50 protein-coding genes and 1 riboswitch (1 of these 51 running past the window's edge) are annotated in these 57,671 nt (G+C 64.6%); of the genes, 27 read left to right on the top strand and 23 right to left on the bottom strand.

What is annotated here, in order from left to right:
- The 9 genes from LB543_RS11350 to LB543_RS11310 all read left to right on the top strand — a co-directional run.
- Positions 1-1,574 carry the 3' portion of an ATP-binding cassette domain-containing protein gene (locus LB543_RS11350; protein WP_224614158.1) on the top strand. It extends 901 nt beyond the left edge of the window, so 1,574 of the gene's 2,475 nt are visible here — the last part of the coding sequence; the start codon falls outside the window, past its left edge; its stop codon occupies positions 1,572-1,574.
- Positions 1,571-2,605 carry an ABC transporter permease gene (locus LB543_RS11345; RefSeq protein WP_224614157.1) on the top strand — a complete coding sequence of 345 codons (1,035 nt, stop codon included), beginning with the start codon at positions 1,571-1,573 and terminating at the stop codon, positions 2,603-2,605. Before LB543_RS11350 ends, LB543_RS11345 begins: the two co-directional genes overlap by 4 nt.
- Positions 2,606-2,712: 107 nt before the next feature.
- Positions 2,713-3,540 carry a phosphogluconate dehydrogenase C-terminal domain-containing protein gene (locus LB543_RS11340; protein ID WP_140757665.1) on the top strand — a complete coding sequence of 276 codons (828 nt, stop codon included), beginning with the start codon at positions 2,713-2,715 and terminating at the stop codon, positions 3,538-3,540.
- A gap of 262 nt (positions 3,541-3,802) precedes the next feature.
- Positions 3,803-4,744, top strand: coding sequence for a D-ribose ABC transporter substrate-binding protein (locus tag LB543_RS11335; RefSeq protein WP_224614156.1), 942 nt, complete (start codon positions 3,803-3,805; stop codon positions 4,742-4,744).
- A 143-nt stretch (positions 4,745-4,887) separates the two neighbouring features.
- Complete coding sequence (locus tag LB543_RS11330; RefSeq protein ID WP_224589715.1) at positions 4,888-5,550, top strand: DUF2291 family protein; 663 nt, start codon at positions 4,888-4,890, stop codon at positions 5,548-5,550.
- The gene (locus tag LB543_RS11325) at positions 5,547-7,091 is read left to right on the top strand and encodes a sugar ABC transporter ATP-binding protein (protein ID WP_224614155.1); all 1,545 of its coding nucleotides are present in this window, start codon (positions 5,547-5,549) and stop codon (positions 7,089-7,091) included. Before LB543_RS11330 ends, LB543_RS11325 begins: the two co-directional genes overlap by 4 nt.
- Entirely contained in the window at positions 7,091-8,155 is a 1,065-nt protein-coding gene (locus LB543_RS11320) for an ABC transporter permease (RefSeq protein WP_224614154.1), read from the top strand. The genes LB543_RS11325 and LB543_RS11320 overlap by 1 nt, the downstream gene beginning before the upstream one ends.
- Positions 8,156-8,157: 2 nt before the next feature.
- Entirely contained in the window at positions 8,158-9,192 is a 1,035-nt protein-coding gene (locus tag LB543_RS11315; RefSeq protein WP_224614153.1) for a Gfo/Idh/MocA family protein, read from the top strand.
- On the top strand, positions 9,189-11,027 hold the full coding sequence (locus LB543_RS11310) for a hypothetical protein (protein WP_224614152.1): 1,839 nt from the start codon (positions 9,189-9,191) through the stop codon (positions 11,025-11,027). Before LB543_RS11315 ends, LB543_RS11310 begins: the two co-directional genes overlap by 4 nt.
- A gap of 10 nt (positions 11,028-11,037) precedes the next feature.
- Here LB543_RS11310 and LB543_RS11305 read toward each other — a convergent pair whose 3' ends face one another.
- Positions 11,038-11,751: a transcriptional regulator NanR gene (locus LB543_RS11305; RefSeq protein WP_140813064.1), complete on the bottom strand. Its 714-nt coding sequence runs from the start codon at positions 11,749-11,751 to the stop codon at positions 11,038-11,040.
- Positions 11,752-11,940: 189 nt separating this feature from the next.
- Between LB543_RS11305 and oiaX the strand changes: the two genes are divergently transcribed.
- Together oiaX and LB543_RS11295 are read left to right on the top strand one after the other, a co-directional pair.
- Entirely contained in the window at positions 11,941-13,191 is a 1,251-nt protein-coding gene (gene oiaX, locus LB543_RS11300; protein WP_224614151.1) for a 3-oxo-isoapionate-4-phosphate decarboxylase OiaX, read from the top strand.
- A gap of 8 nt (positions 13,192-13,199) precedes the next feature.
- Positions 13,200-14,522 (top strand): four-carbon acid sugar kinase family protein, encoded by a 1,323-nt coding sequence (locus tag LB543_RS11295; protein WP_224614239.1) that lies wholly within the window; start codon positions 13,200-13,202, stop codon positions 14,520-14,522.
- Positions 14,523-14,578: 56 nt separating this feature from the next.
- Here LB543_RS11295 and LB543_RS11290 read toward each other — a convergent pair whose 3' ends face one another.
- The gene (locus LB543_RS11290; protein WP_224614150.1) at positions 14,579-15,118 is read right to left on the bottom strand and encodes an Lrp/AsnC family transcriptional regulator; all 540 of its coding nucleotides are present in this window, start codon (positions 15,116-15,118) and stop codon (positions 14,579-14,581) included.
- 48 nt (positions 15,119-15,166) lie between these two features.
- On the opposite strand from LB543_RS11290, the gene LB543_RS11285 reads away from it, so the two are divergent.
- From LB543_RS11285 to dhaL, 4 genes are all read left to right on the top strand, one after another.
- Positions 15,167-16,342 carry an MFS transporter gene (locus LB543_RS11285; protein WP_224614149.1) on the top strand — a complete coding sequence of 392 codons (1,176 nt, stop codon included), beginning with the start codon at positions 15,167-15,169 and terminating at the stop codon, positions 16,340-16,342.
- A 102-nt stretch (positions 16,343-16,444) separates the two neighbouring features.
- Positions 16,445-16,589: riboswitch (FMN riboswitch) on the top strand.
- Between the two features lie 76 nt (positions 16,590-16,665).
- Positions 16,666-17,139: a 6,7-dimethyl-8-ribityllumazine synthase gene (locus LB543_RS11280; RefSeq protein WP_224614148.1), complete on the top strand. Its 474-nt coding sequence runs from the start codon at positions 16,666-16,668 to the stop codon at positions 17,137-17,139.
- Between the two features lie 178 nt (positions 17,140-17,317).
- Positions 17,318-18,325 (top strand): dihydroxyacetone kinase subunit DhaK, encoded by a 1,008-nt coding sequence (locus LB543_RS11275; RefSeq protein ID WP_224614147.1) that lies wholly within the window; start codon positions 17,318-17,320, stop codon positions 18,323-18,325.
- Between the two features lie 10 nt (positions 18,326-18,335).
- Positions 18,336-18,971, top strand: coding sequence for a dihydroxyacetone kinase subunit DhaL (gene dhaL, locus LB543_RS11270; protein WP_224614146.1), 636 nt, complete (start codon positions 18,336-18,338; stop codon positions 18,969-18,971).
- Here dhaL and LB543_RS11265 read toward each other — a convergent pair.
- Genes LB543_RS11265 through LB543_RS11255 form a run of 3 tightly spaced genes read right to left on the bottom strand, consistent with a single transcriptional unit; the run spans position 18,968 to position 20,982 of the window.
- Positions 18,968-19,408 (bottom strand): RpiB/LacA/LacB family sugar-phosphate isomerase, encoded by a 441-nt coding sequence (locus LB543_RS11265; protein ID WP_224614145.1) that lies wholly within the window; start codon positions 19,406-19,408, stop codon positions 18,968-18,970. The two genes, dhaL and LB543_RS11265, sit on opposite strands and share 4 nt — an antisense overlap.
- 26 nt (positions 19,409-19,434) lie before the next feature.
- Complete coding sequence (locus tag LB543_RS11260; RefSeq protein WP_224614144.1) at positions 19,435-20,193, bottom strand: triose-phosphate isomerase; 759 nt, start codon at positions 20,191-20,193, stop codon at positions 19,435-19,437.
- Positions 20,194-20,211: 18 nt separating this feature from the next.
- The gene (locus LB543_RS11255; protein WP_224614143.1) at positions 20,212-20,982 is read right to left on the bottom strand and encodes a DeoR/GlpR family DNA-binding transcription regulator; all 771 of its coding nucleotides are present in this window, start codon (positions 20,980-20,982) and stop codon (positions 20,212-20,214) included.
- A gap of 272 nt (positions 20,983-21,254) precedes the next feature.
- Here LB543_RS11255 and fba point away from each other — a divergent pair, with 272 nt between their 5' ends.
- Complete coding sequence (fba, locus tag LB543_RS11250) at positions 21,255-22,319, top strand: class II fructose-bisphosphate aldolase (protein WP_224614142.1); 1,065 nt, start codon at positions 21,255-21,257, stop codon at positions 22,317-22,319.
- Between the two features lie 55 nt (positions 22,320-22,374).
- Here fba and LB543_RS11245 read toward each other — a convergent pair whose 3' ends face one another.
- The 10 genes from LB543_RS11245 to LB543_RS11200 form a co-directional block, all read right to left on the bottom strand.
- Entirely contained in the window at positions 22,375-23,316 is a 942-nt protein-coding gene (locus LB543_RS11245) for a sugar phosphate isomerase/epimerase family protein (protein WP_224614141.1), read from the bottom strand.
- Between the two features lie 48 nt (positions 23,317-23,364).
- A complete protein-coding gene (locus LB543_RS11240) occupies positions 23,365-24,882 on the bottom strand; it encodes a glycerol-3-phosphate dehydrogenase (RefSeq protein WP_224614140.1) in 1,518 nt (505 codons plus the stop codon).
- Between the two features lie 46 nt (positions 24,883-24,928).
- Positions 24,929-25,969, bottom strand: coding sequence for a 2-hydroxyacid dehydrogenase (locus LB543_RS11235; RefSeq protein ID WP_224614139.1), 1,041 nt, complete (start codon positions 25,967-25,969; stop codon positions 24,929-24,931).
- A gap of 10 nt (positions 25,970-25,979) precedes the next feature.
- A complete protein-coding gene (locus tag LB543_RS11230) occupies positions 25,980-27,533 on the bottom strand; it encodes an FGGY-family carbohydrate kinase (RefSeq protein WP_140757684.1) in 1,554 nt (517 codons plus the stop codon).
- Positions 27,533-28,657 carry an ABC transporter ATP-binding protein gene (locus LB543_RS11225; protein ID WP_224614138.1) on the bottom strand — a complete coding sequence of 375 codons (1,125 nt, stop codon included), beginning with the start codon at positions 28,655-28,657 and terminating at the stop codon, positions 27,533-27,535. The genes LB543_RS11230 and LB543_RS11225 overlap by 1 nt, the downstream gene beginning before the upstream one ends.
- Positions 28,654-29,772, bottom strand: coding sequence for an ABC transporter ATP-binding protein (locus tag LB543_RS11220; protein ID WP_224614137.1), 1,119 nt, complete (start codon positions 29,770-29,772; stop codon positions 28,654-28,656). Before LB543_RS11220 ends, LB543_RS11225 begins: the two co-directional genes overlap by 4 nt.
- 2 nt (positions 29,773-29,774) lie before the next feature.
- On the bottom strand, positions 29,775-30,632 hold the full coding sequence (locus LB543_RS11215; protein ID WP_224614136.1) for a carbohydrate ABC transporter permease: 858 nt from the start codon (positions 30,630-30,632) through the stop codon (positions 29,775-29,777).
- A 9-nt stretch (positions 30,633-30,641) separates the two neighbouring features.
- Positions 30,642-31,565, bottom strand: coding sequence for a carbohydrate ABC transporter permease (locus tag LB543_RS11210; protein WP_140757687.1), 924 nt, complete (start codon positions 31,563-31,565; stop codon positions 30,642-30,644).
- Between the two features lie 152 nt (positions 31,566-31,717).
- Entirely contained in the window at positions 31,718-33,163 is a 1,446-nt protein-coding gene (locus LB543_RS11205) for an extracellular solute-binding protein (RefSeq protein WP_224589735.1), read from the bottom strand.
- A 45-nt stretch (positions 33,164-33,208) separates the two neighbouring features.
- A complete protein-coding gene (locus tag LB543_RS11200) occupies positions 33,209-34,183 on the bottom strand; it encodes a sugar-binding transcriptional regulator (RefSeq protein WP_224614135.1) in 975 nt (324 codons plus the stop codon).
- A 262-nt stretch (positions 34,184-34,445) separates the two neighbouring features.
- Between LB543_RS11200 and LB543_RS11195 the strand changes: the two genes are divergently transcribed.
- Positions 34,446-35,171 carry an MgtC/SapB family protein gene (locus tag LB543_RS11195; protein WP_140757810.1) on the top strand — a complete coding sequence of 242 codons (726 nt, stop codon included), beginning with the start codon at positions 34,446-34,448 and terminating at the stop codon, positions 35,169-35,171.
- 26 nt (positions 35,172-35,197) lie between these two features.
- Here LB543_RS11195 and LB543_RS11190 read toward each other — a convergent pair whose 3' ends face one another.
- From LB543_RS11190 to ftsZ, 7 genes are all read right to left on the bottom strand, one after another.
- A complete protein-coding gene (locus LB543_RS11190) occupies positions 35,198-36,490 on the bottom strand; it encodes an amylo-alpha-1,6-glucosidase (RefSeq protein WP_224614134.1) in 1,293 nt (430 codons plus the stop codon).
- 16 nt (positions 36,491-36,506) lie between these two features.
- The gene (locus LB543_RS11185) at positions 36,507-37,547 is read right to left on the bottom strand and encodes an ABC transporter ATP-binding protein (protein WP_224614133.1); all 1,041 of its coding nucleotides are present in this window, start codon (positions 37,545-37,547) and stop codon (positions 36,507-36,509) included.
- A 21-nt stretch (positions 37,548-37,568) separates the two neighbouring features.
- A complete protein-coding gene (locus LB543_RS11180; protein WP_224614132.1) occupies positions 37,569-38,414 on the bottom strand; it encodes a carbohydrate ABC transporter permease in 846 nt (281 codons plus the stop codon).
- A gap of 47 nt (positions 38,415-38,461) precedes the next feature.
- On the bottom strand, positions 38,462-39,307 hold the full coding sequence (locus LB543_RS11175) for a carbohydrate ABC transporter permease (RefSeq protein ID WP_224614131.1): 846 nt from the start codon (positions 39,305-39,307) through the stop codon (positions 38,462-38,464).
- Positions 39,308-39,383: 76 nt separating this feature from the next.
- A complete protein-coding gene (locus LB543_RS11170) occupies positions 39,384-40,655 on the bottom strand; it encodes an ABC transporter substrate-binding protein (protein ID WP_224614130.1) in 1,272 nt (423 codons plus the stop codon).
- A 36-nt stretch (positions 40,656-40,691) separates the two neighbouring features.
- Entirely contained in the window at positions 40,692-41,735 is a 1,044-nt protein-coding gene (locus LB543_RS11165) for a LacI family DNA-binding transcriptional regulator (protein WP_224614129.1), read from the bottom strand.
- A 176-nt stretch (positions 41,736-41,911) separates the two neighbouring features.
- Positions 41,912-42,949, bottom strand: a complete 1,038-nt coding sequence (gene ftsZ / locus LB543_RS11160; protein WP_140813538.1) for a cell division protein FtsZ — start codon at positions 42,947-42,949, stop codon at positions 41,912-41,914.
- A 438-nt stretch (positions 42,950-43,387) separates the two neighbouring features.
- Between ftsZ and LB543_RS11155 the strand changes: the two genes are divergently transcribed.
- The 3 genes from LB543_RS11155 to LB543_RS11145 all read left to right on the top strand — a co-directional run bounded on the left by LB543_RS11155 (position 43,388) and on the right by LB543_RS11145 (position 47,941).
- On the top strand, positions 43,388-45,448 hold the full coding sequence (locus tag LB543_RS11155) for a N,N-dimethylformamidase beta subunit family domain-containing protein (protein ID WP_224614128.1): 2,061 nt from the start codon (positions 43,388-43,390) through the stop codon (positions 45,446-45,448).
- Positions 45,449-45,637: 189 nt separating this feature from the next.
- On the top strand, positions 45,638-46,336 hold the full coding sequence (locus tag LB543_RS11150) for a GntR family transcriptional regulator (RefSeq protein WP_224614127.1): 699 nt from the start codon (positions 45,638-45,640) through the stop codon (positions 46,334-46,336).
- Positions 46,337-46,585: 249 nt separating this feature from the next.
- On the top strand, positions 46,586-47,941 hold the full coding sequence (locus LB543_RS11145; RefSeq protein WP_224614126.1) for a glutamine synthetase family protein: 1,356 nt from the start codon (positions 46,586-46,588) through the stop codon (positions 47,939-47,941).
- Between the two features lie 5 nt (positions 47,942-47,946).
- Here LB543_RS11145 and LB543_RS11140 read toward each other — a convergent pair whose 3' ends face one another.
- Positions 47,947-48,807 carry a MurR/RpiR family transcriptional regulator gene (locus LB543_RS11140; RefSeq protein ID WP_224614125.1) on the bottom strand — a complete coding sequence of 287 codons (861 nt, stop codon included), beginning with the start codon at positions 48,805-48,807 and terminating at the stop codon, positions 47,947-47,949.
- 171 nt (positions 48,808-48,978) lie between these two features.
- Between LB543_RS11140 and murA the strand changes: the two genes are divergently transcribed.
- The 7 genes from murA to LB543_RS11105 all read left to right on the top strand — a co-directional run bounded on the left by murA (position 48,979) and on the right by LB543_RS11105 (position 57,425).
- The gene (gene murA, locus LB543_RS11135) at positions 48,979-50,235 is read left to right on the top strand and encodes a UDP-N-acetylglucosamine 1-carboxyvinyltransferase (protein WP_224614124.1); all 1,257 of its coding nucleotides are present in this window, start codon (positions 48,979-48,981) and stop codon (positions 50,233-50,235) included.
- Positions 50,232-51,113, top strand: a complete 882-nt coding sequence (locus LB543_RS11130) for an N-acetylglucosamine kinase (RefSeq protein WP_140757695.1) — start codon at positions 50,232-50,234, stop codon at positions 51,111-51,113. Before murA ends, LB543_RS11130 begins: the two co-directional genes overlap by 4 nt.
- Positions 51,114-51,283: 170 nt before the next feature.
- Entirely contained in the window at positions 51,284-52,231 is a 948-nt protein-coding gene (gene murQ, locus LB543_RS11125) for an N-acetylmuramic acid 6-phosphate etherase (protein ID WP_224614123.1), read from the top strand.
- A 98-nt stretch (positions 52,232-52,329) separates the two neighbouring features.
- Positions 52,330-53,844: an ABC transporter substrate-binding protein gene (locus LB543_RS11120; RefSeq protein WP_224614122.1), complete on the top strand. Its 1,515-nt coding sequence runs from the start codon at positions 52,330-52,332 to the stop codon at positions 53,842-53,844.
- Between the two features lie 37 nt (positions 53,845-53,881).
- Positions 53,882-54,841 carry an ABC transporter permease gene (locus tag LB543_RS11115; protein WP_224614121.1) on the top strand — a complete coding sequence of 320 codons (960 nt, stop codon included), beginning with the start codon at positions 53,882-53,884 and terminating at the stop codon, positions 54,839-54,841.
- Positions 54,841-55,680: an ABC transporter permease gene (locus LB543_RS11110; protein ID WP_224614120.1), complete on the top strand. Its 840-nt coding sequence runs from the start codon at positions 54,841-54,843 to the stop codon at positions 55,678-55,680. The genes LB543_RS11115 and LB543_RS11110 overlap by 1 nt, the downstream gene beginning before the upstream one ends.
- Positions 55,677-57,425, top strand: a complete 1,749-nt coding sequence (locus LB543_RS11105; RefSeq protein WP_224614119.1) for an ABC transporter ATP-binding protein — start codon at positions 55,677-55,679, stop codon at positions 57,423-57,425. The genes LB543_RS11110 and LB543_RS11105 overlap by 4 nt, the downstream gene beginning before the upstream one ends.
- Positions 57,426-57,671 lie beyond the last annotated feature (246 nt).

Raw genomic sequence — 57,671 nt, 5'->3', positions numbered from 1 at the left:
GCGGCGAGATCATCGGACTGGCGGGACTCGAGGGCAGCGGCCAGAAAGAGTTGCTGCACGCCATCTTCGAGCCGGTTTCCACCAGGGGAGCCGCAGTCACCAGGAGCGGCGATGCCGGGTTCATTGCCGGCGACCGCCAGAAGGAAGGCGTGTTCCCGCTGTGGAGCGTGCTTGGAAACATCAGCATCGGCAGCCTTGCACGCCGTCCGGCACTAGGCCTCGTTTCGGAGCGCGCCAGCCGCGAGGCGGCGGCCGATGCGGCCGGCCGGCTGCGGCTCGACGACAAACGCTTCGGCTCCAATATCCTCGAACTCAGCGGCGGCAACCAGCAGAAGGCGCTGGTCGCCCGCGCCCTCGTCGCCGACACGCCGATCCTGCTGCTCGATGATCCGACGCGCGGCGTGGACATCGCCACCAAGCAGGACTTCTACAAGCTCTGCAACGAGATCGCGCGCAGCGGGCGCACACTGGTCTGGCACACGACCGAAGATGCCGAGCTTTTGGCCTGCGACCGCGTGCTGGTGTTTTCAGGCGGGCGCATCGTCAAGGAATTGAGCGGCGAGGCGATCACGGAATCGGCCGTCGTCGGCGTATCCTTCACCCAGCAGGCGGAAACGCGCGTCGGCGCGGGACATAGTGCCGCCGGCGCCGGGCTTGCCCGCCGCTTGGTGAACGCGGCTCCCTTCATCGGCCTCGCCGCCGTGCTGGCGGTGATGATCTCGGCCAACCCGGCGGTCGCCTCGATCTTCGGGCTGGACCTGCTGTTGATGCCGGCGCTGTCGCTGGTGCTGGTGACGGCGGCGCAGATGTTCATCGTCGGCGGCAGCGAGATCGACCTCGGCGTCGGCGCCTTTGCCGGCCTCGTCAGCGTGCTCTCCGCCACGCTGCTCTACGATCAGCCATGGCTCGGCGCGCTGGCGCTGGCGGCGGCGGTCGCCGCCTATGCCGGGCTCGGCGGCCTGATCCAGGCACGCAAGATCCCGGCCATCGTCGTCACGCTCGGCGCCTCCTTCATCTGGATGGGACTGGGCTACGCGCTGCAGCCGACACCGGGCGGCGCCAGCCCCGAATGGCTGTCGGCGATGTTCAGCTGGTCGCTAGGCTTCCTGCCCACCTCCATCATCCTCATCGCCGCGGTCGCGCTGGTGGTGTTGGTGATCGACCGGCTGCCGCTCGGCGTGGTGCTGCGCGGCTTCGGCAACAATCCGACCGCCATGATCCGCTCCGGCTGGTCGCCGACGCGCTATGCGCTGGTGCGCTACCTCGTCGCCGGACTGTTCGCGGCTGCCGCCGGCCTGTCGCTGACGGCGATCAACACGGCAAGCGACATCAATTCCGGCAACTCGTTCACGCTGCTCAGCGTCGCCGCCGTGGTCATGGGCGGCTGCTCGCTGCTGGGCGGCGTCATTTCGCCGATCGGCGCCATCGCCGGCGCGGTCACGCTGGCCTTGATCGGCGCCCTGCTCGGCACGCTGAACGTGAGCAGCGACTTCAACGCGGCAACGCAAGGGCTGATCCTCATCGCCCTGCTGACGCTGCGCAGCCTGACCGCAGACCGCAGGAGCGAACAATGAACGGCCTCGCCGCCTTCAGCCTCTGGGCGCAGAAGAACCGCTGGGTCTGGTCGGCGATCGGCGTGCTCGTACTTTGGCTGGTGCTCTCGGTGGTCACAAACCGCTTCAGCCTCTCCAGCCTGTCAGGCATCATGCTGTCGGCCTCGTTCCTGACCGTCGTCGGCATCGGGCAGATGTTCGTCGTCACCACCGGGCGCGGCAATATCGACCTTTCGGTGGCGTCGGTGATCACGCTCAGCGCCTTCGTGGCGCTGCTCACCATCAAGGGCCAGGACGCCAACCTTGCCATCGGCGTGGGTGCGGCGATCCTGCTCGGCCTCGCGGTCGGCGGCTTGAATTCGCTGCTCGTCGTCGGGCTGAACATACCGGCCATCATCGCCACGCTGGCGACAGGCTACGTTCTCGCGACCGCGACACTGCTATCGAACCGCGCCATATCGGGTTTTGCCGTCAGCCCGCTGCTGAAGACGCTAGCGACGGGCCGCGTCTCCGGCATGCCGATCATGGCCATCATCGCCATCGTTGGCGTGGCCGCGACCGCCTTCGTGCTGCGCTACACGGTGTTCGGACAATTGCTGTCGGCGGTTGGCCAGAACCGCACCGCCGCGCGGCTGGCGGCGATCCGCAACAACCGGGTCATAGCTTCGGCGTTCATTATCTCGTCGGTGCTGGCTTCGCTCAACGGGCTACTGCTCGGCGCCTATATAGGCGGCGCCTTCCTCGAAATGGGCCAGCCCTATCTCTTGCAGTCGATTGCCGCGGTGGTGCTGGGCGGCACGCTGATCTTCGGCGGCTCGGCGAGCGCCGTCGGCACGCTGTTCGCCAGCATCCTTTTGATCCTCATCGTCACCACCATGCAGATCGTCGGTCTGCCGCCGGGTGCGCAAGACATCGTGCAAGGCATCGTCGTCATTTTCGTTCTGGCGCTGGCCGGCCGGCAGGTGCTGTCGCGTCGAGCCGCCGTCGACCGCGCCGCCGACGACGGCACCGTGAAATCCGAGCCAAGCGCGGCGGCAGGCCGACCGGAATGACGAGCGGATGATGATTTCTCTTGCCAAGTTGTGGTAGAGTGATCATACCAGTGGATAAGGTGACGATCGGCAACGCCATCGTCCCCGACCAGGGGAGCAAGGGCTAGATGACGACGATTGCGCTGTTCGGTGCCGGCGGGAAAATGGGCTACCGCCTTTCGACCAATTTCCGCGGCTCGCCCTACACGATCCGCCATGTCGAGGTCAGCGAGGCCGGGCGTGATCGACTGAAGACCGGACTGGGCTTCGACACGGTCAGCGCCGACGAGGCGCTGAAAGGCGCCGACGTGGTGATCCTGGCCGTGCCGGACACCCATATCGGCAAGGTCGCGACAAGCATCGAGAGCAAGCTCGCGCCGGGCACGATGGTCATCGTGCTCGACGCGGCCGCACCGTTTGCCGGCCATTTGCCCGATCGTCCCGACCTGACCTACTTCGTCACCCATCCCTGCCATCCGCCGATCTTCAACGACGAGACCGACATGGCGGCCAAGAAGGATTATTTCGGTGGTGTCAAGGCCAAGCAGCACATGGTCAGCGCCCTGATGCAGGGACCGGAAGCCGACTACGCCAAGGGCGAGGCCATCGCCAAGATCATCTGGGCGCCGGTAATGCGCTCGCACCGCGTTTCCGTCGAACAGATGGCGCTGCTCGAGCCAGGTCTTTCGGAAACCGTATGCGCTTCGCTGCTGGTCGTCATGAAGGAAGCGGTCGACGAGGTCGTGGCGCGTGGCGTCGACCAGCAGGCGGCGCTCGATTTCCTGCTTGGCCACATGAACGTGCTCGGCGCCGTCATCTTCGGCGAAACCAAGGGCGTGTTCTCGGACGCCTGCAACAAGGCGATAGAATTCGGCAAGCCGGTGCTGATGCGCGACGACTGGAAGCGCGTCTTCGAGCCGGAAGAGATCGCGGCCAGCATTCAACGGATCACTTGAGTGCCTCAGGTACAGATCACCTGAATTTGTGATTGACTCATCATACCAGTTGGCTAAGCTAATCTTCGCTCGGATCAATCACGCTTCGCCGGGAGTTCGAAGCTGAAACGGGTGGAGGATGGCGGGGAACAGGAACTTGCTTTGGCGGAGCCGACCGACGGCTTGAGCCCAGGCGTTCCGCAACCTTCACAGCCTGACGGATTCAAACGCGGACAGTGGCCTCGATCGATCGAGACACAGACTTTTCAAACGGGAGGACTTCATGAAACTGACACGCAGAATGACGCTTGCGGCTTTCGCCGGCGTGCTGGCACTCGGCACGGCGATGCCCGCCTACGCGACGGACCTCATCGCCATCATCACGCCATCGCACGACAATCCGTTCTTCAAGGCCGAAGCCGTCGGCGCCGAGGCCAAAGCCAAGGAACTCGGCTACGAGGCGCTGGTGCTGGTGCATGACGACGATGCCAACAAGCAGTCCGAACTGATCGACACCGCGATCGGCCGCGGCGCCAAGGCGATCATCCTCGACAATGCCGGCGCCGACGCCACCGTCGCCGCCGTGCAGAAGGCCAAGGACGCCGGTATTCCCTCTTTCCTGATCGACCGCGAGATCAACGCCACCGGCGTCGCCGTGGCGCAGATCGTCTCCAACAACTACCAAGGCGCCCAGCTGGGCGCGCAGGAATTCGTCAAGCTGATGGGCGAGAAGGGCAATTTCGTCGAGCTGGTCGGCAAGGAATCCGACACCAATGCCGGCATCCGCTCCAAGGGCTATCACGACGTCATCGACGACTATCCGGACCTGAAGATAGTCGCGCAGCAGTCGGCCAACTGGAGCCAGACCGAGGCCTATTCCAAGATGGAATCGATCCTGCAGGCCAATCCCGACATCAAGGGCGTCATCTCCGGCAACGACACGATGGCGATGGGCGCCTATGCCGCGCTCGCCGCCGCGAACCGCAAGGATGTCATCGTCGTCGGCTTCGACGGATCGAACGACGTGCGCGATTCCATCACCTCGGGCGGCATCAAGGCGACGGTGCTGCAGCCTGCCTATGCCCAGGCGCAGATGGCGGTCGAACAGGCCAACGACTTCATCAAGAACAAGAAGTCGCCCGAGAAGGAGAAGCAGCTGATGGACTGCGTGCTCGTCAACGGCGACAACGCCGCCAAGCTGGAAACCTTCGCGTTGAAGAACTGAGCCGACGCAAAATAACAGGGAGGGGCGGACCCGTGTTCGCCCCTCGCCCAGTTTTGTTTTGACGCAATTCCGCACGGAAAACCGCTTCACACTTTTCCTGGAATTGCTCCAGTTTCACGTTCCGGGTGATTTTTTTGACCGCCATGCCGAACAGATTGACCTGGCTGACCCCTTTCACTTGGCTGACGCTTGTCGCCCTCGCCGGCATCGGTCTCAGCGCCTGCAAGATCCTGCCGACGTCGTCGGCACAGGAGGAAAGCAAGGCGCCCACCTTCAACCCGGACAAGATGGTCGAGGAAATCTGGGCCTCGAAGGTCATCCCCTATCTCGGGCAGAAAGCCGGGCCGTTCGCCGAGGTCCATGCGCTGGCGAAGACGGATCCGGCGGCGGCCGGCGCCAAATATGGCAATCCCAGGAAGCAGGCGAATTCGCCATGGACCTTCGCGGTGCGCGTCGAGGGCAAGATCGTCGCCGCCAACACGCAGTCGCGCGCGGCAACGATGGACATCGACGTGGACGGCGACGGCAAGGCCGATGCGCGCGTCCAGATCGGGCCGGCGATGCGTGGCACCGCACTGCGCGACAGCCTCGATTTCGTCCAGTTCAACGACTTCACCAACCAGATCGACTTCGCCCAGTTCGGCAAGGCCTTCAATGCCTATGCCGACAAGACCGTGCTGTCCAAACTGCCGCGCGAGGCACTTGAAGGTCGCACCGCCAAGGTGATCGGCGCCTACACGATCGAAGGCGGCCAGGACCTGCCGCTGGTGACGCCGGCGGAGGCCGAGATCGGGCCGAAGCCATGAGCATGGCGGCCGCTCACGAGGTCATCCTCAAGCTCGAGGACGTCTCGAAGGTCTATGCCGGCACGGTGGCGGTCAAGCAGGCCAACTTCGAGGTGCGCAGGGGTGCGGTCAACGTGCTGGTCGGTGAAAACGGCGCCGGCAAGTCGACGCTGATGAAGATCATCGCCGGCGTCGAGCAGCCGACCGCCGGCCGCATCCTGCTCGAAGGCGAAGAGGTTTCCTTCTCCTCGTCGGGAGATGCGGTGGCGCGCGGCATCGGCATGGTGTTCCAGGAGCTGAACCTGTTCGGCAACATGACCGTGGCCGAGAACATCTTCGCCACACGCGAAATCACCAACCGGCTGGGCAAGATCGACCGCAAGGAGCAGGAAAAACGGGCGGGCGAATTCCTCGACCGGCTCGAAGCCGGCATCCGGCCGGACATGCTGGTCGAGGACCTGCGCATCGGCCAGCAGCAGCTGGTCGAGATCGCCAAGGCGGTTTCGCTCGACGCCAAGATCCTGATCATGGACGAGCCGACCTCGGCGCTGAGCGCGGCGGAAGTCGAAATCCTGTTCAAGGTGATCGCCGACCTCAAGGCGCGCGGCGTCGCCATCGTCTACATCTCGCACCGGCTGGAAGAACTGATCCGCATCGGCGACACCGTCACCGTACTGCGCGACGGCCGTATCACCGGCCAGGAGGCAATGAGAAACGTCGACACGCAGTGGATCGTGCGGCAGATGATCGGCTCGGATGCCAAGGATTTCGCCAAGGCCGACGGCCATCAGCCCGGCGAGGAAATCTTCCGCGCCGAGGAGATCTGCCTGCCGCGCGTCACCGGCGGACTGGCGGTCGACCATGTCTCGCTGTCGCTGCGCGCCGGCGAAATCCTCGGCATATACGGGCTGATGGGCGCCGGGCGCAGCGAGCTGTTCGACTGCATCATGGGCCGTCACGGCCATGCCAGCGGCAACATCTTCATCGCCGGCAAACAGGTGAAGGAGCGCGACACGACACGCCGTATCCAGCGAGGGCTGGCATTGATACCGGAGGACCGCCAGCGCGAAGGGCTGGTGTCGATCCTCTCGGTCGCCAGCAACCTAACGCTGGCGAGCCTGTCGCGCTTCGTCAGCCTGTTTCATATTTGCGGCGCCGCCGAGCGGCAGGCCGTCGTGCAGATGGTGCGGGAACTGGCGATCAAGGTCGCCGATCCGGTGCAGGAAGTGTCGTCGCTGTCGGGCGGCAACCAGCAGAAGGTGGTGATCGGCAAGGCGCTGCTAACCGAACCGAAAGTGCTTTTGATGGACGAACCCAGCCGCGGCATCGATGTCGGCGCCAAGGCCGACGTCTTCCGCACCATGCGCAAGCTTTCGCGTGACGGGCTCGGCATCCTGTTCGCCACCTCCGATCTCGACGAGGTGATGGCGCTGTCCGACCGCATCGCGGTGATGAGCAATGGCAGACTGACCGGCATGTTCGATCGCGCCGAGGCGACGGAAGCGGCGATCGTCGCGGCGTCGGCGCTGGGTCACGGACCGGCACATGGAGAGCAACGCTGATGACTGACATTCCGGCCAAGGCGGCCGCTCCTTCCGCCTCCAGCGGTTCCGCGCTGCTGACGCTGATGAAGCTCAGGACCTTCATCGCGCTGATCGCGGTTCTGGTGTTCTTCTCGATCGCCGCGCCGAACTTCCTCTCGGCCGCCAATTTGATCCTGATGGCCAAGCACGTGGCGCTCAACGCCTTCCTCGCCATGGGCATGACCTTCGTCATCATCACCGGCGGCATCGACCTTTCGGTCGGTTCGATCGTCGGCCTATGCGGCATGGTGGCCGGCTATCTCGTGCTCAACGGCATCGACCTGCAGATCGGTTACACCGTCTATTTCAACGTCTTCGAGATCATCCTGATCACGCTTCTGGTCGGCATGGCGATCGGCGCCGTCAACGGCCTGCTGATCACCAGGCTCAACGTCGCGCCCTTCATCGCCACGCTCGGCGTGCTCTATGTCGCCCGCGGTTTCGCGCTGCTGTCCTCCGACGGCCGCACCTTCCCCAACCTCGTCGGCAAGCCGGAACTCGGCACCACCGGCTTCGGCTTCCTCGGCGCCGGGCGGCTGCTCGGCCTGCCGGTGTCGATCTGGATCCTGATCGTGGTGGCGCTGGGGGCTGCCTATCTCGCGCGCTACACGCCGCTCGGCCGCCACATCTTCGCCGTCGGCGGCAACGAACGCGCGGCGCGCATCTCGGGCGTGCGTGTCAACATGGTCAAGATGTTCGTCTACATGTTCTCCGGCTTCTGCGCCGCGATCGTCGGGCTGATCATCTCGTCCGAGCTGATGGCCTCGCATCCGGCGACCGGCGAGAGCTTCGAATTGAACGCGATCGCCGCAGCGGTGCTCGGCGGCACCTCGATGTCGGGCGGGCGCGGCACGATCGGCGGCACCATCGTCGGCGCCTTCGTCATCGGCATTCTGTCGGACGGGCTGGTGATGATGGGCGTGAGTTCCTTCTGGCAGATGGTGATCAAGGGCCTGGTCATCATCGTTGCCGTCGTCGTCGACCAGGCGCAGCGCCGGCTGCAGCAGCGCGTTACCTTGATGCAGATGGCGAAGGCGGGCTGAGCATGGCGAGCTTAAGTGGAGCGCTGATCGGCTGCGGCTTCTTCGCCGTCAACCAGATGCATGCCTGGCGCGACATCGAGGGCGCCTCGATCGTCGCCATCTGCGACCGCGATGCCGAACGACTGCGGATCGTCGGCGACCAGTTCGGCGTGGCGCGGCGCTACACGGACGCAGCGGCGATGTTCGCCGCGGAGAAACTAGACTTCGTTGACGTCGCTACCACGGTGGGCAGCCATCGTGTTCTGGTCGAGATGGCTGCCGCGCATGGCGTTCCCGTCATCTGCCAGAAACCATTCGCGCCGACGCTCAGTGATGCCAAGGCGATGGTGAAGGCCTGCGAAATCGCCGGCGTGCCGCTGATGGTGCATGAGAACTTTCGTTGGCAGTCGCCGATCCAGGCGGTGCGCGCGGTGCTCGACAGCGGCGAGATCGGCACGCCCTTCTTCGGCCGCATCTCCTTCCGCTCCGGCTATGACGTGTTTTCCGGCCAGCCCTATCTGGCGACGGGCAAGCGCTTCATCATCGAGGATCTCGGCATTCATATTCTCGACATCGCCCGCTTCCTGCTCGGCGATGTGTCGAGCCTGACCGCGCGGACAACGCGCATCAACCCCGCCATCGCCGGCGAGGATGTCGCGACGATGCTCATGGACCATGTCGGCGGCGCCACCTCGGTGGTCGATTGCAGCTATGCGACGAAGCTTGCAGTAGAGCCGTTCCCGGAAACGCTCATCGAACTCGACGGCAGCGACGGCACGATCCGGCTGACACAGGGCTACAGGCTGACCGTCACCGGCAAGAGCGGAACCAGAGTGAGCGATGTCTCTCCGCCGCTGCTGCCCTGGGCCTCGCGGCCTTGGCACAACATCCAGGAAAGCGTTGCCGCCATCCAGCAGCACTGGATCGACTGCCTTGCATCAGGCCAGGAACCGGCGACCTCGGGCGCGGATAATCTCAAGACATTTGCCCTGGTCGAGGCCGCCTATGCGAGTGCCGCGAGCCGCGAGCCGGTGCAGATCGACGCCTTGCTGAGATGACACCAGACGCTTTCCAGCTCTACGGCACGCGCGCGGTCGAGCCCAAGCCGGTCACGCTGCGCGCGGGCGCATTGAGCGCGGAACTGGTCAACGGCAATCTGCGCACCATCCGCCATGGCGGCACCGAAGTGCTGCGCGCCATCGCCTATATCGTGCGCGACCGCGACTGGGGCACCTATGAGCCCGACCTGACGGACCTCACCATCGACCAGAAGGACAACCGTTTCTCCGTCAGCTACGCGGCAAGCTGCCTCGGCCCAGATGGCAGCCGGCTCGTCTTCCACGCCACGATCGAAGGCTCCGCCGACGGCAGGTTGGTCTTCGATGTGACCGCATTGCCGCAGAGCAATTTCGAAACCAACCGCTGCGGCTTCTGCATCCTGCATCCGATCGCTGGCCTTGCCGGCTGCCCGGTGACGGTCGAGCACATCGACGGCAGCGTGGTCGAGACGGAACTGCCCGATCTGGTCGACCCCTGGCAGCCCTTCAAGGATTTGCGCGCCATCACGCATCAGGTGCGGCCCGGCGTTGTCGCGCAATGCCGTATGGAAGGCGACACATTCGAGATGGAAGACCAGCGCAACTGGTCTGACGCCTCCTACAAGACCTATGTGCGGCCGCTGGCGCTGCCCTGGCCCTATGTGCTGCCGGCCAGACAAGCCCTGCGCCAGACGATCAGCCTGCAAATCACCGGCGATGCCAACGCGCATACCTCGGCAGCGCCGGCCGGACCGGTCCGCGTCGAACTCGGCAAGGCCGGCTCGAAGCTGCCTGACATCGGCATCGTGATCTATCCCGAGGATGTCGAGGCGGCGTTTGCCGACCTGCCGATGCTGGGAAGGCTTGGTCCCCGGCAGCTGCTTTTCCACTTCGACCCGACGCGCGGCCACGGCCTCGAAGCGCTGCGCGCCCATGCCCGCCTCGCCGCCGCCCATCCTGCTTCGACGACGCTGGAATGCGTGGTCGCCTGCACCGGCGATCTCGACGCCGAACTTTCCGATGTCGCCGATATGGTACGCCGGGCGGGTCTGCGGCTCGACGCCATCGCGGTGTCGCCCGCGGTCGACCGCCAGTCGACCCCGCCGGGCAGCGCCTGGCCGGCATGTCCGCCGCTCGAGGACGTCTACGCCGCGGCGCGCCGCGCCTTTCCCGGCCTCCGTCTCGGCGGCGGTATGTTCAGCTATTTCACCGAGCTCAACCGCAAGCGCGTTCCGGCCGACCAGCTCGATTTCATCACCCACTGCACCTGTCCGATCGTGCATGCCGCCGACGATCTCAGCGTCATGCAGTCGCTGGAGGCGCTGCCCTTCATCACCCGGTCCACCCGGGCGATCTTCGGGACAAAGCCGTACCGGATCGGGCCATCGACGATCGCCATGCGCCAGAACCCCTATGGCGGCGCGACCAAGGACAATCCGCAGGGACAGCGCATCGCCATGGCGAACCGCGATCCCCGCCATGCCGCGCAGTTCGCCGCCGCATGGACGATCGGCTATGCCGCGCGCGTCGCGCCGGCGGGACTGGAGATGCTGACACTGTCCAGCTTCAGCGGGCCGTTCGGCGTGGTCGCGGAATCGGGCGAACCCGTCGCGCAAGGAACGTCGCGGCCGATCTTCCGCGCCATCGAAGGGCTTTGTGAGTTGGCCGGGCTAACCCATGTTTCCGCCACGACGAGCGACGAGACGCGGGTTCTGGCGCTGGCCGGCCGCTCCGCCTCAGGAGAAACCATCGTATGGCTGGCAAACCTGACGGCCAACGACGTCCCGGTCGACGCTTTCGCGCTTGGCCAGGGCGATCTCATAATGTCGCCCTATGCGATTACCAGGATCGGTTAGGCAAACAGCCTTACTTCTCGGAATTCATCACATAGAGCGCACGCGAGCGTTCGAGGTGCTTGATCATCGCCTTCTCGGCGCCGTCGGCATCCCCGCGCTCGATGCGGTCGATGATCTCCTCGTGCTCGGTCAACGTGTATCTTTCCTTGCCGGTCCAGATCAGCATTTCAGTGTGGTATTCCTTCAGCCAGCCCAGCGTGGCTTCGCTGACGGCGACATAGATCGGATTGCCTGAAATGGATGCGATCTGGGTATGGAACTTCATGTCGGCGGAGATGAAGGCTTCGGAATCGCCGCGCGCGGCGCGCTGCTCGGCCACGGTCGCCTTCAGCAGTTGCACATCCTCCGATGTGGCTTTTTCCGCGGCTTCCCTGACCATGCCGCGCTCGAAGAAGATGCGCGCGGTCTTCAGGTGCTCCAGCGTGTCCCTGGACGAGGACAGGATGATCTTGGCCGCACCATCGACCTGCTTGATGATCGACTTGGCGGTCAGTTGCAGCACCTTCGCACGCTCGCCATGCGAGATGGCGACGAGCCCCATATTGCTCAGCGCCTGCATGGCCTCGCGGATCGCCGGCCGGCCGACCTCGAAGCGCTCCATCAACTCGCGCTCGGACGGCATGTCGTCGCCCGGCTGCAGTTCGCCGCTGGTGATCAGCCGCTTCAGTCTTGCAAAGACTTCGTCGGAAAGTTTGCGCCGGACGATCGGCTCCGAACGGTTCATCGTGACGAATCACTCCCTGGCCCGGTTCCTGTTTAGCATTCCCGGCAGGATTACCGGAATGCCCGCGCCTGGAGCGGGTCGCTCCAATGCCGAGGCTCGGATATTTCTTGCAATACTTATGTACTCATTATACCAGATTTCCTGCGCGACGAAACTTTTTTCGAACCCTTTTCGAGCGGCCGGCCGACCATGATCACGCTTACCTATCGCATCGAAACCTCTGGCAGCATCGAGGCGCTGGCGGCCAAGATCGCCAGTGACCAGTCGACCGGGACCTTCGTCGCGCTGCCGGGCGAGACCGAGGAACTGAAGGCGCGCGTGGCGGCGCGCGTGCTGGCGATCCGGCACCTGCCCGATGCCGCGCAACCGTCTCTCCCGGGATCCGGCAACGGGCCCTTCAGGCGCGCCGACGTCGACATCGCCTTTCCGTTCGACGCCATCGGCACCGACCTGTCGGCGCTGATGACCATCGCCATCGGCGGCACCTATTCGATCAGGGGCCTGTCCGGCATCCGCGTCATCGACATGAAGCTGCCGGAACAATACCGGGGCACCCATCCGGGCCCGCAGTTCGGCTTGGCCGGCAGCCGCGGGCTGACCGGGGTCGAGGACCGCCCGATCATCGGCACCATCGTCAAGCCGGCGCTGGGGCTCAGGCCGCATGAGACGGCCGAAATGGTGGGCGAACTGATCGAGGCCGGCGTCGATTTCATCAAGGACGACGAGAAGCTGATGAGCCCTGCCTATTCGCCGCTCGCGGAACGGGTGAAGGCGATCATGCCGCTGATCCTCGACCACGAGCAGAAGACCGGCAAGAAGGTGATGTACGCCTTCGGCATCTCGCATGCCGATCCAGACGAGATGATGCGCAACCATGATCTCGTGCTCGAAGCCGGCGGCAACTGCGCTGTGGTCAACATCAACTCGACCGGCTTCGGCGGCATGGCTTATCTGAGGAAGCGCTCCGGGCTGGTGCTGCATGCGCACCGCAATGGCTCGGACATCCTCACACGCCATCCCGGCCTCGGCATGGATTTCAAGGTTTGGCAGCAATTCTGGCGGCTGCTCGGCGTCGACCAGTTCCAGATCAACGGCATCGGCTCGAAATATTGGGAGCCGGATGATTCTTTCATCCGCTCCTTCGAGGCTGTGACGACGCCGCTGTTCTCACCAGACGATTGCGCACTGCCCGTCGCCTGTTCCGGCCAGTGGGGCGGCCAGGCGCCAGAAACCTATGAGCGCACCGGCCGCACGGTCGACCTTCTCTACCTCTGCGGCGGCGGCATCGTCAGCCATCCGGACGGGCCCGGCGCCGGCGTACGGGCCGTGCTGCAAGCCTGGCAAGCCGCCGTCGAGGGCATTGCGCTGGCGGACTATGCCCGCGATCACATCGAACTGGCCCGGTCGATCGAAAAGTTCGGCGACGGCAAGGCAGCATGAGCATGGCCGTGCAAAACCTGCTCCTCAGTTACTACGGCGACGATCTTACCGGCTCGACCGACGTCATGGAGGCGCTCGAACTCGGCGGCGTTCCGACGGTGCTGTTCATGCGCCGGCCCGACCCGTCCTTGCTGGCACGATTTTCGCATTGCCGCGCGGTTGGGTTGGCGGGTACCAGCCGAAGCGAAACGCCGCAATGGATGGAGGAAAACCTGACGCCGGCCTTCGAATGGCTGAAAGGCCTCGGGGCGGCTGTGTGCCACTACAAGATCTGTTCGACTTTCGATTCCAGCCCGGCGATTGGCAGCATCGGCCGCGCCACCGAGATCGGCAGGCGCATCTTCGGCGGGGCAAGCGTGCCGATGGTGGTCGGGGCGCCGCAACTCAAGCGCTACACCGCCTTCGGCCATCTCTTCGCGGCATTCCGTGGCGCGTATTTCCGCATCGACCGGCACCCGGTGATGAGCAGGCATCCGGTGACGCCGATGGACGAGGCCGACCTGCTCGTCCACCTCTCGCGCCAGACCGGCCTCGGTTCCGGCCTGGTCGACCTGGCGACCCTGCAGGCTCACGATCTCGCGCGAACGGTCGACCAAATCCTGCAGGACAAGGACATCGTCCTGTTCGATGTCGATAGCGCCCAGACGCAGAAGCGGGTCGGCGAACAGCTCTGGCGCATTCACGAGAAAGGCCATAGTTTCGTCGTCGGATCTTCCGGCGCCGAATATGCCTTGCTTGCCGAGTGGGCCGCCAAAGGCATCGTGTCGGGGCATGCGGCATTTGCACCGCCCGGTCCGGTGGATCGGCTCGCCGTGGTGTCGGGCAGCGTCTCCCCGACCACGGAAAAACAGATCCGCCACGCGCTTGCCCGCGGGTTCGACGGCGTCGAGATGGATGCGATGCGACTGGTCCGCGAAGGCGCCGGCGAAGCGATCGAGCAGGCGGTCGCGGCCGGGCTGGCGAGCCTGGCCAAGGGCCGCAGCGTCATCCTCTACACCGCGCTTGGTCCACAGGCCGATCGCGGCGCCGAGATCGACCGCATCGACGGCGCCCGGAACACGCTCGGGCGGGCGCTGGGGACCATCCTGCGCCGTCTGATCGCCGAGCAGAAACTCGAGCGCGCGGTGATCGCCGGTGGCGACACGTCCAGCCACGCGCTCGGACAATTGGCCATCGACGCGCTGACCGTGCGCATGCCGTTGCCGCAATCGCCGGGGTCGCCGCTCTGCGTCGCCCATGGCAGCGGTGCGATCGATGGCCTGGAGATCGCACTGAAAGGCGGCCAGGTCGGCACCGACGCCTATTTCGAGACGATCCGGCTGGGGAGCTAGACCGTCTCGGCGCGATTCCGGATGGAAACCCGCTGCACATTTTTCCTGGAATTGCTTCAGTACAGCGGCTTGCCCATGTGCTTCGGAGTCGGCCACTGCGCGGTGATGCCGGGCTGCACCGGCCGTTCGAGGTAGGTCGCCAGAACCACGTAGCTGCGTGTCGAGGTGACGCCGGGTGTCTCGTAGAGACGCAACAGCAATCCTTCGAGCGCCTTGGTGTCCTCGGTGCGCACCTTGAGCAACACGCATGTATCGCCGGCGACGGTGTGGATCTCCTCGACTTCGGGGTATTCCGAGATCGCCATCAGTTCAGGGGTCTTGCCCCAGCCACTGGTGTCGATGTGAACGAAGGCGAGCAGCGGCTTTCTCACCGCGTTGGGATCGATGATGGCGGCCGTGTTGCGGATGGCGCCGCTGCGCCGAAGCCGCTTGACGCGCTCATGCGCGGCCGGCGGCGACAGGCCGACGCGATCGCCGAGTTCGGCATAGCTGACCGTCGCGTCGTCGACCAGAACGCCTAATATCTTTCGGTCGGTCGCGTCGACATCCCGGGCCGCCGGCCTGTTCCGCTGAATGCCATCTGTTTCTTCATCCATATCGACATTCCCAATTGTCACGGAATTTAATACGGCCATTATGATGAAATGTCGAACAACGATCAAGCTACAGCCTTGGGTGCGGACACCAGGCCGCCCATCCCTGCCCTCGCCTATCTGCTGACCGGATGCATCGCCGTGATCGGCTCGAATTCGCTGGTGCTGGGCCCGATCGCTCCGGCGGTGGCCGTATCGTTCGCGACCAGCGTTCCGATGGTGATGATGGCGGCGGCGGCCTTCGGCCTCGGCACATCGGCGAGCGCCCTGTTCCTGGCACGCCATATCGACCGGGTCGGCGCGCGCCGGATGCTGCAGGCGGCCTTGCTGTTGCTGGCATTGGCCTTGGTCGCCAGCGCGGCCGCGCTGACGGTGAGCGCGCTGGTTGCCGCGCAGCTTGTCGCCGGCATTGCCGCCGGCGTCGCCATGCCGGCGATCTACGCCAGTGCCGCGGCCATCGCTCCGCCCGGGCGCGAAAGCGGAACGATCGGCGTGGTGCTGACCGGATGGACGCTCAGCATGGTGGCCGGCGTTTCCCTTTCGGCGGTGCTTGCCGATCTCGTGCACTGGCGCGCCGTCTTCGCGGCCGTGGCGCTACTTGCTGCTCTCGCTTGGGCGGGACTGACAATGACCTCGCTCAGCGACGCCAGAAAAGCCGGGCCTGCGCCAGCCCCGCTGGAGGCGCTGAGCACGCCTGGCATCATCCCGCTGCTGGTCGCCTGTGCGGCATTCATGACCGCCTTCTACGGCGTCTATGGCTACCTCGGCGATCACCTTCATGTCGGCCTGGGAGAGCCGGTCAGCGCCAACGGGCTTGCCGCGCTTGCCTATGGGGTGGGTTTCGGCACGGCAGCGCTCTTCGACGGCATCATCGATCGCCTGGGCGCCGGACGCGTCATGCCTTTCGCCTATCTTCTCGTCGCCATGGTCTATGTAGCGATTGCCGCGACCAGCGACAGCTATGGGCTGACGCTCGCCATGGTAGCGGCCTGGGGGCTTGCCAATCATTTCGGGTTGAACGTGCTGGTGATGCGGCTTTCGGCGCTCGATCCGTCACGGCGGGGCACGATCATGGGCCTGAACAGCGCGGTGACCTACCTCGCGGTGTTCGTCGGCACCACCGGCTTCGGGCCGCTCTATTCCGGCTTCGGCTTTGCCACATGTGCGATGGTCGCGGCGGTGCTGATGCTGGTTGCCGCCTCGGCTGCAGCATGGCGCACCCGGTAGAGCCAGCCTCGCATCGCGTTGCTCCAGTCGACGGAATGTGGTTGGCCACCGGCCGCTGGCGCCGTTGACAGCGGCACCCCTACCCTTCCATACAGAGCGCGTTAATTTTCTCAGGGCGGGGTGAAAGTCCCCACCGGCGGTAACGGCTTCGGCCGAAGCCCGCGAGCGCTTTCCGGCATCGGAAAGGTCAGCAGATCCGGTGCGATTCCGGAGCCGACGGTTAGAGTCCGGATGAAAGAGAACGAAACGGAAAACGGACCGCCCCGGCGGCCGGATTTCGTATCGTGCGTCCTGATTCTGGTTCGAAACGGAAGGATGGACCCATGAATCAGCATTCCCACAAAGACTTTGAAACGATCCGCATCGCCGTCATCAGGGCGCGCTGGCATGCCGACATCGTCGACCAGTGCGTGCAAGCCTTCGAGGCGGAGCTGGCCGAGATCGGCGGTGGACGTTTTGCCGTCGATGTCTTCGACGTGCCCGGCGCCTATGAAATCCCGCTGCACGCCAAGACGCTCGCCGGGACCGGCCGCTATGCTGCGATCCTCGGCACGGCGTTCGTCGTCAATGGCGGCATCTACCGGCACGACTTCGTCGCCGGCGCCGTCATCGACGGCATGATGAACGTGCAGCTTTCGACCGGCGTGCCGATCCTTTCGGCGGTGCTCACGCCGCACAATTTTCACGACAGCGCCGAGCATCTCCGCTTCTTCTTCGAGCACTTCACGGTCAAGGGCAAAGAGGCGGCCAAGGCATGCGTGGAGATTCTCGCAGCGCGGGAAAAGATCGCGGCCTGAAGTACCGAAGCCGGGTGGAAATCCCGATGACAGCCGGTAGTATCGGATGCACGTCGCCCAAAAGCGCGCAGTGGTTTTGGGATAAGGACGTGCATAGAAAAAGACCTGGAAACGCGTCGCGTTAATTCGTTTCAGCGCGACACGTTTCCAGGAACATGCCGAGTTCGGGAGGATGCTGGTGCAGACCAAGAAGATCATCAATGACGGCAACCGCGCCGTCGACGAAATGCTCGAAGGGATACTGGCCGCGCATCCTCGCCATCTCGCAAGCGTGGACGGCAGCCCGCGCTCGATCATCGCCCGCGACGGACCACGGCCCGGCAAGGTCGGGCTGGTGATCGGCGGCGGCTCCGGCCACGAGCCGACCTTTCTCGGCTTTGTCGGCAAGGGGCTGGCGGACGCAGCGGCCATCGGCAACGTCTTTGCCTCGCCACCACCGGATCCGATCCTGGAATGCGCCAAGGCGATCAGCGGCGGCGCCGGCGTCCTGTTCATGTACGGCAACTATGCCGGCGACGTCATGAATTTCGACATGGCGGCCGAGATGGCCGGCATGGACGACATCGAGGTGCGCACCGTGCTCACCACCGACGACGTCGCCTCGGCACCGCTCGACCAGCGACAGAAGCGCCGGGGTGTCGCCGGCAATTTCTTCATCTTCAAGGCGGCCGGTGCGGCCTGCGACCTCATGCTCTCCCTCGGCGAATGCGAACGCATCGCGCGCAAGGCCAACGACCGCACCTTCACCATGGGCGTGGCGCTGTCGCCCTGCTCGCTGCCGCAGACGCGGCGGCCGAATTTCGAAATCGGTGCCGACGAGATGGAGATCGGCATGGGCATCCATGGCGAACCCGGCATTGCGCGCGGCAAGCTCGGAACCGCCGATCAGATCACCGACGAGATGCTCGACAAGATTCTCGCCGAGATGGCGCCGAAGCGCGGCGACAAGGTCGCGGTGCTGGTCAATTCGCTGGGATCGACGCCGCTGATGGAGCTCTACATCATGAACCGCCGGGTCAAGCAGCGGCTCGATGCAATCGGCGTTTCCATTCATGCGACCTGGGTCGGCAATTACTGCACGTCGCTGGAAATGGCCGGCGCTTCGGTGACGCTGTTTCATCTCGACGAAGAATTGCAGGCAATGCTCGACCACCCCTGCGACTGCGCCATGTTCCGTGCCGGCTGAGGAGCGCTGCATGACGATCGGTACCTCCGACCTGAAGAGAATGTTCGACGCGATCGCGATCGCGATCGAGGCAGACAGGGACCGGCTTTGCCAGCTCGACGGCGTCATCGGCGACGCCGACCACGGCATTGCGATGGCGCTCGGATTCAACGCCGTGCGCGATGCGCTGGCATCGCTCGACCTTACGGCGACCGAACCGACCACGCTCCTCAACACGGCGGCGAAATCGTTTCTCAATGCCGTCGGCGCGTCCTGCGGCCCGCTCTATGCCACGGCCTTCATGCGCGCCGCCGTAGCCGTCAAGGGCAAGGCGACGCTGGCGGATGCCGAATTCATCACGCTGCTGCAGGCCATGGCGCAAGGCATCAAGGATCGCGGCAAGGCAGAGATCGGCGAAAAGACAATGGTCGATGCCTGGCAGCCGGCGGCAGACGCGGCTGGCGCTGCAAATGCGGCCGGCAAGCCTTTGCCGGAAAGCCTTGAGGCAGCCCTTGCCGCCGCCGAGCGCGGCGCGGAAGCGACAAAGGACATGATCGCCGCCAAAGGCCGTTCGTCACGGCTTGGCGAGCGTTCACTTGGCCACATGGATCCGGGCGCTGCATCGGCCGTCACCGTCATCGGCGCTATGCGCGACAGTCTCGCTTAGCTCTTCGCCGCGTCGAGCTTGTTGATCGCCTGGACGTTGCCGGCCGATGGCCCGTTCTCGTCGAATTCCGAGGCCAGCCACGCGTCGACAATGGCCTTGGCCAGTTCCGGGCCGACGACGCGGGCGCCCATGGTGATGATCTGGGCGTTGTTGGATTTCGCCGCGCGCTCGGCCGAATAGGTGTCGTGGGTGAGCGCGGCGCGGATGCCCGGCACCTTGTTGGCCGAGATCGAGACGCCGATGCCGGTGCCGCAGAACAGGATGCCGCGGTCGTTCTCGCCTTCGACGATCGTCTGGGCAAGTTTCTGCGACAGGTCGGCATAGAAGCCGGCCTGGCTGAGGTCGCTGACGGTGAGGCCGGGCTTGGTCGCCAGATGCGCGGCGATGACGTCGAGCAGCGGCTTGCCGGCGCTGTCCGCTCCGATGGCTATTTTCATTTCTTGTCCTTTCCAGTTCGATTGGTTCAGATTGCCGCCGAGGCGCGCCGCAGGATGTCGACGTAGCCTTCGGCCTGCCAGGCGGAGCGGCCGATGAAGAGGCCGTCGATGTTGGGCTGGCCGATCAGTTCCGCGGCATTGCCAGGGTTGACGCTGCCGCCATAGAGCACCGGCGGCACGGACGGCAGCAGGCCGCCAGCGATCTTCTTGATCAGCGCCTGCTGCTTGTCGGCATAGTCGGAGCTGGCCGGAATGCCCTTGTCGCCGATCGCCCATACCGGCTCGTAGGCGAACAGGATTTCTGCTCGCCTCGCCTCGCCTTCGAGGAATTGCAATGCACCCTCGACCTGGCTGGTCAGCACCGCATCGGCCTTGCCGCTTTCGCGCTCGGCCAGCGTCTCGCCGACACAGACCAGCGGTATCAGTCCATGCCTGACCGCTGCCGCCGTCTTCAGCCCGACCGTGCGATCGGTCTCGCCGAAATGCTCGCGCCGCTCGCTGTGGCCGAGTTCGACCAGGTCGAGGCCGCAATCGTTCAGCATGACCGGCGAGATCTCGCCGGTCCAGGCTCCGGCATCGGCCCAATGCATGTTCTGCGCACCGACCTTGACGCGCGTTGCCGACAGCGCCTGCCTGACCTCGCGCACCGCCGTGAAGGGCGGGATGACGAAAGGCTGGATCCGATCGTCGAAACCCGGCACGAAGCCGGCCAGCGCCCCGGCAAAATCAAGCGCCTCGGCGAGCGTCTTGTTCATCTTCCAGCTTGTACCGACCCAGTAAACCACGCGTACTCTCCTTGACCCTCAATCCTTGTCGGCGACGACCGTCAGCGAAACCCCGGCCGCATCCAGCGTCGCGCGCATCCCGAGCTCCGGCTCGCGCCCGGTGAAGACGGCGTCGAATGCCTTGAGATCGGTCAGGAAATGCAGCGCGCTGCGGCCAAACTTGCCGTGATCGACCAGCAGGTATTTGCGTGTCGCCGCGGCCATCATCAGCCGCTTGGCCTGCACCACTTCCTGGTCTTGATGGAAGGCGGAGGCGCCGTGGATGGCGGATGAGGACAGGAAGGCGACGTCGGCGCGCAGCGATCTCAGCGAAGCCTCGGCGAGCAGGCCGAAGAAGCCATGGAATTTCTTCGAGTACTGGCCGCCAAGCGCGATCAGGTTGATGCCTCCGGCACCGGCCAGATCCTGGATGACGGCCAGGTTGTTGGTGATCACGGTCAGCGGCCTGAGATCGGCGAGATGACGCGCGATGCCGCCCGCCGTCGAACCGTCGTCGATGATGACCGTCTGGCCAGGCTCGATCATGGCCACGGCCGCCGCCGCAAGGCGCTGTTTTTCCCCGATCGCCTGCTTCTGCCGGTAGCGGAAATCGCTTTCGAAGAGGCTGCTCGGCTGGATCGACGCGCCGCCGCGCACCTTGCGCAGGAAGCCGCTCTCCTCGAGCTCGTCGAGGTCGCGGTGCACGGTCATCCTGGAGACGCCAAAACGCGAAGCGAGGTCGTCGACGCTCGCCGCGCCGGCGTCCACGAGGAAATCCATGATGCCTTGCCGCCTGTTGTCGCTCTTCATTGTCACAGACCCGCCAACGCAGAAGCCTGGCTCCTTGATCGAGCCCAGATATAACAGATATCACCGCAGAAGTATCATAATTTTTGTGATAATGAGACATTTCCCTGGGATATTTCGCCGGCTTCTATCGCGACGCTGTAACAAGAATTGCTGCCGGTACCCTCTGTCGCGGTTGCGGTTGCGCGGAATTCCGGCCAGAAGCATCGGTGGGCTGAACGATGCGCGGACAGCCCGCAACCACAGGTTTGAAACCAGATACGGGAGACTAATCGTTGGCTCGCATCACACTGAGACAATTGCTCGATCACGCCGCCGAATACGGCTATGGCGTGCCGGCCTTCAACATGAACAACATGGAACAAGGCCTAGCCATCATGGAGGCCGCGGAGGAGACCAAGTCGCCGGTCATCCTGCAGGCAAGCCGCGGTGCGCGCGCCTACGCCAATGACGTGGTGCTGGCCAAGCTGATCGACGCGCTGGTCGAAATCCACCCCGACATCCCAGTCTGCATGCATCTCGACCACGGCAACAACGAAGCCACCTGCGTCACCGCCATCCAGCACGGCTTCACCTCGGTGATGATGGACGGCTCGCTCAAGGAGGACGGCAAGTCGCCGGCCGACTATGCCTATAATTCCGGCATCACACGCCGCGTCGTCGACATGGCGCATTGGGGCGGCGTCTCGGTGGAAGGCGAGATCGGCGTGCTGGGCTCGCTCGAGAGCGGCGGCGGCGAGCAGGAAGACGGCCATGGCGTCGAAGGCGCGATCAGCCACGACCAGCTCTTGACCGATCCGGTGCAGGCCGAACAGTTCGTGCGCGCCACCCATGTCGACGCGCTTGCGGTGGCCATGGGCACCAGCCACGGCGCCTATAAATTCTCGCGCAAGCCCGACGGCGCGGTGCTGGCGATGAACGTGATCGAGGAGATCCATCGCCGCTTGCCGAACATGCATCTGGTCATGCACGGCTCATCCTCGGTGCCGGAGGACCTGCAGGAAATCATCAACAAATATGGCGGCCAGATGAAGCCGACCTGGGGCGTGCCGGTGGAAGAGATCCAGCGCGGCATCAAGCATGGCGTGCGCAAGATCAACATCGATACCGACAACCGCATGGCGCTGACCGGCGCGATCCGCAAGGTGCTGACCGAAAACCCAAGCGAGTTCGATCCGCGCAAATACCTGACGCCGGCGATGGCGGCGATGAGGAAGCTCTGCAAGGAGCGCTTCGAGCAATTCGGCACCGCCGGCAATGCGCCGAAGATCAAGCCGCTGCCGGTCTCGGAAATGGCCAAGCGCTACAAGTCGGGCAGCCTCGATCCGAAATTCGCCTGAGTTCGCTCCCCGTTGCATTTCATGGACAGGAGCCGCATCGGCTCCTGTCCGATTTCTATCCGGCTTTCGGCAGCAGGCCAGGCCTGCCGGTCTCGATGAAGGGCGCCCAGTAGTCGACCGACTCGCGGATCATGGCGACCACCTGATGGTCGACCGGCTCGCGCTCGCGGAACGACAGTTCGAGGCAGATCTCGTTGTCCGTGCCGCCGCCGCGTCGCACGGTCTCCAGCAGCTTCTCAGGCGTGATGCGGCCGTCCTTGTTGTGGGTTGCGGTGAACGGCCAGTGCCCGCCCTTGTTCATCGACGACTGCTTGATGTGGATGATCGGTGACTTCCGGGGGAAGGCTTCGGCCCAGGCATAGGGATCGATATCGGCCGGGTTGGTGGAGGTCACATCGCCATGGTCGATGTCGACCATCATCTCCAGCGGAATGGCCATGCCGGCCGCGTCGATCGCACTCTGCAGCACCCGGCAATTCTCGATGGTGTGGCCGAATTCGCGACCGACCGACATCGGCTCCCAGAACAGGTAGCTCAGGCCTGCCGCCCGGGCGTGTTCGGCGACATCGCGCCAGCAGTCCAGCGCGATGTCGAACAGCCTGGCGCGGCGGGCGGGGTCGTCATAGTCGCGATGCGTGAAGATGGCGAACTGCGTGCCCATACCGCCGGCGCCAAGTTCGGCCGAGATATCGGCAAAGGTCTTGAACCAGTCGACATAGTAACGGCGCACATCGGCATCGGGGTGGCCGAAATGGTTGAGCCGGCCGTAGGGGCCAGTCATCCCCGACGTCACACGCACGCCGGTGCGGTCCAAGGCATTACGGAACAGGCGGATGAATTTGACAATCGTCGCCGCCGGCCAGCCCGGATTGACGAATTCATGTGTGAGCTGAATGTCCCTGATGCCGATGCCGTAGGCGATGGTGTCGATCACATCGTCCGGCTCCGCGAAGCGGTTGACCAGCGGATTGGTGTTGAGGGAGAGCGTGAAGGCCAAGGTCGCGATCCCTTCAACGCAGTCGCCGAATGGGGCCAATGAGCGCCATCAGCCTGCCCTCGCCTGCCGATTCGCGCACCAATGCTCGAAGGCCGACTTCTCCTCCGCGGACAGATGCAGGCCATGCTTGGTGCGCCGTTCGAGAATGTCGGCTGCGTCTTGCGCCCATTCCTGTTCGAAGAGGTAGTTCGCCTCGCGCTCGAAGAAATCCCCGCCGAAGCACCGCCCCAGTGCGGCGAGCGAATGGGCGCCGCCAACCACGGACCGCGTCCTGGTGCCGTAGAGCCGGCCGTAATGCTTCAGCAGCGACGCGGGCATCCACGGATACTCGTTTGCGAGGTCGCCGAGGAACTGTTCGAAGTCGGCATTGGCGATGTCGCCGCCGGGCAGATGCGCCTTCGCGGTCCATGCTTTGCCCATCTTCGGAAAGAACGGCGCGATCCTGTCCAGCGCGTGCTCGGCCAGTTTGCGGAAGGTGGTGATCTTGCCGCCGAAGACGGAGAGCAGCGGCGCCTGCGCGTCCGGCGCGTCGAGTTCGAAAATATAGTCGCGGGTCACCGCACTCGGATTGTCGGCGTTGTCGTCGTAAAGCGGCCTGACGCCGGAGAAGGAATAGACCACATCGTTGCGCGCAAGGCCGCGCTTGAAATAGCGGTTGACCACCCTGATCAGGTAATCGATCTCGCTCTCGTCCGCCGTCACCTCCTCGGGCCGGCCTTCGTAGGCAATGTCGGTGGTCCCGATCAGGGCAAGGTCGTTCTGGTAGGGATTGATGAAGATGACGCGCTTGTCGCTGTTCTGGACGAGATAGGCCTGCCGACCTTCCCAGAATTTGGGCACGACGATATGGCTGCCCTTGACCAGGCGGACGTTGCGCCTGGAATTCTGTCCGGCGACGCGGTTGACGATGTCGTTGACCCAGGGGCCGGCGGCATTGATCAGCGCGCGAGCCCGCACACTGGTCTTGATGCCGGTCCTGACGTCGCGCATCTCGACGACCCAGAGGCCGCCCTCGCGGCGGGCAGCGGTGCAGGCGGTGCGGGTGAAGACCTTCGCTCCTCGTTCGGCCGCGTCGAGAGCATTGATGACGACGAGGCGGGCATCGTCGACCCAGCAGTCGGAATATTCGAAGCCGCGCTTGAAACTATCCTTGATCGGCGCCCCCTCGGGCGCGGTGCGCAGGTCGAGCGTGCGGGTGGCGGGCAGCCGCTTGCGGCCGCCAAGATGGTCGTAAAGGAACAGGCCGAGCCGCACCAGCCATGCCGGCCGGTCGTCCGGGCTGTGCGGCAGCACGAAGCGCATCGGCCAGATGATATGCGGCGCCGATTCCAACAGCACCTCGCGCTCGATCAGCGCCTCGCGCACCAGGCGGAACTCGTAATATTCGAGGTAGCGCAGGCCGCCATGCACGAGCTTGCCCGAGCGCGAACTGGTGCCTTCGGCGAGATCATCCTTCTCGCACAAAATGACGGAAAGGCCGCGGCCGGCGGCATCGCGCGCGATGCCGGCGCCATTGACGCCGCCGCCAATGACGAAGAGATCGACGATGTCGGGGCCGACGCTCATCTTGCCATTATCCCGCGACCGGACTCTCGCATCATGGCTCTCGCTCTCAGCACGGATTGACCGGAGGCAGGCCGGCGATGTAGCGGCGCACCTCCTCGGCGGCCTGCTCAGCGGCATAGGTCACGGTGCGCACCGAGGCGCCGGCGATGTGCGGCGTCAGCGTCACGTTGGGAAGCTGCAGCAGCGGCCAGTCCGAGGGCACCGGTTCGACCGCGAAGGTCTCCAGCATCGCGCTGGCGATCCGCCCCGAAACCAGCGCGTCGTAGAGTGCGTCATAGTCGACCAATGGCCCACGCGCGGTGTTGACGAAGATCACCCCCGGCTTCATCCGCGCGATGGTCTCCTTGCCGATCAGACCGCGTGTCTCCTGCGTCACCCTCGAATGCAGCGTGACCACATCGGAGCGCGACAGGAGATCGTCGAGTGCAACCAGTTCGACGCCGGCGTTGCGGTCCTCGGCGCTCAATTGCACATAGGGGTCGCTGACCAGGACATGGCAGCCGAAGGCGCGCAGCAGCCGCACCACTTTCGTGCCGATATTGCCATAGCCGACGACGCCGACTGTCATTTCACCGAGTTCGCGACCGGTGCGGTCGGCGCGATAGAGATCGCCGCGCCATTCCCCCTTGCGCAGGGCCTCGTGACCGACCCGGATCAGCCGCGTCTCGGCAAGGATGGCGCCGATGGTGAACTCGGCCACGGCGGTCGCGTTACGGCCGGGCACGTTGACCACGGTGATGCCGTTCGCCCTGGCCGCTTCCATGTCGACGTTGATCGGGCCGCCGCGCGAAACCGCCACCAGCCGGAGCCCCGGCAGGCGCCGCATCATGCCTTCCGACAGGGGCGCAAGCTGAGTGACGAGGATTTCGGCATCGCCGATGAAGTCGACGACCTCGTCGGGATGGCCGAAATATTCCTTGACCTTGTCGAGGCCGAGCGCCGGATCGCCGAACTCCATCGGCTCGTCGGGCCAGGCCGTCTGCAACGTCCTGATATCGAGGCCGCCACTGGCGACGTTCTCGATTTTGGCGCGAAACACCTCCGGCAGCATGAAATTGTCGCCAATGATCGCTATTTTCCTGGGCATACTCGACTTCTCAATTTTCCTGCGATGTCGCCATGGCACGCCAAACCGGCCGCAGGGCCTGGTGCGCCAGCATGTAGGACGGGGCCATCCTGTCGTAGATCGCGGCAAGGTCCGGGTCGCTCGGTTCGGCCTCGCCGAGCAGCGGCGTCACCCATTCGCCGACGCATTCGTCCATCGAGGCGTATTGACCGACGCAGACCGCGGCGATCATCGCCGCACCGGCGGCGCCAGCCTCCTCGCGCGCGCTGGTGCGCGTATCGGCGCCGATGGCCGCGCCCAGGATCTTGCGCAGCGCCGGGCTTCGGGCGGCCCCGCCGGTCAGGCGGATTTCGCGTGGCAGCGGACCCATGGCGGCGTAGCAGTCGCGCGCCGCGAACGCCAAGCCTTCGAAGACGGCGCGCACCAGATCGGCATAGCCGTGGCGCGAGGAAATGCCGACGAAGCCCGCCCTGGCATTGGCATCGACGAACGGCCCGCGCTCGCCGGCTTCCGACACGTAGGGCTGGTAGAGCAGCGACGCCGGCTGCGATGCCGCGATCCAGGCATCGACCAGGGCGATCATCTCGCCATTGCTGCGGGTTATGCCTTGCGAGGCGAGAATGCCCGAGGCAAGGCCAAGCACCCAGTCGATGTTGAGCGTCGCCGCCATGTTGGACTGCATCTGCGCGAACACGCCGGGCGCCGGCATCGCCATGGTGTAGCCGGTCGCCGCTTCGTTGAGCTGCACATCGTCGGGTGTCTCGGCCAGCCGCATATGCATCCCGGTGGAGCCGATGATCGAGCAGCCGGGCTTGCGCTCGCGGTCAAGCAGGCCGGCGCCGAGCGCGGTGCAGACGACGTCGACATAGCCGAGCACGACGGGTGTACCGGCAAGCATGCCGGTGACGGCGGCGGCCGCAGGCGATAGTCCGGTGCTGTGCCTCGTGCCGTCGACAACCGGCGGCAGCAGGTGCCTGAGATCGGCGACGCCGAGCACGTCGAGCACCTCGTCGCTGTAGTCGCGGGTGCGAAAGTCGCCGAAGGTGAAGGTGCCTTCGGACGGATCGGTGGCACGCTCGCCGGTCAGCTTGAAATAGAGCCAGTCCTTGCAGTGGAACGCGGTCGCCGCCTTGCCGAGCATTTCGGGCATGGTGCGCTTCATGAAGACGAACTGCGAGCCCTGCTGGCAGGCGGCGAGCCCGCTGCCGGTCTTTTCGAAGCGCAGCCGGTCATCAGGCCGCGCGCGGATCTCCTCGACGACACCTGCAGCGCGCGCATCGAGCCAGAGCCAGCCCTTGGCCACCGGTTCGCCCTTGCCATCGATCAGCCAGGTGCCGTCGCCCTGCCCGGTGACCGCGATGGCGACGGTCCGGCTGGCGAGATCGGGCACCTTGTCGGCAAGCTGGCGCAGGGTCGTGGCGGCGTCGGCCCATGTGCGCGCCAGATCCTGTTCGGCGCCGCCGCCCGGCAACGTTTCATAATGGTTCGGCGTTGCCGCGGCCGCGATCTGGCGGCCCGCCGTGTCGAAGGCGATGGACTTGATGACGGAGGTGCCGGCATCGATGCCGATCAGTATGTCGCGCATCACGCGAGCTCCATGCCGTGCGAGATGGCCTTGCCGCTCGCCTGGTCGAAGACGTGCAGGTTTTTCGGATCGATGCTGACATTGATGGGCGCGCCGAGGTCGAGCCGGGTGCGGTCATGCTCGACCAGAACCAGCGAGCCGCCGGCGAAGTCGGCGGCGATGTGGGTCTGGTCGCCGAGCCACTGGTTGGCCGAGACCCTGGCCGGGACACCTTCCTTCGAGCGCCGGACCGCGTAGGGTCTGATGCCGATGACCACCCGTTCGCGGCTGAGCAGCTGGTCGCGCACCGGAGCGCTGAAAGCGTCCTTGTCGTAGTCGAGCGACAGCCCGTCGGGCAGCCTGAGATTGATGCGGCCGGCGGCGGTCCCGACAAAGGCCTCGAAGACGTTCATCGGCGGCTCGCCGACGAAGGTGCCGGTGAACAGGTTCGCCGGACGCTCCTTGATCCTGTCGGGAGTGTCGAACTGCTGCAGCACGCCGCCTTCCATCACCGCGATGCGGTCGGCAAGTGCATTGGCCTCGGTCTGATCGTGGGTGACCAGGATCGCGGTCAGTCCACGCTCCTTGATGAAGTGCTTGATACGGCCGCGCAGCACGGCGCGAAGCCGCGGCTCGAGTTGCCCCATCGGCTCGTCGAGCAAATGCAGGTCGGCTTCCCGGATCAACGCCCGGCCAAGACTGGCGCGCTGCTGCTGGCCGCCCGAAATGGAACTGGGATAGCGCTCCAATATGTCCTCGATCTCCAGCAGTTTGGCGATGCTGGCGACCTTGGCATCGACCTCGCTCCTGGGCAGCCGGGCAGCCTTGAGGGCAAAGGCCATGTTCTCGCGCACGGTCAGCGGCGGATAGAGCGAGTAGCCCTCGAAGGCCATCGCCACATTGCGTCTGACCGGCGGCAAGGTGTGTACTTTGCGGCCGGCGACCGCGATCGTGCCGCGCGAGACTTCCTCAAAGCCGGCAATCATGCGCAGCGTCGAGGTCTTGCCGCAGCCCGACGAGCCGAGCAGCGCAACGATCTCGCCCTTGCCGATCTCCATCGTCAGGTTCTTGACGGCGTGAACGCCCCTGTCGATCGGGCCGTAGAACTTGTCGACGCCGGAAATGGTGAGTGCGCTGGCGCTCATGCCGCTTCTCCGTTGCGTAGTTTGACGACGTTCTTCGCGCCGATGCGCTCGCCGCTCGCCCGATCGAACAGCAAGGCGCTCTTGCCGTCGACGACGATATGCGCCTTGCCTTCGCTGCGGCCCGGCGTTCCGGCAGGGCGCGAGACCAGGATTTCACGGCCACGAACGGTGCGCACCAGGGTGACGATCTTCTCGTTGAGCGGCGTCTCGGCCTCGACCGTCACCGGAATGGCGCCGGGCTCGTTTTCGCCAACGAAATGCAGTGCCTCGGGTCTCAGCCCGATGATGCAGTCGCGGCCGACGGCGGTCTCGGGAACATCGGCGAGATGGACCTGCACGTTGGACAGGCCGACATAACCTCCCCTGGCACCACGCGCAGGCTTGACGTCGAGCAGGTTGATGGTCGGGTCGCCGAACAGCCGCGCGATCTCGATGTCGGCGGGCTCGCGATAGATCTGCTCCGGCGTGCCGAGCTGCCGGATGACGCCTTGCGACATCACCGCGATACGGTCGCCGAGCGCCATGGCTTCCTTGTAGTCCTGGGTGACGTAGACGACGGTGGCGCCGCGATCGGCGAGCAGCCTGGGCAATTCGAGCCGCATCTCGAAACGCAGCTTGGCGTCGACATTGCGCAAGGGGTCGTCGAGCAAGAGGAGCGGCGGCGAACCGACCAGAGCGCGCGCAAGTGCGGTGCGCTGCTTCTGGCCGTTGGACAGCGCGCGTGGCTTGTGGCTGAGCACATGGCCGATCTTCAACAGCTTGGCGACGCTCTCGACGCCGGCCTTGATCGCGCCCTGTGAGGAACGCTTGGCCTCGAGCGGCGTCGCGATGTTGTCGAACGCGCTCATATGCGGAAACAGCGCGAAATTCTGGAACGCCATGCCGACGCCACGGAACTCCGCGTCGACATCGGTCATGTCCTCGCCGCCGATGAGGATCTTGCCTTCGTCGGGATCGATGACGCCGGCGACGAGGCGCAGCAGCACAGTCTTGCCGGCGCCCGAAGGTCCGAACAGCACCAGCGTCTCGCCATCCGCGACGGTCAACGACAAATTGTCGAGGACGGTCTGGCTCTTGTAGCGCTTGACGAGGTTTCTGAGTTCGAGGCTGGCCATTTCTATCCTTTCACCGCGCCGAGCGACAGGCCTTCGACCAGATAGCGCTGTGCGTAGAGGGCGAGCGCCAGCGTCGGCGTGATCGACAAGACGATGGCCGCCGAAATCTGGCCATACTGGATGCCGGATGAGGTGATGAAGGCGAGCGCGCCGACCGTCACCGGCTGCTTGTCGGCCGAAGCCAGCACCAGCGCGAAGACGAAATTGTTCCAGGCGAAGATGAAGGCGAGCAGGCCGGCCGCCGCGATGCCCGGACCGGCGAGCGGCAGCGCGATCTTGCGGAAGGTGGCGAACCACGAATGGCCGCCGATGCGGTAGGCGTATTCGATGTCGGCCGGGATATCCTCGAAATAGCCGCGCACGATCCACAGGATCAACGGCAGGCAGATCAGCTGGTAGACCCAGATCAGCCCGATATAGGTGTTGGCCAGGCCGAGCTTCTGGAAATAGAGGGTCAGCGGCAACAGCACCAGGAGCGCCGGCGCGAACTTGAACGACAGAAGCGTGAAGGCGATGTCCTCCGAACCGCGGAATTTGTGGCGCGCGAAGGCGTAGGCGGCCGGCACGCCGAGCAGCAGCGAGACGGCGACCGAGGTTACCGACAGGAACACCGAGTTCCAGAGATTGCGCATGAAGGCGATGTCGAGCGTGCCGGCTGCGGTCATCAGCTTGCCGGTGATCAGCGCCGTGTAATTGGCGAGCGTCGGTTCGAAGATGAGCTGCGGCGGGATGCGCAGGATGGTCTCGTTGGTCTGGAACGACATCATGAAAATCCAGACGATCGGGAACATGAAGAAGATCACCACCAGGGTCAGTGCTGCGCCGCGCAGGATGCGTTCGAGAAGCGAGGGGTGTTCCATCGCCGCCTCCTATGCCTGGCCACGGGCGCGTTCGCGCAGCCTGAGCCAGTTCTTGATGAAGATGTTGGAGAGTAAATAGGTGATCGCCCACAGGATGATCATCAGCGCCGCCGAGCGGCCGACATTGGTCGACTGGAAGAAGTTGAGATAGGCCTCGACCTGGAAGACGGTCAGCGTGTCGCCCGGCCCGCCCTGGGTCATCGCGTAGATGATGTCGAACTGCTGGATCGAATCGAGCAGGCGGAACAGCGTCGCCGTCAGGATGTAGGGCGTCAGCATCGGCAGCGTGATGCGGAAGAAGACGAAGCTCCTCGGCACGCCGTCGAGTGCGGCTGCCTCGAAGGGCTGCGTCGGCAGGCTGCGCAGGCCGGCGAGCAGCAGGATCATGATGAAGGGCGTGTAGACCCAGATGTCGACGAGCACGACGGTGAACAGCGCGGTCGACGGCGACGACGCCCAGCGGAAATCCTGCAGCCCGATGAGGCTGGCGAGATAGCTCAGCACGCCGAAGCCGGGATTGGTCATCAGCTTCCACATCAGCGCGGCCAGCGCCGGCGCCGTCATCAGCGGCATCAAGAGCATGATCGAGATGAAGTTGTTGAGCGTCGAGCGCTTCTGCAGCAGCAAGGCGATAGCGAGACCCAGAAGCAGTTCCAGCACGACCGTGGTGCCGGCATAGACCAGCGAGACTTTCAACGTGTTCCAGAACTTCGGATCGGTAAAGAAGGAGATGTAGTTGTCGCCCCAGTTGAACTGGCGCGCCCAGGGCTGGCTCAGACGGTAGCGCTGGAAGGAATAGACCACCGAGGTCAGGAACGGGATCAGGATGCCGATGCAGACCAGCAAGGCCGGCAGGCTGAGCACATAGGGCAGCACCCGCTTGCTGATCCTGAAGCCGGATGGCCTGGGCCTTTGCGATACCACCGCAGTCATCGAGCTGCTCCGTTGTTGCCTCGCCCTGCCGGCCGCCCAAGGGAGCAAGGCGGCCGGTCGGGCGAAATGGCGGTCACCTTTCGGCACCGCGTCGCAAACGTGAAAAGGTGTAACCAGGGCCGACCCGCCAAGCAGGCCGGCGTCCTTGCGACTTAACCGAGACCGGCTTCCTTGAGCTGGCCGTTGATGCTCTCGGCGAGCTTGTCGAGGCCCTCGTCTACCGGCACTTCCTTGGCCACCATCTTCTGCAGCGTCGCCGCCCATTCGGTGGTGAGGTCGAAGAACAGCGGCTGCGCCGTGAACTTGATCGACGCGCCGGCCGCCGAAGCGTCGAACATCTCGACATAGCCGGGATAGCTCTTGTTCAGCTTCTCGCGGAACATCTCGTCCTTCCACACCGACTGGCGGACCGGATCGACGAAGTCCATCTTGGTGGCGCCGAACAGCCCGTGCTCCGGTCCCGAGGCCCATTGCAGGAAGTACCAGGTCGCGTCCTTGTCCTTGGAGAAGTTGGACATCGCCAGCGACCAGATCCAGATATTGGGCGTCGAGGCCTTGGCTTCCGGGTTGGCGGTGAAGGCGGCATAGGCGAGCTTGCCGGCCATCTTGTTGTCGCCGCCATTCATGAAGTAGCCGAGGCAGTCGGCGTCGAAGATCATCGCCGAGGCGCCGGCGCCGAGATCGGTACCGACCTGGTACCAGGTGTAGGTCGACCAGTCCTTGGGGCCGCTCTCCTGGATCATCTGCACCCATTTGGCATGGAAGGCCTTTGAGCCGGCGGTGTTCATCGCCGCCGCGAGCTTGCCATCGGCAGAAACAGTCAGATCCTTCTCGTTGAAGTTCGAGTAGGCCGACAGGAAGCCCGGATGGATCGTCGCCCAGGAGCGCGAGCCGCGCACGCCGATGCCGTAGACACCGCTGCCGATATCCTTCTGCAGCTTGGCCGCCGTCGTGATCATCTCGTCCAGATTGCCGGGGACGCCGACGCCGGCCTTGTCGAACATGCCCTTGTTGTAGGTGATGTTGTTCTGCTCGAAGGCCCACGGAATGCACCACTGCTTGGCGTCTTCCGAACCCAGAGCGCCACCCGGCTTGCCGTTCCAGGCGCAGGACGACTTCACGCCTGGGAGAAAATCGTCCCAGGCATAGTTCGGGTTGGTCTTGGCCGGATCCTTGATCCATTCGTTGAGGTCGGTGATCCAGCCGGCTGGGCCATAGGTCCAGGTCATGTAGGCGCCGGTCATGAAGGCGTCGTATTCGGGCGAGCTCGCCGACAGGGCCGCGGTCACCTTGTCGAAATAGACGTCTTCGGGGAAGACGTCATAGACGACGTTCATGCCGGTCAGCTTCTTGAAGTTCTCCAGGTCGGCGATCATCGCATCGGCATAGGGATGCTTGTTGAGCAGGAGCTTGATGGTCTTGCCCTTATGCGCCTGCCAGTCGAAGTCGGCGGCGAGCGCGCGGGTCTGGCCCAGGTTGAGCAGCGTGCCGGCGGTGCCGGCAGCCAGGCCCATGGCTCCCAGGCCCTTGATCAGTCCGCGACGGTCGACTTGTCCGCGCAGGAAGGCGTCTATGAGGTCTTTCTCTTTCTCATGCATTTCGTCTTCTCCTCCACAGGGTAGTTTCAACTGAACCGTTGCCGGCTACCCGACCGGCGTCTCTTCCACGAGCGATCGCGCCGTCCGCTCGTCTGTTATCAGGCCCTTGAGATAGCGCCCCTCCAGCACCGACTTAATGGCGCGAACCTTGATCTTGCCGCCGGCGACGGCGACGATCCGGCGGCTGGCGATGTCCTCGCGCGCCAGCGCCAGCGCCCGGTTGGAAACGGTCGTCGCCACCGCCTTGCCGGCCTCGTCGAAGAAATGGCCGAGCAATTCGCCGACGCCGCCGTTGCGGCGGATCTCCTCCATCTCACCCTTCTCGATCATGCCGGTGGCGACCAGCGAAGCCTCGCGTTCGGCGGTGCCGATGCCGGCGAACAGCAGGTCGGCGGATTTGGCGAGATCGAAGACCTCGCTAACGCCCTTCTGGCCCAGCAGCACGATGCGGTCCTCCGCCGTGTTGGCGAACATCGGCACCGGCATCACATAGGCTTCGGCGCCGGTGCGTTCGGCGAGACGGTGGATGACGTCATGCGGGTTGGCCGAGAATTTCCGCGTCAGGCCGCCGAGCAACGAAACGAAACGGATCCGGTCGGTGGTCGTGCGCGGCAGATATTCCACGCAAGCCGCGAGCGTGCGGCCATGGCCGACACCGATCAGCGCCTGCTCGCCGCGTTCGATCTCGCGCTTGAGGAACTGCGCTCCGGCAATGCCGAGCGCCTTGAGCGGCAGGTCCTCGGAATCGAAATCCGGGACCACCTCGCAATAGTCGAGGCCGTAGCGGCGGGACAATTCGTCCTCGAGTTCGACGCATTCCGACACTTCGCCGTCGATATAGACCTTCACCAGCCCTTCCTGGTTGGCCTTGGTGATGAGGCGGTGGGCCTTGAGGCTGGTCAGCCCCAGCCGCTTGGCGACCTCGGACTGGGTCAGGCCACCAGCGTAATGAAGCCACGCAGCCCGCGCCGCCATGCTGGCATCATCGTCGCGCAAAAGGCCGTTTCCAAAACCAACCACGTTTCCGTCCCGGTGATATTTTTATCAGTTGATGCAAAATTTTTCACATGGATTGACCGAAGTCAAGCGTCACCTTTCAAAATCGCATGGCGGTTGGCCGGCCGGCCGCGCCGCGGTTCGGCCGGAACTTCAGGAGGGCAAAGAGGTTCTTACATCGAGGTCGCGGCGCGCCGGCCGGCCACAAGCAACGCCGGCGCCGAGCGGTGCCAAAAACCCGGGGGGAAGGTGGAGAGGCGGAGCAGTGGCGCCGCCTGACAGGACAATGTTCGAGCCGCTTTGCTGCGATATGCCGCTTCATCCGACATGGCCCGATCTTGTCGCACGGCTGCTGTTTGTGGTGCTGGCAGGTTTTCTCATTGGCCTGAACAGAGAGGCGCGTGGCCACACCGCCGGGCTTCGGACGACCATCCTCGTCGGCCTTGCGGCCGCGGTTGCGATGATCCAGGCCAACTTGCTGCTTGATACGACAGGCAAGGGAATGGATTTCTTCTCCCGCATGGACGTGCTGCGCCTCCCGCTTGGCGTGCTGACCGGCGTGGGCTTCATCGGCGGCGGTGCCATCCTTCGGCGCGGCGACCTCGTGACCGGTGTCACCACCGCGGCCACCATGTGGATCATGACGATGATCGGACTTGCGTTTGGCGGCGGCCAGTTCGGTCTTGCGGGAATTGCAACCGTGCTGACGCTGCTGACGCTTCAGGTGTTGAAATGGGTCGATCTCAAGATCCCGCGCGACCACCATGCGATCCTGTCGGTTTCCTGGGCGAAAAGTTCACCGCCCGACCTTCAAGAGATGGTGCGGCCGCTCGGCTATGACGCACGCCTTGCCACGATGGAGCATGATTTCAGCCGCGACCGCTTCGTCTACTCGTTCAATCTCGAATGGAGACAGCCCGATGCGACCGAACCTTCAACGGAAATCCTGGCGCTGGTCGCCCGCGAATGTGAGATCGAGCGATTTGATCTAGTCGGCGAGAAAGCGTCCTGAAGAGAAACGTTCCCACCCCGACGCGCTTAAACCCCACCCACTTGCGCCCCACGCAGAAACTCGATCACCATCGCCGCCGTCCAGGTGAAACGGCCGCCGCCGAGCGGCTCACCGGTCAGCGGGTCGTAGTATTCGGCAAATCCGCTCTCCCGGATCAGGTCGAGGCTGGATCGCGTGATGCGCCGTGCGACCTGACCGTGGCCGGCGGCGGCAAGGCCGTCGGCGATCATGTAGTTGACCACTAGCCAGACCGGGCCGCGCCAGTAGCGTTTGGCGTCGAAGCGGGGATCGGCGGGATCATGTGACGGCACGACGTAACGCATAGTGCCGGCAAGGCGTTCGACGGTCGCGGCGACTGCAGCGGCTCGGTTTTTCGGGATCGCGGCAAAGGCCGGCAGGATGCCGCCAACCGAGGCGCTGTCGACAAGCCTGCCGGAGACGCGGTCGAGACAGAGGTATTGACCGTGTGCGTCGCTCCATAGCCGCTCCATGGCGACCAGGCCCTTCTCGGCAAAGGCACGGTTGGCTTTGGCGATCGCCGTCTCGCCAAGCGCTTCGGCAAGATCGGCAAGGTCGGTGGTGGCGCGGATCAGGATGGCGTTGAAGCCGGGATCGACAATCTGGAAAGGCGAGGCATCGTGCAGTTTCGCATTGTCCCAACCGAGCCCGCGAAAACGCTGCACCAGCCAGAGATAACGATCGTACTGCGCCTTGGTCGGGCGATGTGCCGGATCGGCATGCAAGGTATCACGGCGGGTATAGGGCTCGATGCCTTCGGTCGGCACGCGCTCGAAGGCGGCGTCCCAATCGATGGAATTGTCGCGGCCGGATTCCCAGGGATGGATGATGGCGACCAGCCCCTCACCTTTCGGATCACGATTTTCGTAGAACCAGCGATGCCAGGCGTCGATCTTCGGCAGCAGCGCGCGGGCACGCTCGGCGGCCAATGTCCTGTCCTTGGCGCGGTCGAACAGGCGCCGCACGGCAAAGCCTGCGACGGCTGGCTGGGTGATGCCCGATGTGGCGGTCGGGCGACCGGTTCGCCAGACCTCGGGACCGGGAAAATAACCGTCGTTCCAGACATGGAAGACGATATGCGGCACCATGCCGTCCGGCCACTGATGCGCAAACAACGTCTCGATCTCGGTCCAGGCGCGCGCTTCGTCATAATGGGCAAGACCGAGCGCCGTCAGGCAGGAATCCCAGTTCCACTGGAACGGATAGAGACCTTTTGTCGGGATGGTATAGGTCCCCTGATCGTTCTCCTTCAGCACTTCGACGGCGCGGGCGATGATGTCATTGGTGGCATGAGCGGTCATGGACGTTTCAGGTCTTTCACAAGGCTTGCGTCGTTTCGGGGTCGAACCAGCGGATGCGGTCGGGCTTGGGAGCGAGCCGCAGGCGATCGCCGACGGTAATGGCTACGCCGGACTCGAGCACGGCCCGGAACAGGCTGCCCTCGACATCGCAGGTGACCAGCGTGTGCGGCCCGAGCGGCTCGATGATCCGCACCGTGGCGAGCAGGCCCTCGCCGCCGGCATCGACATCCTCGGGGCGAATGGCGAACTCGACTTTCTGCCTGTCGGATTTGGGACCGGACAGCGCCAGCCCGGCAACATTCCAGTTTCCGTTCGCTGCCTTGGTCGCGGGCAGGAAATTCATCGGCGGATTGCCGATGAAGGAACCGACGAAGCGCGCGGCCGGATTGCGGTAGACCTCGACCGGCGACGCAGCCTGGACGATGCGGCCCTGATGCATGACGGCAATACGGTCGGCGAGGCTCATCGCCTCGACCTGGTCGTGGGTGACATAGATGGTGGTGGTCTTCGACCCGGCAAGGACGCCCTTGAGTTCGGCCCGCATTTCCAGCCGCAGCAGCGCGTCGAGGTTCGACAGCGGCTCGTCCATCAGGATGACGTCGGGCTCCATGGCGAGCGCGCGAGCGACGGCGACACGCTGGCGCTGGCCGCCTGACAACTGGCCGGAGTAGCGATTCAGCAATTGCTCGATATGCATGAGTTCGGCGGTGCGGTTGACGCGGCGCTCGATTTCCTGCCGCGGCAATTTCTTCATACGCAGGCCGAAGGCGATGTTCTCGAACACGGTCAGGTGTGGAAAGACGGCATAGTTCTGGAACACCATGGCAATGCCGCGATCGCGCGGCGGCAGATGATCGATACGGCGGCCGCCGATCCAGACCTCGCCCTGGCTTGGCGTCTCCAGCCCGGCGACGATCCTGAGCAGCGTGGTCTTGCCGCAGCCCGAGGCGCCGAGCAGCACCATGAATTCCTGATCGGCGATGGTGAGATCGACCTGATGCAGCGCGGTGAAGTCACCGAAGCGCTTGGCCACGCCCTTGATTGCGATTTCAGCCATCAACCGTCTCCGTGGCGCGTGTCATCGGTTGGCGATCCCCCACATGGCGAACAGGTATTTGCGGACGGCGAAGATGAAGATCAGCGCCGGCACGACCAGCGCCGCGCCACCCGCGAATTTGAGATAGAGCGGCGACTCGCCAAGGCTTTGCAGCAGGAAGGCGGTCAGCGTGCGGTTCTCGATGGTGAGCACGGCGGCGGCAAACACCTCGTTCCAGGAGATGGTGAAGGCAAATACCGCCGAAGCGGCGATGCCGGGCAGCGCCAGCGGCAGGATGACCTTGCGAGAGGCTTGCCAGCGTGTGCAGCCGAGCGTCCAGGCCGCTTCCTCGAGTTCGACCGGAATGCCTGAGAAGAGCGAGAAGGTGATGAGCACGGCGAACGGCAGCGCCAGCGTGGTGTGGACCAGCGCCAGCCCGATGGCGGTGTCGTCCAGGCCGGTGTGGATGAACATCACCGCCAGCGGCAAGGCGAGAAGCGGCAGTGGGAAGGCGCGGGTCATCAGCACCAGGAAGCGGAACGTGCCCTTCCCCGGAAAATCGAAGCGCGACAGCGCGTAGCCGGCCGGCGCGCCGAAGCCGATTGCCAGGATCATCGTCAGCGTGGCGACGAGCACCGAGTTCCACAGCGCCCTGGCGACGCCGGCGAAATTGATGAAGAACGACAGGCTGCCGAGGTCGAAGGACGGGAGGAAGCGCTTGGGGAACGCGGTGACCTCGCCGGGCGACGACAGCGCATTGACGATCAGGAGGTAAATCGGCAGCAGCACCCAGACGCAGAGCACGATCGCGGTGGCGATCAGCAGCCAGTTGCCGGCCTTGCGGGCATCGGCTGGCGTGGCGACCTGTGCTTCGGCCACGGCGCTCATATCCGGGCCTCCTTCATATCCGGGCTTCCTTCATACCCTGTCCTCCTTCATATCCTGGCTTCCCTGGGCACGCGCAGCACCCTGAGGAAGAACAGCGTGAAGCCGATCGAGATGGCGAGGATAAGCAGCGCGGAGGCGGCGGCGACATTGCGGTCCTGCAACGTGAATTGCCAGTTGTAGGTCTCACCCATCAGCACCGGCAGGTTGGTGCCGCCAAGTGCCGCGACCACGGCGAAGACCTCGAAGGCGAGGATGACGCGCAGGATGATGGCCGTCTGCAGGCTGGGACGAAGCAGCGGCAGCGTGATGCGCACAAAGCGCTGCCACGGGCTTGCCCCGAACACTTCCGCCGCCTCGTAATATTCCTTGGGGATCAGGCCCATGCCGGCGACGAGGATGACCATCATGATCGCGGTGGCCCGCCAGATCTCGGCCAGCGCCACGGCGATGAAGATGGTCAGCTTGCTCTGGTAGCCGAGGAACATGACCGGCCTGTCGACGATGCCGAAACTGGAAAGCAGCGTGTTGAGGAAGCCGGACTGGTCGAAGATGGCGAGCCAGATCAGGCCGGCGGCGAGATCGGAAATGCCGAGCGGGATGGCGAAGACGTAGAGCACGGCACTTCGTCCGGTCTCCAGCCGCGAAACCACGCTGGCCATCAAAAGAGCCATGACCAATTGGATCGGCACGACGATTGCCGCCAGCAGCAGCGTGTTGCGGACGGTGGCGGGGAATTTCCAGCTGCCGGCCATGGTGCGGAAATTATCGAGTGTGAAGGCGCCGTCGCGGGTCACCGCCTCGAAGACGACCAACGCGAATGGATAGAGGAAGAAGATGCAGAGGAACAAGGTCGCCGGCATCAGCAGCAGATAGGGCAGAGCCTTGCCGTGCATGGTGTTCATCCTTTGCGATGCCGCGGCGTGGGCGCCCGGAGTGCAACAAAACTCCGGACGCCCCCTTTGGAGGATATCAGTCGACGGGACAAGCGCCGTCGGATGGCTTGTCGGGCGCCCAGCACGGCGCCTTGGACTGGTCGATGATCGCCCTGAGCGCCGTCGCCTCTTCCGCGAGCACGCCATGCACGTCCTCGCCGCCGAGCACGATGCGCTCGAAACTGTCGGTGTAGATCTGGTTGAACTTGCCGCCGAGGTCGCCAAGACCCATCGGCAACAACGCCGGCATCGCATCGGGAGCTCCGGTCATGGTGGCGATCGCCGGGCCGAAGGCCTTCACCGAAGCCGGCATGTCGTCGGGCAGCTTGACGTCGACGACGGGGAAGAAATTGGTCGCCCTGAGCGTGGCGATCTGGGTTTCGGGCTTGAGCATATAGGCGACTAGCGCCTTCGCCTTGTCCATGTCAGGCGAAGTCTTGGGAATGGCGACACCGGCAACGACAGGCATGAAGCCGCGACCGGCGGGGCCAGCCGGGGCCGGGAAAGCGACGAAGTCGTCAGGCTTCTTGTTGAATGCATCGGCGAGCCGCGCGACGTGATCGAATGCCACCCAGACTTCGCCCGAAAGCAGCGGCTCCTGCATGAAGGCGTAGTTGGTCGAGTTCGGGTTGGTGTACTGCCACAATTCCTTGAACTTGTTCCATGCCGTCTCGGCCTCGGCCGAACGGAACTTGGTGACCATCGAACCCGTATAGGACGGATAGAGGAAGCCCTCGAAGAAGCGATGCTTCAGCCCCTTGGGGCCGGCCGGAAAGCCGAATTTCGGCGAACCAGTCTTCTCGGCGATGGTTTTCGACCATTCGATCAACTGGTCATAGGTGATGGTGTTGAGGTCGACGCCCGCGGGCAGGTATTGCAAGGCCTGCTTGTTGGCGGCCATCAGGTAGGTTGCCTGCATCCAGGGCAGGTACTTCTGTTCGCCGGTGCCGAGCATGCCGAGCTTCCTGTAGGCCTCGTTGACCTTGACGCTGCCGACATCGACTCCGGACAGGTCGACGAGGTTCGCGCCGACGGTCGAGAAATCGCCATGCAGGCCGCCCAGCAGACCGATGGTGCCGGAGCCGGCCTGCAATTCGGCCTGCAGGCGGGTGAGCCAGGGGCCGTCCTCGGCGACCTGGTAGTCGACCGGACCGTCGAAGCCTTTCAGCACCTCGTCGCGCATCTTCTGCGCTTCCTCGACCGGGCGGGCCTGCGTCGACCAGAACAGCACCTGCTGAGCATCGGCGCCACCAGCGGCGACCGACAGTGCCAGCGCGGCGCCCGCCAGTGTCTTCAATGCTTTCATCATGGTCTTCCTCCCTGGATACGCGCCGTCATGACGGCGTCAGCTTCTTGTTCGCGGCGCAGGCCCGTGGCTTGCCCGCGCAACCAGTGTCGGCCGGATCAGCCGCGTCAGCGGTTTGCCGGGCTTCGCGGCGATGACGGCAAGCAGCATGTCGGCGATTTCACGCGCGCATTGGCGGATCGAGGCGTCGAACGTGGTGAGGCCCGGTGGCGCATAGGCCGATGCGGCGATGTTGTCGAAACCGATGACGGAAAGGTCCCGCGGCACGACGAGCCCCGCACGCGTCGCCTCTTCCATCACCGTCAGCGCCAGTTCGTCGAACAGGGCGATGACGGCGGTCGGCCGGCCAGGCCCATGCAGCATCTGGTTGACGGCCTGGACACGGGCTTCATGGTCGAAGCGCGGCGCCGTCGCCACGTCGAGCCGCACCGACGGGTCGCCCCGCCGGGCGATGGCTGCGGCAAGACCGTCCTGCCTGAGATGGCGGAAGGTCATCGGCTCGGAGATCGTCACCAGGCCGAAATGGCGGTGCCCGAGATCATAGAGCATGTCGAAGGCTTCGCCGAACGCGTATGCGCCGTCGGTGTCGAGCCAGTTGTAGCCAAAATCGCTGTCGAGCAGCCTGCCGTGAGCGACGAACGGAAAGCCGCGCTCGCGCAAATAGACCAGGCGCTCGTCGACCTCGGCGATACGCGTGACGACGACGCCATCGGCGCGCCCGGATTCCACGACATGGCGCAGCACGGACAGCTCCGAATGGCCAAATGCGGCGGTGGCAAGGATGAGGTCGGCGCCATGCGACACCAGCCCTTCGCCGAGCCCGGTGACGAATTCGCCCAGAAAGGAATCGACAAGATTGGGTCCACGTATCGGCAACACCAGGCCGACGAAACCGCTGCGGCCGGAGACCAGCGTGCGCGCCGCGGTGTTGGGCACGTAGCCGGCCTGGCGCGCCGCCTGCGCGACACGCTCACGGGTCTTGAGCGCTATCTGCTCATGGCCGGCAAGCGCTCGCGAGACGGTCGTGATCGACAGGTCGAGGCTTGCCGCAAGCTCCTTCAGCGTGATGACGCGTGTTGTCACCGATCCTCCCTCGAACGAGTTTGAAACGTTTGTAATTGGCTTTTGCAAAAATGCAAACGTTTTAAATTGCGATCAGACGATCTCGTGCCCGGGTACGGAACGCAGCGAGCGCGAGGCGGCCCGCGCTATTCCGCAGGCCGCCTGACCGATGCCAGCCGATTTGAAGGGAGCAGCCCTTACTGCAAGGTCCGTGCGGCGGAAGGTATGGAATGATCCCGCGCGATGCCGGCATCGGCGTCGCCCTCGGCGAGCGAACGATCGAGGCCGGTCGCCACCACCGAGACCCTGAAGCGGCCTTCCATGCTCTTGTCGAAGATGGCGCCGACGATGATGTCGGCATCCTCGTAGACTTCCTCGCGGATGCGCGTGGCAGCCTCGTCGACCTCGAACAGGGTCATGTCCCTGCCGCCCGAGATCGACACCAGGACGCCCTTGGCGCCCTTCATGGACATTTCGTCGAGCAGCGGGTTGGCGATCGCGGCTTCCGCCGCCTTCATCGCCCGGCCGTCGCCCGAGGCCTCGCCGGTTCCCATCATGGCGCGGCCCATGCCGCGCATCACCGATTTGACGTCGGCGAAGTCGAGATTGATCAGGCCTTCCTTGACGATGAGGTCGGTGATGCAGCTGACGCCGGAATAAAGCACCCGGTCGGCGATGACGAAGGCATCGGCGAAGGTGGTTTTGGCATCGGCGATCCGGAACAGGTTCTGGTTGGGGATCACGATGACCGTGTCGGCGGCCTCGCGCAGCCGCTCGATGCCCTCTTCGGCCATCTGCATGCGGCGCCTGCCCTCGAAGGTGAACGGCTTGGTGACGACGCCGACCGTCAGGATGCCGGCCTTGCGCGCCGCCTGGGCGATGATCGGAGCCGCACCGGTGCCGGTGCCGCCGCCCATGCCGGCGGTGACGAAACACATGTGCGTGCCGGCCAGATGATCCATGATCTCGTCGAGCGATTCCTCTGCAGCGGCACGGCCGATCTCGGGCAGCGAACCGGCGCCAAGGCCTTCCGTGACGTGCGCGCCAAGCTGGATCAGCCGCGTCGCCTTGGACATGGTCAGCGCCTGGGCATCGGTGTTGGCGGCAATGAACTCGGTTCCCTGAAGCTGTTCCACGATCATGTTGTTGATCGCGTTGCCGCCGCCGCCGCCGACACCGATCACGGTGATCTTGGGTCTCATCTCGGAGATTTCCGGCTTCTTGAACTCGGCCATGTCTGCTTCTCCTTCGCCAACTGCGTGTACTTCACGACCCACAAGCAGACCGCCTGCAAGACATTGCAATCGAGCGGCATGACGCGAATCAGTCCGTTCGGATGGGTACCCCAAAAAGCCAGAGAGCGAGCGGACGTGCAAGTGCGGGAAGGTCAAGATTTGTGATGAAGAGGTCGAGCTACGAGAACGACTGTCCGGTTTCGGACGATCGCGATAGTGTCGCCGTGGATCAGGCACCACGCGGAGTGCCTGTCGATGGCTGGGTAGAACCCGCCTTGGCCGATCGTCTCAATGGCCAAGGCGACATCTCCGCGGACTTCGTCACCAATCAAAGCTGGAGGGGTATACCCCTCCAGAACCCAAGGGTATGAGAGAATTGTCCAGTTTGTCATCCATGAGATTGCGACCGCGGGGATCGCAGCGCGGACGTTTGCGGCGATGAAGCGCCCCGTCGATCACGGCGCCATGGCCGTCTCGGGCTATACCGTTCCCTGGCATACAGCGGCCGGAACACCGGTCGCCCTTCATGTCTCGTCAGCGCGGCAGGTACGCGACGTGCACGTCGTGCGGCTCGACACGCCCGCGGCTGAGTCGATGGGCTGGCGCGTCGAGTCGACAGGAAATGCCGTGTCCCATCGGGACTTCGATCATGGATCCTTCCTAAGGATCGCGGCGATCGAACTGGCCAAGTCCACCGGGATCGAAGGCGTCGCCTTCGAAGTGTACTTGACCCGCAATGATGGCGCCCGCGTGCTGTTCGAGAGCGGAAACCTGCGCCTCGGCCTGCAGGACGGGCGGCTGACGTCAGGCCTCGACGGCAAGCCGCTCGATAGCGGCGTGGCCTTGCCGGCAAATACCTGGCTCAGGGTCGAGATTTCGTCGAACGACGGCGCGGCCGTGCTGCGGATCGATTCGAACGACCTCCTGTCGCCGTTTCACCTGGATCATCGATTCGACCTGCCATGGCGCCCCCTGCCCGGTGACATGATCTTCGGCACCAGCACGGCAAACGATGTCAGGTCGCTCAATGCGAAGTTCTCTGCGATCTCCCTGCAAACTACGGCTGGTCGTATCGCCTGGACGTTTCCCACCCTGCTGCCGAGCGGCCCGCTCGCCTCGACAGGCACCGATCGCGTCCTCTTCCTGGAAACGATCAACCAGCCCGCCTTCTGCATGACCTCGCGCCGCTGGGACGGGTCGAGTTTCGACCCCCGCCTGGTGCCGTCGCACTACGATGCCGTGCATTGCCACGACGACGACATGGGCGCGTTGCAGTGGCCCGCGTCCTACCAGCTGCAAATCCCCGCCGAAGCGCCGGCCGGCGTCTATGCCTTCGAGGTCGGCCAGGACGAAGGGGCGGAGCGTATCGTCTTCTTCATCACTTCGTCGGTACGCCGCACGCCACTGTTGTTCCTGGTGCCTACGGCCACCTACCTTGCCTACGCGGATGAATTCCTGCCGGCGCATCTCTACGAATGGATGTGCGAGGATCGCGGCCATCGCTTCGCGATCGACAACAACCTGAAGTCTCTCTACGACTACCACAGCGACCTCAGCGGCGTGTCGATCTGTTCCACCAGGAAGCCGAAGGCGACGCTGCGCGACGACTACAAGTACCCGCTGTGCGGCTGTCCGCACAACCTACCGGTCGACCTGCACTTTCTGCGCTTCTGCCACAGCAACGGCATTGCCTTCGATCTCATCACAGACCGCGACCTGCATGAACGGGGCGTAGCCGGCCTGCGGGACTATCACGCGGTCATCACCGGCAGCCATCCCGAATACATGTCGGTCGAGATGGAACATGCCTTGCGCCAGTTCGCGGCGGCGGGCGGCAGCATCGCCTATCTCGGCGGCAATGGTTTTGCCGGCAAGGTGGCGTTCCAAGACGATCTGATGGAACTGCGCCGCTCGCCGCTCGAGGCGGGCCGGACCTGGGACGGTCCCATCGCCGAACAGTCGCTGTCGATCACCAACCAGCCGGGAGGCTACCTGCGCGCCAGCGGGCGCGGCGAGTTCTCGCTGACCGGCGTCGCCATCTCGCTGATGGGTTTCGAAGGCGCACGGCCTTTCACACGCACGCCGGAAAGCCGTCAGCCTTCGGCCGCGTGGTTGTTCGACGGCGTCGCCAGCGAGACCTTCGGCGACGAGGGCATCGTGCTTGGTGGGGCTGCCGGCTACGAGGTCGATGCCACCGACCCGCATCTGGGCACATCCCCCGACACCATCGTCATTGCGCGCGCGACCGGTTTCCCGGACAGCTTCGTCCATGACGCGACCCGTTGGTACGAGGGAGGTGACAGCGAGCGCGACGGGCGCCGCTGCGCCGAGATGACGCTGCGCCATCTGCCTTCGGGCGGTTTGATCTTCTGCGCGAGTTCGGTCGCCTGGTGCGGCGCCTTGCCGGCGGGCGACGCCATGAACGACGTCGGCCGGATCACCAGGAATTTGCTGACGCATCTGGCGGCGGCAACGAGCCGGCAGGCCCCGGATCGATAGCCACGGAAAGGAAGGCAGACCACCGCACACGCGCCGGTTCAAGCAGTTGGCTTGCCGCGCAACGATCGAAGCGTCTATCATGCCTGATCAATCGGCGGCTTGGGTGTTCCCGCCATACCCGGCTCAAGGTTTGTCCGCGGCTGATGTCGTCAGGTCATTTTCAGAACGGATGAAGTAGCGCCCTCGCCAATGGCCGACAGAACACATTTCGGCTTGACCGCCATCGACACCGTGCCCCTGCATGAGAAGGTCTATCTGGAGCTCGTGCGAGCCCTGATGTCGGGCCAATTCCTGCCCGGCCAGAAGCTGACCTCGCGCAAACTCGCCAAGGAACTCGGCACCAGCGACATGCCGGTGCGCAGTGCCTTCATGCGGCTGCAGGCATTGCGGGCGCTGAGCCCGATGCCGAACGGCAGTGTCGAGGTACCGGTGATCTCGGCCGAGCGGTTTTCGCAACTGACCGCCGTGCGCACGCTCCTCGAAGGCCCGGCGACCGAGCTTGCGACGAAACTCATCAACGGCAACAATCTGCGGGCGATCCGACGCCATTGCACCGAATTGACCCTGGCGGCCCGCAAGGGCGATATCGACGACTATCTCAGGAAGAACCACGACTTCAAATTCTCGATCTATCGCCATTGCGGCAACGAGCAGATGATCTTCCTGATCGAAACGGTGTGGATGCAGGTCGGTCCGTTTCTCCGAAACCTCGGCATGGGGTTCGAGGACGACCTCTCCTCCATTCTGGACATCGACTATCACGAGGAAGTCGTCGCGGCGATCGAGGCACAAGACGGCGCGCGGGCGCGGGCGGCCATCGTTCGCGACATCGACGAGGGCGCGGCGCACATCCTGCGGCAGGGCAAGTTCCCGGAAGCGAGGAGCTAGACCGGTGTCTCCTGGGCTCGTCCCCCAGATGCCACTTGGCTTTCCCTTGCCTTGTCGCTATGTTGCGATCGCAAATCGCGCAATTGGTTCCTGAAATGCCTCCCGACATCCCGGTTAATGATTTGAAAAAATGAAGGAAACTCTTCCGACTGACGTCGGAGACGCCTTCATGAACTCATCAGCTGTCTTGTCGTGAAATAGGGTGGCCGCCTTGGGCGCGGCGCCGCAGGGAACCAGAGGTAACGGAAATTGAGCGATGCAATTGCGGACGTTTTGAATTGGCTTGAAAGCCGAGGCGACATCCAGAGCCTGAGGGCCGCGGTGTGCGACCTCAACGGCATCATGCGGGGGAAGCGCATCCCGGTCGAGCAGGCGCGCAAGGCGCTGGAAGGCAAGCTGCGCATGCCCTATTCGCTGATCGGGCTCGATGTCTGGGGCGAGGACATCGAAGGCAACAGCCTGGTCTTCTCGACAGGCGATGCCGATGGCCTTTGCCAATGGACGGGACGCGGCATTCTGCCGGTGGAATGGACGGCGCATCCGACGGCGCTCGTCCCGCTCTGGCTCGCCGACGAGAGCGGCGCGCCCTATCTCGGTGACCCCCGGCGGGCACTGGCCCGCATCCTCGATCGCTACAAGGCGCTCGGCCTCACTCCGGTCGCGGCGACCGAACTCGAATTCTACCTGGTCGATCCGCAATCGCAGCGGCCGGTCGGACCGGTCTCGCCGGTCACCGGGCGACGTCTCGATTCCGACGCAGCGTTGTCGATCGACGAGATCGACGATTTCGAAGCTTTCATCCACGACATCTACGAAGCCTGCCGCGCGCAAGGCATTCCCGTCGACACGGCGATCGCCGAGAACGGCGTCGGCCAGTTCGAGATCAACCTGAACCATGTCGCCGACGCTTTGCGAGCGGCCGACGATGCGGTGTTGTTCAAGCGCACGGTGAAGGGCATTGCCCGCAAGCACGGCTTTGCCGCCTGCTTCATGGCCAAGCCCTATGGCGACCGCGCCGGCAACGGTTTTCACGTCCATTTCAGCCTGGTCGACGACGAAGGGCGCAACGTGTTCGACGACGGCACCGACCAGGGCTCGGACACGATGCGACACGCGGTCGGCGGGCTGCTGGCGGCAATGGCCGAAAGCACGCTGGTGTTCGCGCCGCACTTCAATTCCTACCGCAGGCTGCGCCCGCGATCCTACGCACCGACCGCGGTCGCCTGGGGTTACGAGAACCGGATGGTCGCGATCCGCATCCCCGGCGGCCCGACCGGCGCGCGCCGCATCGAACATCGCGTCTCGGGAGCCGACGCCAACCCCTATCTCGTGCTTGCCGCCATACTGGGCGCGGCACTGATCGGCATCGAGAAGCAGATGTCGCCGGGCGACCCGGCCGGCAATGACGGGCAAGGCGTTGCCCCCGCCAAGCTGCCGCCGGACTGGGCGTCGGCGATCGCGACGTTCGAAAGCGGGACGCATGTGGCGGAGATCTTCCCGGCGATCCTGCGCGACTCCTTCGTCGCCTGCAAACGCCAGGAATTGAATACGTTCGCCCTCAACGTCAGCGATTTCGAGATCGAGACCTATCTCGAAAGCGTCTGAGGCCTTTACGACGACCGCTCGGCCTTCAGCACCGTGACAGCCGCCTCGCTGTTGTGGACGTAATCGTTGGCGTCCGGCTGCTTCTGTACCAGCAGGATGAACAGAAGGTCGGTCAGCGTCAGCTGCGCGTCGCGCGCGGTGATGGAGGAAGAGCGTGCGCGTTCCTCGTCGGCGATGGTGTAGAGGCGGATGTCGGCGACCCGGCTCAGCGGATTGTCGTGAAGGCCGGTGACGGCGATCACGGTGGTGCCACGCTTGGCTGCAAGCTCGGCGATGCGCAAGGTTTCGATGCTGGCGCCGGAATAGGAGAGCGCGAACAGCACATCGTCAGGCCCGAGCGTCGAGGCGTTGGCCATCTGGATATGGCTGTCGCTGTCATGCAGCACATTGCGGCCGAGCTTCATCAGCTTGTAGGAGAAATCGCGCGCCACCAGCGAGGAGGCGCCGACGCCGACCAAATGGACGCGCCGCGCGCCATCCAGCAGCTCCAGCGTCCTGGAGATGACGCGCTCGCTGTTGGCGGCGACGGTCTGCTGCATCGACAGCAGCTTGCTGCCGATCAGCTTCTTCAGGATGACCGGAAAGCCATCGCCGACCTCGATCGAGCCGTGGATGACACCGGCCGGCACCTGCCAATCCTGCGCCTTGGCCTCGCTGACGGCGAGCTTGAGTTCCTGATAGCTGGCATAGCCGAGTTTCTGGCTGAACTTGACGACGCTCGACTGGCTGCGGCCGATCTCGGCCGCGAGTGCGGCCGTCGACAGCCGCAGCATCTGGTCGGGATTGTCGACGATATAACGGCCGATCTCGCGATCGCTGGGCGCCATGCCGTCGAGCTTGGCATTGATCCTGCTTAAGACGGACACGCAATCCCTCGCTGTTCAGACTTGCCAGACGAGGAATAAATTATTCCAATTTCGATTGACAGCCAAGAACGCAGAATTAATTCTCAAACCTGACCCGGGTCACCGCTCGGGATTTGGAGCAGCTTTCCCAGGCAGGTTGCCGGTGTGAGCCTCATCGTCAAGGTATCAGCCATGGACAGATTGCGGATCGTCGGCGGACAGAGACTGCAAGGCGCGGTCACCATATCGGGCGCCAAGAATGCCGCCTTGCCGCAGATCGCGGCCGCACTGCTCAGCCCCTACCCGCTCGAACTGACCAACCTGCCCGATGTGACCGACGTCGAAAATATGCTCGGCGTGGCAAGGCTTCACGGTGCCGAAGTGACAAGGTCCGCCCATGCCGCGACCATCGACACAAGTGCCGCCGTTTCCAAGGAGACGTCCTACGACACGGTGCGGAAGATGCGGGCGACGGTGCTGGTCCTGGCGCCGTTGCTGGCGCGGTTCGGCCACGCTCGGGTTTCGCTGCCGGGCGGCTGCGCGATCGGCGCGCGGCCGGTCGACATGCATGTCGCCGCACTCGCCGCACTCGGCGCCAGGATCGCCATCGAGAACGGCCTGATCGTCGCTTCGGTGCCGAACGGATTGACCGGCACCCGCATCGTGCTCCCCTCGCCATCGGTCGGGGCGACGGAAACCGCCATGATGGCGGCGACCGCGGCCAAGGGCGAAACCGAGATCCTCAACGCCGCGCGCGAACCGGAGGTGGCCGATCTCGCCGCTTGCCTCAACGCCATGGGTGCGCGCATCGAGGGCGCCGGCACGCATCGCATCCTGATCGCGGGCGACACCAACTGGCACGCCGCCAGGCACGACATCATCCCCGACCGCATCGAGGCCGGCACCTATGCCATCGCGGCCGCGATCACCGGCGGCCAGCTCGAACTGACGCACGCCCGGCTCGAACACATGGCCTCGGTGGTGCAACTGTTGGAGGCGACCGGCGTCAGCGTCTGGCCGGGCGACCGTGGCCTCATCGTGTCACGCGACCGGCCGCTCAAGGCAGCCGACCTCACCACGGAACCCTATCCGGGCTTTCCGACCGACCTGCAGGCGCAGTTCATGGCGCTGATGTGCTGCGCGCAGGGCGCCTCGCTGCTGCGCGAAACCATCTTCGAGAACCGCTTCATGCACGTGCCCGAACTGATGCGGCTCGGCGCCAACATCAAGCTGCAAGGCACCATGGCCCTGGTACGCGGCGGCGAGAAGCTGCATGGCGCGCAAGTGATGGCCACCGACCTGCGCGCTTCGGTGTCGCTGGTGCTGGCGGCGCTGGTCAGCGAAGGCGAGACCATCATCAACCGCGTCTATCACCTCGACCGCGGCTATGAGCAACTGGACCGCAAGCTGCGCCTTTGCGGCGCCGACATCGAGCGGCTGGGCGCATGAATACCGACGCGGATTATTTTCTCGGCGTCGATGGCGGCGGCACCGGTTGCCGCGCCCGCCTCGAGGACGCGCAAGGCGCGGTGCTGGGACAAGGCCTATCGGGCCCGGCGACGACGCGGCTCGGCATCGAGGCAGCCTGGGCCTCCATTGCGAAAGCCTTCGGCGCGGCGATCGAGGAAGCAGGTTTCGCGCCGGCCGAGACCGCCCGGATCCATGCCGGAATCGGTCTTGCCGGCATCGGCCGCAAAGGCGCGCTGGAGGCGTTACGGGCAATAGCGCACCCCTTTGCCAGCATCGACTTCGTCAGCGACGGCGTCGGCGCCTGCCTCGGCGCCCATTCGGGTCAGGACGGCGCCATCGTCATTGCCGGGACCGGCTCGATCGGCCTTGGCTTTGTCGAGGGCCGCGACCTGCGCGCCGGCGGCTATGGATTTCCGATCTCCGACGAGGGCAGCGGCGCCGACCTTGGACTGAAAGCCGTGCAGCTGGCGCTGCGCGCCCATGACGGCCGGCACGAACGGACGGCGCTGCTGGCGGAGGTCATGCAGCGCTTCGCGGGCGACCCCATGGAGGCCGTTGCCTGGATGGACCGCGCCAGCGCCACGGACTATGCCGCGCTTGCACCCATGGTGATGCGCCATGCCGACCAGGGCGACCCCGTCGGACGCCGCATCGTGCAAATCGCGGCAGAGCAGATCGACACGCTGGTTCGGGTGCTGTTCGAAAAAGGCGCGCCGCGCGTGACCTTGCTGGGCGGTCTCGCCAGCCCGCTCGAGCCCTGGCTTTCCCCCGATGTCCGGCGTCGCCTGAAGCCGGCCGACGGCGATGCCGTGGCCGGAGCGATCATTCTTGCGAAGAGGTCGGTCTACAAGGGATAGCTGGTAAGAGTAGGAATAAAATATTCCAAATCTCTGTTGACGATGCGAATATCAAATTCTAAAAAGTTAACAAAGAAAAACTGCGGTGACGGACCCAAGGTCCGTCTGCACTGGTTGCCCGTCGAGCCATGCCGGGCGCGCCGTGCAGTATGATTTTTGAGAGCACTGGGATGACCGAGCAAGGGTTGATGTCCGAACTGGACCGGCTGGTTTCCGAGGGCCGGAACCCAAGGACCGTCGACATCGACCTGCTGCCGACCATCGACGTGCTGCGCAGGATCAATGACGAGGACAGGCTTGTCCCGGCGGCCGTCGAAAAGGTCCTGCCGCAAATCGCCGCCGCGGTGGACCAGATCGTGCTCGCCTTCCAGAAAGGCGCGCGGCTCGTCTATATCGGCGCCGGCACCAGCGGCCGGCTTGGCGTGCTCGACGCTTCGGAATGTCCGCCCACCTTCGGTGTGCCCGAAGGCATGGTGGTCGGCCTGATCGCCGGCGGATTAGACGCGCTGGTGCGCTCGCTCGAAGGCGCCGAGGATGACCCGAAGATGGGCGCCAAGGCCTTGCAGGAGATCACGCTCATCGCTGACGACGTCGTGGTAGGTATCGCGGTCAGCGGGCGTACGCCCTATGTGATCGGCGGGCTGACCTATGCCAGGCAGATCGGCGCGACGACCGTCGCGCTGTCCTGCAATCCGGCATCGACCATTGCAGGCATCGCCGACATCGCCATCTCGCCCGTCGTCGGCCCCGAAGTGCTCACCGGCTCGACGCGGCTGAAATCGGGAACCGCGCAGAAGCTGGTGCTCAACATGCTGACCACGGCTTCGATGATCCGCATCGGCAAGAGCTACCAGAATCTGATGGTCGACCTGAACCCGTCGAACCGGAAGCTGGTCGCCCGCGCGGTCAGGATCGTCATGCAGACGACCGGCTGCACCGCGCCGCAGGCGCGACAGGCGCTCGAGCGGACCGGCAATGACGTCAAGCTGGCGATCCTGGTGACCATCACCGGCCTCGATGTCGAGGCGGCGCGGACGGCACTGGTCAAAGCCGGAGGGTTCCTGCGAAAGGCGATCAGCGACGAAGCGGCCCGAAGCAGGTGGGACAAGACGAGGTGAAGCCGCATAGACTGGGCCGATACTTCAAAGCATGTGTGCCTTGGAAGCGGTCGGCAGAACTGCAAGGCATCAAGTGAAATGATGAATGGGAGACAAAAATGGTAAGGCACCTCACAAGAACACTGCTTTCGGGCATTACCCTTGCCGCGATGCTCGGCGTCGCCTCGGTTTCGGCGCAGGCGGCGACATTGCACATGGCCTGGTCGCAGGACGCCACCGGGCTTGACCCGCACAAGCAGACGGCATTTTCCTCGCTGCGGCTTTTGGAGCTCATCTACGAGCCCCTGGTGCGGCTCGACGCCAGCCTGCAGATCATCCCTGCCGTCGCCACCTCCTGGGAGTTTTCGAAAGACGGCAAGGAGCTGACCTTCAAGCTCGATCCCAAGGCGAAATTCCAGGACGGCACGGCGGTCACCTCCGCCGACGTCAAGGCGTCGTTCGAGCGCATCCTCGACGAGAAGACGGGTGCCGCCGCCCGCGCCAATTTTCTGTCGATCGCCAGCATCGACACGCCGGATGCAGGCACCGTCGTATTCCACCTCTCGCAGCCCGACGCGCCGATCCTGACGGCGATGAGCGACGTCAACGCGGCCATCGTTCCGGCGGCTGAAATCAAGGCAGGCTCGATCGGCACCAAAGCGGTCGGTTCCGGCCCGTTCAAGCTCGACAAGTGGGATCCGAACGCCAAGGAAATCTTGAGCGCCAACAAGGACTGGGCCGGCGGCGCCACCGGCGTCGACGGCATCGAGATCAGCGTGCTGCCGGACGAGGCGGCGATCCTCGCGGCCATGCGCACCAAGCAGATCGATTTCGCGTTGCTCAACGATCCGCTGGTCGCCACGCTGGTGCCGAAGGAAGCCACCCTGCAGCTCAACCGCGTGCCCGTGCTTGCCTACAACGTGCTGCAGCTCAACCCGTCGCGCAAGCCGATGACCGAGCTCAAGGTGCGCCAGGCGATCTCCTGCGCCATCGACCGGCAGGAGGTGCTGGACACCGCTGCGCTGGGCGAAGGCAAGGTCACCGGGCCACTGACCATCCCGGCGTTCGCCACCGATCCGAGCCAGTTGTTCTGCTACAAGCGAGATGTCGAAAAGGCCAAGAAGCTGATGGCCGAGGCCGGCTTTGCCGACGGCTTTTCGGCGACCGTGATCGGCGCCACCGGCGAGCCGCCGACGGCGGCGGCCGAAGCCCAGGTCATCCAGTCGCAACTCGCCGAAATCGGCGTCAAGCTCGACATCAAGATGATGGAGCTCAACGTCTATGTCGACGCCTGGCTGAAAGGCGATTTCGACATGGCGATCGCGCTCAACGGCGGTCGTGCCGACCCCTATACGATGTACAACCGCTACTGGACCAAGGCCGGCAATCTGCAGAAGGTGGCGAACTACATCGACGACACGCTGGACAGCCTGATGCAGCAGGGCCGCGCCGAGACCGACCCGGCCAAACGCAAGGCGATCTTCGCCGCGTTCGAGAAGCATCTCGCCGAGATGTCGCCGTGGATCTGGCTCTACACCTCCTACAGCTACACGGCCCAGCAGAAAAACATCGCCGGCTTCGTGCCGACGCCGACCGGCACGCTGTTCAGCCTGAGCAAAGTGACGATCCAATAGCGCCGGATTCGGCAACGGGACGAGAGGTCTTCCTGGCGTGAACTATCTCTTGCGACGGCTGGCGACGTTTCCTCTCGTCCTGCTTGGCGTGTCCATCCTGGTCTTCGTGGCGATCCGGATGGTGCCCGGCGATTCGATCACGGCGATGCTGGGCACCGAGGCCGGCCTGCTGACGCCGGCTCAACGGGATTCGCTCGCCGCCTATTTCGGTATCGACCAGCCCTGGTTCGTCCAGTACTGGCGCTGGATCGGCGGCATCCTGCACGGCAATTTCGGCATCTCCGTCACCTATGGCAGGCCGGTTCTCGACGTCATCCTCGAGCGCTTCCCGCTGACGCTGGAGCTGGCTATGCTTTCCATGATCATCGCGCTTCTGGTCGGCATGCCGGCAGGCATCTATGCCGCCACGCATAGCGAAAAAGCGTCCGACCTCGGCGTGCGTGTCGTCGCCATGATCGGCCAGTCGACGCCGAGCTTCGTGCTTGGCCTGTTGATCATCTACACGCTGTCGGCCGGCTTCGGCGTGCTGCCGGCGATGGGCGAATTCGCGCCGCTCTGGCAGGATCCCCTGCGCAATCTCAGCCAGCTGATCCTGCCAGCCATCACGCTCGGCTTTGCCTTCGCAGCGTCGGTCACCCGTATAGCGCGCTCGGCGATGCTCGATGTGTTGAGCGACGATTATGTGCGCACGGCCCGCAGCAAGGGCGCTTCGGCGCGCAGCGTCATCTGGCGCCACGCTTTGCCCAATGCGCTGATCCCGGTCGTGACGCTGAGCGGCATAGAGTTCGGCTATCTGCTGGGCGGCGCCGTCATCGTCGAGCAGATCTACGCCCTGCCCGGCCTCGGACGCATGGTGCTCGACGCGATCCTGCAGCGCGACTATGCGCTGGTGCAGGGAAGCGTGCTGTTCATCGCCTTCAACTTCATGATCGTCAATCTCCTGGTCGACCTCGCCTATGTCGCGCTCGATCCCCGCATCCGGCTGGGGGAACAGTGATGCGCATCCTGCGCGCCATCTTCGGCCATGGCAGCGGCCGTATCGGCGGCATCATTGTATGCGTCTATCTGCTGCTCGCCATCCTTGGCCTGCTCGGGCTGACGCCGCACAATCCGATCATGCAATACCGTATCGACCGGCTGCACGCGCCCAGTGCCGCCTACTGGATGGGCACCGACCTGTTCGGCCGCGACGTGGCCAGCCGCCTGATGGCGGGCATCGGCCAGTCCTTTACGGTCGCCTTCTTCTCCGTGGCGTTCGCGTCCCTGGCCGGAACGGTCCTGGGACTTGCCGCCGCCTGGCTCGGGCGTCGCTGGGACGGCGTCGTGATGCGCATCATGGACGTGCTGCTGGCTTTCCCGGCGATCCTTCTGGCGCTGCTCATCGTCACCGTCGCCGGACCGGGCACATGGACCAGCGTGGTGGCCATCGGCATCGTCTACACGCCGATCTTCACGCGGGTGGTGCGCGGCCCTGCCCTGTCGCTCAAGACACGCGAATTCGTCGATGCGGCGCGCACCTTCGGCAGCAGTACGAGCTACATCGTGACGCGCCACCTGCTGCTCAACCTCGTGGCGCCGCTGACCGTGCAGGTGACGCTGGCGCTGGCCTGGGCGCTGCTGACCGAAGCCGGCTTGAGCTTCCTGGGCCTAGGCACGCAGCCGCCCGCCGCCTCGCTCGGCCTGATGCTGAGCGACAGCCGCAATCTGATGGAGACCGCACCTTGGCTGATGATCTTCCCAGGCTTGGCGATCATGATCAGCATCCTCGGCTTCAACCTTTTGGGCGACGCCTTACGCGACATTCTAGACCCGAGGATGCGGAGAGCGTTCGCATGACCCCGCTGCTGTCGGTCTCGGACCTCCGCGTCGGCTTCGGCCGCAATCCGAAGGCCAATGAAGTGGTGCGCGGCGTCGGTTTCGATATCGCCGACGGCAAGACGCTGGCCATCGTCGGCGAAAGCGGCTCGGGCAAGTCGGTGACGGCGCTGTCGATCAACCGGCTCGTCGATTTCGGCGGCGGCCGCATCACCGGCGGTTCGATGAAGCTCAAGCGGGCCGATGGGACCATCTTCGAGTTGGCGGCCGCGACCGAGGCGCAACTCACCGGCATTCGCGGTGCCGAAATCGGCATGATTTTTCAGGAGCCGATGACATCGCTCAACCCGGTGCTGACCATCGGCACCCAGATCGAGGAATCGTTCCGCCTGCATCGCGGGCTGACAGGCCGGCAAGCCACGGCGGCGGCCAGGGACGCGCTCGACCGCGTGCGCATTCCCGATGCCGCGCGACGGCTGAAATACACACCCAACCAGTTGTCCGGCGGCATGCTGCAGCGGGTGATGATCGCCATTGCGCTCGCCTGCAATCCGCGCCTGCTGATCGCCGACGAGCCGACGACGGCGCTCGATGTGACGGTGCAGGCGCAGATCATGGCGCTGCTGGCCGAACTCAAGCGCGAAAGCGGCATGTCGATGATCTTCATCACGCACGATATCGGCCTGGTCGCCGGCATCGCCGACAAGGTGATGGTGATGCAGAACGGCCAGGCCGTCGAACAGGGCGAGCTGAACCAGATCCTTGACACCCCCCAGCATCCCTACACGCAGCATCTGCTGCAGGACGTGCCGCATTTCGCCAGCGGCCGGGCGACACGCGCGGACGGGCAGCGCGACAAGGGTGCGAACACGCAACCGGCGTTGACGGTCGATGGTCTCGTGGTGCGGTTTCCGCTCAAGAGCAATTTCTTCAGCCGTGCCACCGGCGCGGTGCATGCCGTCGACGGTGTCGATTTCGATCTGATGCAAGGCGAGACGCTGGCCATCGTCGGCGAAAGCGGCTCGGGTAAATCCACCACCGCCAAGGCGGTTCTCGGGCTGGTGCGATCGACGCGCGGCAGCTTCTCGGTTGGCCGCCGAATGGCGTCGGCGGAGCGCGGCGCCAAACCCGTGCAGATGGTGTTCCAGAACCCCTACGCTTCGCTCAACCCGAGGCTGGCCATCGAAAGCATCCTGGCCGAACCGGTGATCGCCACCGGCGGGCGGGTGGATGCCCAAACGCGTGCCAGAATGGGGGGCCTGCTCGAACGCGTCGGCCTGCCCAGGAACAGTCTCGAGCGCTATCCGCATGAATTCTCCGGCGGCCAGCGGCAAAGGCTGTGCATCGCCCGCGCGCTGATGCTCAACCCGTCCGTCGTCGTTCTCGATGAAGCGGTGTCAGCGCTCGATGTCTCGGTGCAGGCCAAGGTGCTGGAGCTGCTGGTCGACCTGCAGCGCGAATATGGGCTGGCCTACCTGTTCATCTCGCACGACATGGCCGTGGTAGAGCGGATCGCGCACCGCATCGCCGTCATCTATGCCGGCCAGATCGTCGAGATCGGCGACGCGCAATCCGTGCTATCGAAGCCGAAGCATTCCTACACGAAAAAGCTGATCGCCGCCGTTCCGGCCATCGACCGGCGGCACGAGCATTTCGAAATCGACACGCGCCAGGTGCCCTCGCTGGTCAGGCCGCAAGGGTTTGAACCGGCGCCGGCGAAATGGGAGCGGTTTGGCGGGGATCATATGGCGAGGGTGGAGGCGTGATGGCCTTGGGATATGCAAGGTCGGCGGGACAGCGCCCCCCTCTGTCCTGCCGGACATCTCCCCCACAAGGGGGGAGATTGGATGTCATCGCGGCTTTCGCCAATCTCCAACGTTGTAAAAAGAGCGGGGCGCCAAAACTGCCAATCTCCCCCCACGTGGGGGAGATGTCCGGCAGGACAGAGGGGGGCGCCGTAGAGCGCTACTTCTCCGAAGGAGGCTGGCATTGAGTAGCCTCCCCCAGATCTT

The sequence above is a fragment of the Mesorhizobium sp. ESP7-2 genome, from assembly GCF_020164715.1.
Taxonomy (GTDB): domain Bacteria; phylum Pseudomonadota; class Alphaproteobacteria; order Rhizobiales; family Rhizobiaceae; genus Mesorhizobium.
This window is presented reverse-complemented; position numbering and strand designations above follow the sequence as displayed.

Bases quoted from the DNA above. Each gene is read 5' to 3' on its own strand.
- LB543_RS11225 (WP_224614138.1), bottom strand. From the start codon at position 28,657: ATGAGCGCCAGCGCACTCACCATTTCCGGCGTCGACAAGTTCTACGGC.
- LB543_RS11220 (WP_224614137.1), bottom strand. From the start codon at position 29,772: ATGGCCAGCCTCGAACTCAGAAACCTCGTCAAGCGCTACAAGAGCCAG.
- LB543_RS11240 (WP_224614140.1), bottom strand. From the start codon at position 24,882: ATGAGCGTCGGCCCCGACATCGTCGATCTCTTCGTCATTGGCGGCGGC.
- LB543_RS11340 (WP_140757665.1), top strand. From the start codon at position 2,713: ATGACGACGATTGCGCTGTTCGGTGCCGGCGGGAAAATGGGCTACCGC.
- LB543_RS11325 (WP_224614155.1), top strand. From the start codon at position 5,547: ATGAGCATGGCGGCCGCTCACGAGGTCATCCTCAAGCTCGAGGACGTC.
- LB543_RS11230 (WP_140757684.1), bottom strand. From the start codon at position 27,533: ATGCGCGACATACTGATCGGCATCGATGCCGGCACCTCCGTCATCAAG.
- murQ (WP_224614123.1), top strand. From the start codon at position 51,284: ATGACCGAGCAAGGGTTGATGTCCGAACTGGACCGGCTGGTTTCCGAG.
- LB543_RS11280 (WP_224614148.1), top strand. From the start codon at position 16,666: ATGAATCAGCATTCCCACAAAGACTTTGAAACGATCCGCATCGCCGTC.
- LB543_RS11310 (WP_224614152.1), top strand. From the start codon at position 9,189: ATGACACCAGACGCTTTCCAGCTCTACGGCACGCGCGCGGTCGAGCCC.
- LB543_RS11305 (WP_140813064.1), bottom strand. From the start codon at position 11,751: ATGAACCGTTCGGAGCCGATCGTCCGGCGCAAACTTTCCGACGAAGTC.
- LB543_RS11110 (WP_224614120.1), top strand. From the start codon at position 54,841: ATGCGCATCCTGCGCGCCATCTTCGGCCATGGCAGCGGCCGTATCGGC.
- LB543_RS11180 (WP_224614132.1), bottom strand. From the start codon at position 38,414: ATGAGCGCCGTGGCCGAAGCACAGGTCGCCACGCCAGCCGATGCCCGC.
- LB543_RS11265 (WP_224614145.1), bottom strand. From the start codon at position 19,408: ATGAAAATAGCCATCGGAGCGGACAGCGCCGGCAAGCCGCTGCTCGAC.
- LB543_RS11255 (WP_224614143.1), bottom strand. From the start codon at position 20,982: ATGAAGAGCGACAACAGGCGGCAAGGCATCATGGATTTCCTCGTGGAC.
- murA (WP_224614124.1), top strand. From the start codon at position 48,979: ATGGACAGATTGCGGATCGTCGGCGGACAGAGACTGCAAGGCGCGGTC.
- LB543_RS11170 (WP_224614130.1), bottom strand. From the start codon at position 40,655: ATGATGAAAGCATTGAAGACACTGGCGGGCGCCGCGCTGGCACTGTCG.
- ftsZ (WP_140813538.1), bottom strand. From the start codon at position 42,949: ATGGCCGAGTTCAAGAAGCCGGAAATCTCCGAGATGAGACCCAAGATC.
- LB543_RS11345 (WP_224614157.1), top strand. From the start codon at position 1,571: ATGAACGGCCTCGCCGCCTTCAGCCTCTGGGCGCAGAAGAACCGCTGG.
- LB543_RS11120 (WP_224614122.1), top strand. From the start codon at position 52,330: ATGGTAAGGCACCTCACAAGAACACTGCTTTCGGGCATTACCCTTGCC.
- LB543_RS11290 (WP_224614150.1), bottom strand. From the start codon at position 15,118: ATGGATGAAGAAACAGATGGCATTCAGCGGAACAGGCCGGCGGCCCGG.
- LB543_RS11235 (WP_224614139.1), bottom strand. From the start codon at position 25,969: ATGCCCAGGAAAATAGCGATCATTGGCGACAATTTCATGCTGCCGGAG.
- LB543_RS11105 (WP_224614119.1), top strand. From the start codon at position 55,677: ATGACCCCGCTGCTGTCGGTCTCGGACCTCCGCGTCGGCTTCGGCCGC.
- LB543_RS11330 (WP_224589715.1), top strand. From the start codon at position 4,888: ATGCCGAACAGATTGACCTGGCTGACCCCTTTCACTTGGCTGACGCTT.
- LB543_RS11315 (WP_224614153.1), top strand. From the start codon at position 8,158: ATGGCGAGCTTAAGTGGAGCGCTGATCGGCTGCGGCTTCTTCGCCGTC.
- oiaX (WP_224614151.1), top strand. From the start codon at position 11,941: ATGATCACGCTTACCTATCGCATCGAAACCTCTGGCAGCATCGAGGCG.
- LB543_RS11150 (WP_224614127.1), top strand. From the start codon at position 45,638: ATGGCCGACAGAACACATTTCGGCTTGACCGCCATCGACACCGTGCCC.
- LB543_RS11185 (WP_224614133.1), bottom strand. From the start codon at position 37,547: ATGGCTGAAATCGCAATCAAGGGCGTGGCCAAGCGCTTCGGTGACTTC.
- LB543_RS11195 (WP_140757810.1), top strand. From the start codon at position 34,446: ATGTTCGAGCCGCTTTGCTGCGATATGCCGCTTCATCCGACATGGCCC.
- LB543_RS11130 (WP_140757695.1), top strand. From the start codon at position 50,232: ATGAATACCGACGCGGATTATTTTCTCGGCGTCGATGGCGGCGGCACC.
- LB543_RS11285 (WP_224614149.1), top strand. From the start codon at position 15,167: ATGTCGAACAACGATCAAGCTACAGCCTTGGGTGCGGACACCAGGCCG.
- LB543_RS11190 (WP_224614134.1), bottom strand. From the start codon at position 36,490: ATGACCGCTCATGCCACCAATGACATCATCGCCCGCGCCGTCGAAGTG.
- LB543_RS11320 (WP_224614154.1), top strand. From the start codon at position 7,091: ATGACTGACATTCCGGCCAAGGCGGCCGCTCCTTCCGCCTCCAGCGGT.
- LB543_RS11335 (WP_224614156.1), top strand. From the start codon at position 3,803: ATGAAACTGACACGCAGAATGACGCTTGCGGCTTTCGCCGGCGTGCTG.
- LB543_RS11155 (WP_224614128.1), top strand. From the start codon at position 43,388: ATGAAGCGCCCCGTCGATCACGGCGCCATGGCCGTCTCGGGCTATACC.
- LB543_RS11205 (WP_224589735.1), bottom strand. From the start codon at position 33,163: ATGCATGAGAAAGAGAAAGACCTCATAGACGCCTTCCTGCGCGGACAA.
- LB543_RS11210 (WP_140757687.1), bottom strand. From the start codon at position 31,565: ATGACTGCGGTGGTATCGCAAAGGCCCAGGCCATCCGGCTTCAGGATC.
- LB543_RS11175 (WP_224614131.1), bottom strand. From the start codon at position 39,307: ATGCACGGCAAGGCTCTGCCCTATCTGCTGCTGATGCCGGCGACCTTG.
- LB543_RS11215 (WP_224614136.1), bottom strand. From the start codon at position 30,632: ATGGAACACCCCTCGCTTCTCGAACGCATCCTGCGCGGCGCAGCACTG.
- dhaL (WP_224614146.1), top strand. From the start codon at position 18,336: ATGACGATCGGTACCTCCGACCTGAAGAGAATGTTCGACGCGATCGCG.